The sequence below is a fragment of the Streptomyces sp. NPDC059248 genome, from assembly GCF_042753905.1.
Lineage (GTDB): Bacteria > Actinomycetota > Actinomycetes > Streptomycetales > Streptomycetaceae > Streptomyces.
Genome location: NZ_JBHYZV010000011.1, coordinates 72,901 through 126,389, shown reverse-complemented (window position 1 = coordinate 126,389; position 53,489 = coordinate 72,901). Strand labels below are relative to the sequence as shown.

Genomic DNA, 53,489 nt, shown 5'->3' with positions numbered 1-53,489 from the left:
GACCAGGTCCGCCCGGTCGCGCCCGGCGATCCGGCGGGCCAGGACGTACGCGGTCCGCTCGACGGCGGGTTCGGCGGTGCGGTACGGCGCGGCCGGCGTCTGTGCCGTCCACGGCTCTCCTGCGGCTCTCCACGACTCCGCGGGGCTCCGGGCTACCCGCCCATCGCCTCGGCCATCCGCAGATGCGGCGCGGCCTCGGCCGCCCGCCCCTGCCGCTCCAGCGTGCGGCCCAGCATCAGCCGTGCGTAGTACTCGGCCGGGTTCAGCTCCAGCACGGCCCGCAGCTCGGTCTCGGCCCGGCCGAGCCGGGCGGAGTGGTAGTACGACCGGGCGAGCAGCAGCCGCGGCGCCACCTGCTCCGGCGCCTCCTCGACCAGCCCGCTCAGGATCCGGGCGGCCGTCATGTACTCCTTGCTGTCGAAGAACAACTGCGCACGGTCCCACCTGTCGGCGGCGGTGCCGAACTCGTAGTACGTCTCGTTCACCCGGTTTCCCTCCTTCTTCCGTTACGGTCACCCCCTGCAACCACCGGGGTGAAACCAATATTCCGCGCGGCTTCGACCGCCCCCACCGGGCCCCGTACGGCGTCCCCTGCGGCGTCCCCGCCCGGTCACGAGGCGTGGGGGCTGCCGGTAGCGCCCCGGCGGGGAATAGGTTGGAACCATGAGCAATCTCGATCGCCAGGCCGCCCTCTCCGTCTGCGGCGGCCGCGGTTTCGTCGTCGCCGAGCCGGTACGCGAACTCCTCAGCCCGCGCAAGGTCAGGCTCGGCGAGTCCACCGAGGTCCGGCGGCTGCTGCCCAACCTGGGCCGCCGCATGGTGGGCGCCTGGGTCTTCGTCGACCACTACGGCCCCGACGACATCGCCGACGAGCCCGGTATGCAGGTACCGCCCCACCCCCATATGGGCCTCCAGACCGTGAGCTGGCTGCACGACGGTGAGGTACTGCACCGCGACAGCACCGGCAGCCTCGCCACCATCCGCCCTCGTGAGCTGGGCCTGATGACCTCCGGCCGGGCGATCAGCCACTCCGAGGAGAGCCCCCGCCCGCACGCCCGCTTCCTCCACGGCGCCCAGCTCTGGGTGGCGCTCCCCGACGCCCACCGCCAGGTGGAACCCCGATTCGAGCACCACCCCGACCTGCCCGAGGTCACCGCGCCCGGACTGACCGCCAAGGTGATCCTCGGCACCCTCGACGGCGCCGTGTCGCCCGGGACCACGTACACCCCGATCGTCGGCGCCGACCTCGCCCTCGAAAGCGGCGCCGATCTCCGTCTCCCCCTCGACCCCGACTTCGAGTACGCGGTCCTGTCGATGTCCGGCGAGGCACGCGTCGACGGCGTCCCCGTCCTCCCCGGCTCCATGCTCTACCTCGGCTGCGGCCGGACCGAGCTGCCGCTGCGCGCCGAGTCCGACGCGGGTCTGATGCTGCTGGGCGGCGAGCCCTTCGACGAAGAGCTGATCATGTTCTGGAACTGGATCGGACGAAGCAACGAGGAGATCGTCCAGGCGCGCCGGGACTGGATGGAAGGCACCCGCTTCGGCGAGGTGAAGGGTTACGACGGCGACCCGCTGCCCGCTCCCCAGCTGCCCCCGGGGCCGCTGAAGGCGCGCGGACGGGTGCGGTGACCTGGTAATTCGACGATCCGGTGCGACTGATCGGACAGTGCTTCCACCGCTCCGGAAGGGGTGGCCGGGCCGCGGTCGTGTCATAGACACCCGCGGCCGCCAGGCAGTGGTTCGCCATCACTTCGATCTGCGTCTCGAACCGGCCGAGCCGCCCGGCGAACACGGCGTCCCCGACGAGCGGAGCGCCCTTGAGCGACTTCGTCTTCGCGTACTCCATGCACGGATCGCGGATCCTGCGGGCGACACCGAGAGCCGTCGCGGCGATCAGGATCCCTGCTGGCGTTGAGGCGGTCTCGTGCTCGCTGCCCGGCGTGGCGCAGCAGCCCCGCCGGGCCACGAGAGGGCCGAGGAACCTCTCCACGGTATCCAGGCGTTCGGATGCGATCACTCCGGCTGCCCCTTCCGGAACAGGTTGATCCGGTCGAGTGTGCGGGCCCTGAGGACGGGGTCGCGTACTCCCATGCCGGGGCGCTCGGCGAGGCAGAGCACACCCACCTTGCCGTGGTGGCTGTTCCCGGCCACGGCGTGAGTGGCGTCGCCCACCCCGTCGAGGGGGTAGACCCGCGAGAGCACGGGGTGGATGCTGCCCCGTACGGCGAGCTCGTTGGCGGCCCAGGCCTCCCGGTAGTTCGCCATGTGCGAACCGATGATGCGCTTGACGTGCATCCACAGATGGCGGTTGTCGTAGCTGTGCTGATAGCCGGTGGTCGACGCGCAGGTGACCACCTTTCCGCCACGAGCGGCGATCATGACGCTGACGCCGAAGGTGTCCCTGCCGGGGTGCTCGATGACGATGTCCGGGTCGTCGCCCGCCAGGGCGCGGACGGCACCGCGGAAGCGGCTCCACTCGCTCAGCCGCGGGCGGTCCCGCCCCTCCCAGAAGGAGAAGCCCTCCGCGGCGCGGTCGATGACGAGCTCCGCGCCCATCTGCCGGCACAGTTCGGCCTTGGCCTGCGACGACACCACACAGATCGGAATGGCGCCGCCGTTGAGGGCCAGTTGGGTGGCGTAGGCGCCGACACCACCGGCGGCGCCCCAGACCAGGACGCGCTCGCCCTGCTTCATCGCCGCCCCGTGATGGGACACCAGCTGACGGTAGGCCGTGGAGAGCGCCACCCCCAGGGAGGCGGCCTCCTCCCAGGTGAGATGGGCGGGTTTCGGCATCAGCTGGTTCGCCTTGACCAGGGAGAGTTCGGCGAGGCCGCCGAAGTTCGTCTCGTAGCCCCAGACCCGCTGGCCGGGGTCGAGCAGGGTGTCGTCGTGTCCGCCCGGTGTCTGCAGGTCCGGTTGCAGGCAGTGCGCGACGACTTCGTCGCCGGGCTTCCACTCCCGTACGCCCGGTCCGGTGCGCAGCACCACTCCGGACAGGTCGGAGCCGAGTACGTGGTAGGGCTGGTCGTGACGGGCTGCCTCGGGCGAGGTACGCCCGAGCGTGCGCAGGAACCGGAAGGTGGGAACGGGTGCGAAGAGCGCCGACCACACGGTGTTGTAGTTGATGGAGCTGGCCATGGTGGCGATGAGCACCTCGCCGTGGTCCGGTTCGGGGGTGGGGACCTCCTGGACGTGGACCGTCTTGCGGGGGTCCCGGCCGTCGACGGGGGTCCCGGCGAGTGCCTGGTGGTCCGCCGCGAGGACGACGGCGGCCCGGTAGCCGGCCGGGACCTCGCAGGCGGCGATGGCCTGCGGGTCGTCTGTGGCCGCGGCGTCGCGAACGTGGGTCATCGGCTGGTCCTTGTCTGCTGGACGGGTGAGCCGTCGGCGGGGGAGAGGGTGATGACCGGGCCCGCTTCGCCGTCCGCGGGTCCCACGGTGGCATCGGGCGTGGTGGAGTGCAGGGCGCGGATGACGGCGAGGACGCCGTCGGCGCCGAGGAAGGTCTCCTCCGGCGTACCGTGCCCGCCGAGGACGGCATCCGCAGACGCCTGAGGGCTGCTGGTCCAGGCCGTGCGGAGGCGGACGAGCGGGGTCAGGCCGTGCTCGCGGGCGACGGACTCCCGGCTCAGCGCGAGGAGGAACGCCCCCTCCGCGATCCGCTCGGCCTCGATGCCCATGAAGCGGGCGTAGTCGGGCCGGCCGGTCGCGCTGACACCGAGGACGAGCGCCATGTCGAGAGCGCCGTGGACCAGCTGGCGGACCGCGGTGTGCACGGCGGTGAGCCCGCTGGTGGCGCCCGTGTCGACCAGCATGGTGGGGCCGCCCAGGTCGTAGTGATGGGCGATACGCGCCGGGATGATGTTGGGCAGAAGTCCCGGCAGTGTGTCCTTGGTGGTCGCCGGGGTCGTGGACCGCAGGTCGGCGAGCCAGTCGGTGAACGCCGTGCGGTCGGGTTCGTCGAGCATGCGGTGCACGTCGGTGGCATGACAGCGCACCAGGTGGTCCATGGAGGACGGCGGCGGACCGGTGGCGGCCGCGAAGACCCCGGTGGTCGTCCGCATCGGCGCCCACAGCTCCCCGTGCTCGGCGGCGAACAGTCCCGCCACGCGCAGGGCCATGAGCTGGCCCGCGTCCGTGGACCGAACGGTGGGCGGAGGGAGGCGGACATCCTGGAACGGGGGCGCCGGATAGCAGCGGCCGAAGGTACGAGGCCCCGGGAGGCGGCCTTCGCGCACCAGCCGCTCCGTCGCCGCGGGACCGGGGTCGCCGGGCAGATGAGCGGTCCAGGCGAGGAGGACCACCGGATCGGGCCCGGTGCGGGCGGGGCGCGGGGCCGTCCGCACGGGCTCGCGGTCGCTGATCAGCAGATGGGCGTTGGTGCCACCGAAGCCGAAGGCGGAGACGCCCGCGGTCCTGGAGCGCCGATCGCCCGCGGGCCACGGAACGTCGGCGGTGGGTATCCGTACCCGGTCGCCGGTCCGCGCGGTGAGCCCGGGGCCGCTGAAGCGCCGCTGCGCCGGTATCGTGCCGTGCCGCAGCGCTGTGAGCGCCTGGACGACCGAGATCACTCCGGAGCTCCACCCGGTGTGACCGAGCAGGGATTTGTTGGATCCGCACCAGACGCTTCCCGGATCGGTGGCGGCGGCCAGAGTCCGGAGCTCCACCGCGTCGCCGACGGCCGTGCCCGTCCCGTGCGCGATCACCCAGTCGACGTCGTCGGCCGTCAGACCCGATGCCTGCCGGGCGCGGTCCAGACAGCGGCGCTGACCGGCGGGGTTGGGGGCGTAGATCGCCGTGCCCCTGCCGTCCGAGGACCCGCCGAATCCCACGAGGACGCCGAACACCGGGTCCCCGTCCTCGACGGCCCGGTCCAGGCGCTTGAGGGCGACGACGCCCGCTCCGTCGGAGAACAGTGTTCCGTCCGCGTGGTCGTCGAAGGCGCGGACGTCCCCGCCGCGGCTCAGCCCGTGCAGTTTGGAGAAGGTGACGTTGTAACGCGGTGTCACCCCGGACACCCCGCCGCAGTAGGCGATATCACAGGCGCCGGCCAGCAGGCTCGTCACACCGAGACCGATCGCGTACAGCGACGACGAGCAGGCCGCGTCGACGACGGAGAACTCGCAGTCGCCGGGTAGCAGCCCTGCCGCCGCGGCCCGTGCGACCCGGTCGGGCAGCGTGTCCCGCGGCTCTTCGGCGCCGTACCCGTGGTGGCGGCTCAGGAGGGCGCGCAGTCGTTCCTCGGTCCCGGCCCTCAGGGCGGGCTCGTCGCGGTGCAACCGCTCCGCCACGGCCCGGGGGACGCACTCGGCCAGGACCGCCTCGTCGGTGCGCTGTCCGACCAGGGTGCTGGTGCCGACGTAATAGGCGTACTCATCGGTACCGCGGGCGGTTACAGTCGCCCGCGCCTGCAGCAGGCAGTGCCGCAGCCAGACCGGGTTCTGTGCGGCGGCCGAGATCGTTCCGGCCGCGATCTCCCCGGCCAGCGCGGGGTGCGGTCGGAAGCCGTGCAGAAAACCCGAAGTGCGGACGTAGCCGCGGTCCTCGGCGGCCGGATCCGCTGACCAGAAGGATTCCAGCCGGAAACGGTCCAACGGCTCCTCGAACACGGGCCTCCCACCGCACAGCAGCTTCCACAGCTCCTCCGGGTCGCAGGCGCCCGGCACGGCGACACCCATCCCGACGACGGCGACCCGTTCGTCGCGCGGCCCCTCCCCCTCCTGAGCACTGGAGATCATGACCGGATCACCGCTGCCCCGAAACGGTGCCGGTGCCCTCGCTCAGCAGACCTGTGATGTACGCGGCCAGACCGAAGACCGTGTCGTACGTGTCCGTGTCCTGCAAAGTGTCCTTCAGGCCGAACCGATGCAGTGCGTTGGCCTGCAACTCTGTCATCGCCAGGGAGTCGACGCCGAGATCGGCTTGGAAGTCGGCGTCGTCGGTGATGACTTCCAGCGGATACTCCAGGACCTCTGCGCACACCGCACGTACCCTCGCGAGCACGTTCGGGTCGACCGGGGCCGCCGGTGCCCGCTCCGCGGTCGCGGCGACGCCGGTCGCGGCCGAGGGGCGTACGGGCTCCGGCCGGGCGGACAGATCCGGTGTCGTCACGGCCTCGCGGAGCGGCGCCACGGTCACCGCGCCGGGCAGCGTTCCGGACACGATCCGGGTCAGGACGTCCAGCGCACCGCATTCCACGAAGGTGGTGACGCCCTCCGCGTCGAGCGCGCGCACGGCGTCGTGGAACCGCACCGGCCGGGTCATGTCGTTCACCATCAGATCGACGACATCGTCCCGCGCCGTCAGGAAGCGGCCCAGGCCGTGGGAGTAGAAGAAGCGCTCGCGGGGCGCGGACATCCGTATGGTCCGCAGGGCCGTGGCGTACAGGGCACTGGCGTCGGCCAGCTGCGGGACGTGGAAGGGACCGGGGACGTGCAGCCGGGAGGTACGGATACCTGCCTCCCGTGCCAGCTGCCGCAGCTTCACCAGATCCGCTTCGGCGCCGCTGATCACCGTCTGGCTCGGGGAGTTCTGCGCCGACACGGCCGACGTCTCGGCCCGGGCCGAGACGATCAGTTCCTCGGAGCGTGCCGTGTCCGCGTTCACAGCCAGCATCCCGCCCGCGGGCGGCGGTGCTTCGCGCAGGGTGGCGTGGCGTTCGCAGACCGCCCTGGCCGCGTCACCCGGGGTGAAGACACCGGCGACGGCCAGGGCGCCGAACTCCCCGAGACTGTGCCCGGCGACATGGTCGGGACTCACCCCGTGCCGGGTCGTCAAAAGCTCCGCCAGGGCGATGGAGGTTGCCAGAATGGCCACATCGAGCCGCTCGTGATCGGACTCGAGCAGCTCCACCACCCCTGGAGCATCCGGCGAGAAAAGAAGTGGCCGGACCGGCTGAAGCCGGAACTCCTCGGTGGCCGCGTCGATCTCGGCGACGAGGGTCGCCACTCGGTCGGCATCGTCGCCGATACCGGCGAAGACGCCGGGCAGGTAGGAACCTTGGCCGGGGAAGAGGAACGCTGTCCTGCTGGTCATTTCGTCGTCCTTTCGTCGGGATGGTTCGGGCCGGTCTCACCCGGCGGCGCGTGAGAGACGCTCAGGTGTTGAATCCGCCGTCGATCGTGATGCAGGTGCCGGTGATGTAGGCGCCGGTGTCACCGGCGAGATGGACGATGGTGTGGGCGATATCAGCGGGCTGTCCGTAGTGGCCCAGCGCGATGTGACCACGCATGAAGTCGGAGTACTCGGCGTCCCCGGGATTCATATCGGTGTTGATGTGGCCGACGGTCAGCAGGTTGATGGTGATGCCGGCGGGAGCGAGTTCGCGGGCCAGGGAGTGGGTCATGCCCTTGAGACCGGCTTTGGCGGCGCTGTAGAGCGACACGACGGTGTAGGGCGGCAGGTAGGTCCGATCGGCCAGAATGCTGCCGATGGTGATGATGCGTCCCCCGTCCCGCATATGGGGGACGGCGGCCTGGACGGTGAGATAGGGGCCGCGGAGATTGACGGCGAACACCCGGTCGATGACCTCCAGCGTCATGTCTCCGATGGCTCCGACCTCGGCGATACCGGCGTTGTTGACGAGGATGTCCAGCCTGCCGAGTGCGCCGACCGAACCGGTGACAGCGGCCCGGAGGGCATCGGGATCGGCGCTGTCGGCGCGGGTGGCCCAGGCGCGGCGGCCGGTCTTCTCGACCTCGTCGACCAGGTCCGAGGCTTGTTCGGTGCTGTGGAGGTAGGTGAAGGCGACGTCCGCGCCGGCCCGGGCCAGGTGCAGGACGGTGGCCCGGCCGATTCCCCGGCTCCCTCCCGTGACCAGTGCGGTCCTTCCTTCCAGCGGCAGTGTCATGGTGCCGTTCCTTCCGTCGTGCCGGCGGGTTCACCGGTTGTCGGAGCCGTCGCGGTCAGCCAGCGGTCGATGACGCAGGCCGTGTCACCGGCGTACCGGTGCAGCAGGGAGAAGTGGTCCGCTTCCGCGTGGTGTACGGCGCCGGGGATCAGCCAGGTGTCCAGCGGTGTGTGTGCGCCGGGGAGCGCGTGGACGGCCCGGACCAGCAGCGTGGGGACGGACAGCGGCTGCGGGGCCCAGTCGGCGAAGAGCCCGAGATAGGCCCCGGTCGCGATGAGTCCGAGGTCGTCGAGGGACGCGTCGTCGTCACGGTCCAGTACGCGCCGCAGTACTGACACCGTCTGGCTCGGGGCGCTCTGCTCCGGGGGCGGTGTGTCGAGCAGGACGATCCCCGCGGGCGGGGTGCCTTCGGCGCACAGTTCCGTGGCCACGGCGTACGCGGCCCAGCCGCCGGAGGAGTGCCCCAGCAACACGGTCTCGCCCGCGTACGGACGTAAGACATCCGCCTGGATACGGGCGAAGTCCGCGACGGTGCGCGGGACGCGTGCGCCGGGCCGATAGCCGGGCGGAGGCAGCAGCCGTACGTCGCGGGAGCCGCGGAAGGCGGCGGCGAGACGCGAGTACTGGAACGGACTCGCGCCGCCGAGCAGGGCGGGCAGACAGATCAGAGCAGGACGGTTCGAACTCTCCGCCAGGCTCACCAGCGGCAGGGCCTCCTCGGGGCAGGGCGCCGAGAAGCCGGGCAGCAGGCGGCCCGCCCGGGTGATCAGGTCCAGGGCGGCCTGGGGTTCGGCGTGTTCCAGGGCGGTGCGGACGAGAAGGGTGAGTACACCGGAGCGCGCGGCGGAGACAGGGCCCGAGGTCTCCTGAGGGACCGGAACGTTCGGTGCGGCGGCAGTTGCCGGTGCGTCACCGAAATCGGGTGGGAGGGGTGCCACGCCCGGATGTCTCCCGGACGCGGGTACCCGGGCCTCGGGCTGTCCCGGATCGGTGAGGAGCGCGCGCAGATGCCCGCTGAGGGCCGTCGCGGTGGGATGGTCCAGCAGTACGATGCCCGGGAGGTCCAGGCCTGTGGTGAGGCCGAGCCGACGTCGCAGCTGGACGGCGGTCACGGAGTCGAAACCCAGGGCGGCCAAGGGGGTGTCGGGGTCGATCGCCTCGGCACCGGGGTGCCCGAGGGCGTCGGCCATATGGCTGCGTACGGTCTCCAGCAGCGCCTCCGGATCGCGGGTGAGGTCCATCGGCCGCACCGCGGCGGGCTGTGGCGCGGCGGTCGCCCGGGCGGTCGCCCCGTGCCCGCCGGGTGAGAGCCAGAAGCGCTGGTGCTGAAAGGCATAGCGGGGCAGGTCCACCGGCTCGGTGGTGTCACCGGAGAAGACCCGTCGCCAGTCGACGAGGTGTCCCTGCAGATGCAACTGCGTCAGGGTGGCGACCGGACGGCCCCCGTCTCCCCGGCTGAGTGTGCCGAGGACGACCGTCCGGCCTCCGGCTTCCTGAAGGGTCGCTTCCAGGGCCGGTAGGAGGGTGGGGTGGGGACTGACTTCGAGGTAGGTGGTGTGTCCGCCGGCCAGCAGGGCCAGGGCCGAGTCCTGGAAGCGGACGGTGCGGCGGATGTTGTTCCACCAGTAACCGGCGGTGAGTTCCTCTCCGGCCAGTGGGGTGTCGTGGACGTAGCCTTCGACGCTGGAGTGGAAGGCGTAGCCGGTCGGACGGGGGGTCACCACCGCCAGCTCGGTGAGGATCTCCCCCCGTACCCGGTCCATCGCGGGGCCGTGGGAGGGGAAGCCGATCCTCAGCACGCGCGCGGGGGTGTCCCGTTCGAGGCACTGGCCGACGAGCTCCTCCAGGGCCCGCAGCTCGCCGGAGATCACGGTCGCGCCCGGGCCGTTCACCGCGGCGAGCGACACCTTTCCCCCGCAGGGCGTCAGGAGCCTCCGGGCGTCGGCCTCCCCGAGCGCCAGAGACGCCATGTCGCCTTCGCCCGCCAGCGTCGCGGCCGCCCGTGAGCGCAAGGCGACGATCAGGGCCGCGTCGTCCAGGGTCAGGGCCCCGGCGACGTGGGCGGCGGCGATCTCGCCCTGGGAGTGGCCGACGACCGCGTCCGGGGTGATGCCGTACGACTCCCACAGCCGGGCCAGGGAGACCATCACCGCCCACAGGGCCGGCTGCACCACCCCCAGCTCCGCCAGCCCGGGGGCGCCGGTGTCACCTCTCAGTACCGCGAGGAGGTCCCAGGTCACCCAAGGGGAGAGGGCCTTGGCGCAGGCGTCCAGGTGGTGGCGGAAGACCGGCTCGGTTTCATACAGCTCCCGCCCCATCCCGAGCCACTGCGACCCCTGCCCCGGAAACACCCACACCAGCTTCCCGGGCCCGCCGGCGGGAACGTCTCCGCGGCTCACGGCCGGGTGCGGGCGCCCCTGCGCCAGTGCGTTCAGGGTCGCGGCCAGTTCGCCGGCCGGGCCGGTGACGGCGGCGCGGTGGGGGAAGTGCGTCCGGGTCGTGGCCAGCGCGCGGGCGACCGCGTCAGGCGCGAGAAGGGGGTGGGCCGCGAGATGGCTCGCGAGGTGGGCGGCCTGGTCGCGGAGGGCCGCCGGGGTGCGACCCGAGAGCAGCCACAGCGGTGGACCGCAGGGAGCGGGACGCGGGGTCTCCGAGTCCGGAGGCGGTGGCGCCTGTTCGAGGATCAGATGGGCGTTGGTGCCGGAGATCCCGAAGGAGGAGACCCCGGCGCGCCGTGGGCGGCCCTGGGCATCGGGCCAGGGGCGTGTCTCCGTGAGCAGCCGGACGCCCCCCGCGGACCAGTCGACGTGCGGGGTAGGACGGTCCAGATGCAGGCTGCGGGGCAGTCGGCCGTGCCGGATCGCGAGCACCGTCGCGATCACCCCGGCGACCCCGGCGGCCGCCATGGTGTGGCCGATGTGCGACTTGAGGGAGCCGATCAGCAGAGGGGTGCCGGTGCGGTCCCTCCCGTACGTCGCCAGCAGTGCCTCGGCCTCGATGGGATCACCGAGCGGAGTTCCGGTGCCGTGTGTCTCCACCGCGTCGATTTCCCCGGGTTGGAGGTCGGCGTCGGCGAGCGCGGCCCGGATGACGCTCTGCTGGGAGGGGCCGTTGGGCGCGGTCAGGCCGTTGGAGGCGCCGTCCTGGTTGAGGGCCGAGCCGCGGATCACCGCGAGCACCCGGTGCCCGTGGTGGTGTGCGTCGGACAGCCGCTCCAGTACGACCAGGCCGGCGCCTTCGGCCATGCCCATCCCGTCGGCGGCGGCGGAGAACGCCTTGCATCGGCCGTCGGGAGCCAGTGCGCGCAGCCGGGAGAAGGTCCGGAAGGGAGTCGGGGCGGGAAGGACGGAGACTCCGCCCGCGAGTGCCAGGGTGCAGTCGCCGTTCAGCAGTGCCCTGCGGGCGACGTGGATCGCGGTGAGGGATGCGGAGCACGCGGTGTCGACGCTGACTGCCGGGCCCCGCAACCCCAGTGTGTAGGCGATCCGTCCGGACGCGACGCTGGGGAGCCCACCGGTGCCCGAGTACGGGTCCAGTTCGTACGGGAAGTACTGCGGGTCGCCGCCGTAGCCACAGGGCGTGATCCCGGCGAAGACACCGGTGGACGTGGAGCGGAGTGCCTCGGGGACGATGCCGGCGTCCTCCAGCGCCTCCCAGGCCACCTCCAGCAGGATCCGCTGCTGCGGATCCATCGCGGTCGCCTCGCGGGGACTGATGCCGAAGAAGGCGGCGTCGAACCCGGCCGCGTCCGTGAGGAAGCTGCCGTGCCGGCAGTAGCTGGTGCCGGGATGGTCCGGATCGGGGTGGAAGATCGCCTCCAGGTCCCAGCCCCGGTCGGCCGGTGGGTCGCCGACCGTCTCCGCCCCCGACTCCAGCAGTTTCCACAGCTCGTGCGGGGAACCGACGTCGCCGGGAAGCCGACAGGCCATGCCGACGATCGCCACCGGATCCCCGCCCGTGTTCAGGCGCGCGTTCTCGGCGCGGAGACGGGTGTTGTCCAGCAGGGTCCGGCGCAGCGCTCCGGCGAGCTGCTCGGTGGAGACGTCCATGCTCTGCCGACCTCCCGAATGAGTAGCGGTGGATTTACGTGTCGTCCTCGGGGGGTGCGAGGGCGATCAGCTCCGCGGGTCCCGCCCGGAGCACCTGCTCGGCGGCGTCCGGAGCCTCTGGTTCATGCGGTCCTTGTGCCAGCGGTTCCCGCGGCTTCAGCCGACCGAGGAGATGGTCGCCCAGTCGCTGCGGGGTGGGATGGTCGAAGAGCAGCCCGGCGGGCAGCCGCAATCCGGTCGCCCGGGCGAGCCGATTGCGCAGTTCCAGGGCGGTCAGCGAGTCGAAACCGGCCTCGCCGAAGGTGAGTTCGGCTCCGATCGCCTCCGCGGTCTCATGGCCGAGCACCGCTGCGGCGTGGCGCCGGACCGCAGCCAGCAGGAGGTCCGCCGCTTTCGCGGCCGTGAGCGCGGCGAGCTGTGCGACGAACTGCTCGGGCGCATCGGTGGGTTCGTTGCCGGGGTCCCGTACGGGTGACGTGCGCACTAGGTCCCGGAGGAGCGGCGGGACGGGTTCACCCCGCGCCGCGCGGGACCGCAACGGGCCGAGGCCCAGCCGCAGTGGAGCCAGTACCGGGTGGGGCAGCGCCCGCGCGGAATCGAACAGGGCGAGGCCCTCCTCGGTGTCGAAGGGGAGGACTCCAAGGCTGTGGATACGGGCCTCGTCGGTGCCGGTGAGATGGCCGGTCATGGTGCTGCGCTCGCCCCAGAAACCCCATGCCAGGGACTGTGCGGGCAGACCTCGGGCCCGCCGGTGCCGGGCCAGTGCGTCGAGGACGGCGTTGGCCGCCGCGTAGTGCGCCTGACCGGAGCCGCCCAGCGTTCCGGCTCCCGAGGAGAACAGCACGAACTCGGCGAGATCCAGCCCCTGGGTGAGCCGGTGCAGATGGAGCGCGGCGTCCGTCTTGGGCCGTAGCACGTCGGCGACCCGCTGAGGCGTCAGGGAACTCAGCACGCCGTCGTCGATGACGCCCGCGAGGTGCATCACGGCGGTGAGAGGGTGTGCCTCCGGGATGGCGGCCAGGGCGTCGGCGAGCGCGTCCGGGTCGGCGGTGTCACAGGAATGTACGGTCAGCTCGGCGCCTTCGGCGGTCAGCTCGGCGCGCAGCTCCTCTACGCCCGGGGCGCGGGTGCCGGAGCGGCTGAGCAGCAGCAGATGCCGGAAGCCGCGTTTCGCCAGGTGGCGCGTCACCGCCCGCCCTATCGTTCCGGTGCCGCCGGTGACCAGGACGGTGCCCTCCGGGTCGGCGGCCCGGGGCATGGTGAGGACGAGCTTGCCGACGTGTCGGGCGTCGCGCATGTACCGGAACGCCTCGGGGGCGTGCCGGATGTCCCGGCAGTGGAGGGGGAGCCGGGGCGCGTCCCCGGACCGCCAGAGCCCGGCCAGGTCGGCGAGCAGGTCGGAGACGCGCTCGACGGAGCAGTCACCGCTGAGTAGCTGGAACGGCAGGTAGGCGATGTCCGGGTGGAGGCGGGCGAGGTCGGCGGGGTCGCGCAGGTCGGCGACACCGATCTCGACGAACCGTCCACCGGGTGCCAGCAGCCGTAGGGAGGCGTCGATGAAGGCGCCCGTCAGGCTGTTGACGACCACGTCCACCCCGCGTCCCCGGGTGGCCGTGCGGATCCGCTCCTCGAAGTCGAGGCCGCGCGAGTCCGCGATATGCGTGTCGGCGAGGCCGAGAGCGCGCAGCGCGGGCCATTTGGTGCGGTGCGCGGTCGCGAACACGGTGGCGCCGAGCCGCTGGGCGATCTGGACGGCGACGGTGCCCACCCCACCCGTCCCGGCGTGGACGAGTACGGTCTCGCCGGGCTCCAGGCGGGCGAGTTCCACCAGGCCGTAATGGGCGGTGGCCCATACGGCGGGCAGTGATGCCGCCTGCGGGAAGGACAGTTCATCGGGGATACGGACCACGAGCCGGTGGTCGGCGATCACATGGGTGGCCAGGGCGGGCACGGCCAGTCCGGCCACTCGGTCGCCCGGTGCGAGCCCGGTGACGTCCGGCGCGGTCTCGACGACGGTGCCGGCGACGTCGCGCCCCAGAGCGGCGTCGGCGCCGGTGGCGTCCGACCCGAGAGCGATGAGAAGATCGCGGAAGTTCAGCCCAGCGGCGCGCACCTCGATCCGCACCTGTCCCGAGGTCAAGGGGGCGAGAGCCTCAGGGGCGGGGGCGAGGGCCAGACCCTCCAGTGTGCCGCCCGTGCCGCGCACGAGCCGCCAGGCGTCGGCCGCCGGCGCGTTCAACGCCTCCTCCGGCTCGACCTGCCGCAGACGGGGGCTCAGCAGATTGCCGCCCCGAGCGGCGAGCTGTTCCGCACCGTCGGCGAACGCCGCCCACGCCGAGTCGAGCGTCTCCGCGGTCACTGCCTCGTCGCAGGCGAGGTCGAGCAGCGCGAACCGGCCGGGTTCCTCCAGCTGGGCCGAGCGGACCAACCCCCACACGGCGGCCTGGACCGGATCGGGTACGTCGTCACCAGGGGAGACCGCCGCCGCGCCCCGGGTCACCAGCACCAGCCGTGAGGCGCTGAGACGATCGTCCGCGATCCAGCTCCGGGCCGTCTCCAGAAGGGTGAGGACGGTGCTCCGTACGGAGTCGGCGTCGGGGTCCTCCCGGTCGGGGCGGCGCAGGCATACCACGTCGGGCGCCGGGGTGTGCCGGTCGAGCGCCGCGACGAGTTCGGGGAGCCCCGGATAGCGGTCGAACCGGCGTTCCGACGCCCGCAACACATCGTCCAGGTCGGTGTTTTCCTCCCCGAGCAGAGCGACGGCGGGACGCTCACGGGTCTGCCCGGACGTCGTCTCGGCCACCGTCCAGCCGACGTGGTAGAGCCGTCCCTCTCCGGACAGCCGGGCGAGCTGGTCGAGCGGGAGGGGCCGAGTGGTGAACGTGCCGGTCACGACGACCGCACCGGACTCGTCGTACAGTGTCGCCTCGAACTCGTCCGCGGCCACCTGCCGGCACCGGGACCGCACCGTACGGCGCGCCGAGCCCGTCACCCGTACGTCGCTCCAGCCGAACGGCAGCCTGACGATGCCGTCCCGGTCGCCGCTCTTCGAGGCGAGCAGACCGTGCAGCGCGGCGTCGAAGAGGGCCGGATGCAACCGGTACCCCGCCGTGCCGTCGCTGACGGATTCGGGCAGTACGGCCTCGCAGTACACCATGTCGCCGAGACGCCATACGGCACGCAGACCGAGGAAGGCGGGCCCGAAGGTGTAACGGAGCTCCGCCATCCGCTGCCGGATGGCGTCCACCGCGACCGGATCGCCGCCTTTCGGGGGCCAGACGAGGGGGGCGCGCTCGTGCGCCCGGGAATCCTCGGGCGCGAACACGGCACTGGCGTGTCGGACCCAACCGCCGTCTCCCTCGCCCTGCTCGTCGGGCCGGGCGTAGAACTGGACGGTTCGCCGCCCCCGCTGTAGGGCGAGCACCCGGACGCGCAGCTGCACCCGGTACTGGTCGGGCAGGACCAGCGGCTGCTCGAAGACGACTTCCTCAACAACCGGGAGGCTCGTGAACCGGGCTGCCTCCGCAAGGAGTTCGACGACGGCCACCGCGGGCAGTACGGCGGTACCGTCGATGGAGTGATGAGCCGCCCAGGAGTGGCGTTCGTGGTCGAGTCGGCCCGTGAACAGCAGCTCACCGTCCTGGGGCAGCTCGACGACTGCGCTCAGCAGAGGGTGGTCGATCCGCCCGAGTCCCAGCGCCGTAGGGTCACCCGTCCGGGCGGGGGCGTTCCAGTAACGGCGCCGTTCGAAGGGGTACGTGGGCAGTTCGATGCGGCGCCCTCCGGTGGTGCCGTACAGGGCGGCCCAGTCCGGGTCGTACCCCGCCGTGTAGAGGCGGCCCACGGCCGAGAGCATCGCCGTTACGCCCTCGCCCCGGCGCAGGGTGCCGGTCACCGTGACGGCGGCGGCGCGTGACTTGTCGTCTCCGGCCCACTGTTCGGCGATGCCCTCAAGTGAGGGTTGGAGGGTGGGGTGGGGGCTGATTTCGAGGTAGGTGGTGTGTCCGGTGGTGAGGAGGTTTTGGATGGTGTTGTGGAAGCGGACGGTGTGGCGGATGTTGTGCCACCAGTAGGTGGCGGTGAGTTCTTGGCCGTTGAGGGGGGTGTGGTGGGGGTGGTTGTCGACGGTGGAGTGGAAGGGGTAGGTGGCTGTTTGTGGGGTGATGGTGGCGAGTTCGGTGAGGATTTGTTGTTGGACGCGGTCGAGGTCGGGGCTGTGGGAGGGGAATCCGATGTTGAGGAGGCGTGCGGGGATGTTGCGTTGGGTGCAGGTGGTGATGAGTTGTTGGAGGGTGGTGCGGGGGCCGGAGATGACGGTTGCTGTGGGGCTGTTGACGGCGGCGAGTGAGCAGGTGTCCTGGTGGGGTGCGAGGAGTTTGAGGGTGTCGGTTTCGCCGAGGGCGAGGGAGGCCATGTCTCCTCGGCCTTGGAGGGTGGCGGCTGCTTGGGAGCGGAGTGCGACGATGCGGGCGGAGTCTTGGAGGGTGAGGGCTCCGGCGATGTGGGCGGCGGCGATTTCGCCTTGGGAGTGGCCGATGACGGCGTCGGGGGTGATGCCGTAGGACTCCCAGAGGCGGGCGAGGGAGATCATGACCGCCCACAGGGCGGGTTGGACGACCCCTAGTTCGGTGAGGTCCGGGGCGCCGGTGTCCCCGCGGAGTACTGCGAGGAGGTCCCAGGTCACCCAGGGGGAGAGGGCTTTTGCGCAGGCGTCGAGGTGGTGGCGGAAGACCGGCTCGGTGTCGTACAGCTCCATCCCCATCCCGAGCCACTGCGACCCCTGCCCCGGAAACACCCACACCAGGCGGCGCTGGTCGGCGCCGGCCCCGGGGGTCTGCCGCACGGTGCCGGGCCCGTCCTTCCCAGCCGCCAGGGCGGCGAGCCGGTCGCCGAGCTCCTGACGGGTACCGGCGGTGATGACCGCGCGATGCCGCAGATGGGCACGGGTGTCCGCCAGGGAGAAGGCGATATCGGCGAGGCGCGGTGCGGACTCCCCGTTCACCAGATCGCCGAGCTGCTTCGCCCGGGCCCGCAGAGCCGTCGGAGTCGCGGCCGAGAGCGGGAAGAGGAGCGGACCGCTGTTCTCCAGAGAATCCTGAGGCGAGTCGTCGTCGGGTTCGGGAGGCTCTTCGATGACGAGATGGGCGTTGGTGCCGGAGACCCCGAAGGAGGATATGCCCGCCCTGCGAGAGCGCTCCGGAGTACGGGGCCAGGCCGAGCTGTCACGCAGTAGCCGTACCCCGTCGCCCCAGACGACGTCAGAGGTGGGAGCGTCGATGTGCAGCGAGCGGGGCAGACGCTCGTGCCGGAGCGCGAGGACCATCTTCATCACTCCGGCGACCCCGGCGGCGGCACCGGTGTGCCCGAGATTGGACTTGACCGACCCCAGGAGCAGTGGTCGCTCCGGGGCGCGCCGGTGTCCGTAGGTACGGACGAGGGCCTGGGCTTCGATGGGGTCGCCCAGGGTCGTGCCGGTGCCATGGGCCTCCACCGCGTCGATGTCGTCCGGCTCCAGGCCTGCGTCGCGCAGCGCGGCACGGATGACGGCTTCCTGGGCGAGTCCGTTCGGGGCGGAGAGACCGTTGGAGGCGCCGTCCTGGTTGAGGGCGGAGCCGCGGATCACGGCCAGTACCGGGTGGCCGTTCTCGCGTGCGTCGGTGAGCCGTTCCAGCAGCAGCAGCCCCGCCCCCTCCGCCCAGGCGGTTCCGTCGGCGGCGGCGGCGAAGGACTTGCACCGGCCGTCCGGAGCGAGCCCCCGCTGCCGGGAGAACTCGACGAACATGTCCGGCGTGGGGAGCACGGTGACACCACCGGCGAGTGCCAGCGTGCAATCGCCCCGACGCAGGGCCTGGCAGGCGAGGTGGGTCGCCACGAGCGAAGAGGAGCAGGCGGTGTCCACACTGACGGCGGGCCCCCGCAGGCCGAGGGTGTAGGCGATGCGGCCGGAGGCGACACTGGCCAGGGTCCCGGTGACGCGGAAGCCCTCGGCGCTGTCGCCCGCCTCACCGCCCCCGAGGGCCTGTCCCACGATCCCGGCGAAGACCCCGGTGGGGGTTCCCCGGAGTCGGTGGGGGTCGATACCGGCCCGCTCCAGGGTCTCCCAGGCGACCTCCAGCAGCAGTCGCTGCTGAGGATCCATCGCCATCGCCTCACGCGGGGAGATCCCGAAGAAGGCAGCGTCGAACTCGGCGGCGTCGTAAAGGAAGCCGCCGTGCCGCACGTACGAGGTGCCGGGATGGCCCGGGTCGGGATGGAAGAGGCGTGCGGTGTCCCAGCCGCGGTCCTGGGGGAAGGGCCCGACGGCGTCGTGTCCCTCGGCCAGCAGACGCCAGAGTTCGCGGGGACCGTGCGCACCCCCGGGCAGACGGCAGCCCATCGCGACGACGGCGATCGGTCCGCGTGTGACCTCGTCCAGAAGCCGCTCGGTTTCGGCGAGATCGAGTGCGACCTCCTTGAGCCGGCTGAGCAGCCTCTGTTCCTCACCGGCCATGGTCGGCTCCCTGCGTATTCGGACGGCGTTCGTCGAGGAGGGCGAGCAGTTCGTCGGTGCCCGCGGCCCGGATCGCGGTGGCATCCAGACGACGTTGGGGACGGCCGACCGGCAGGGCGACGGCGGGACTCGGGTCCTGCTCCCCGGCGTCGGGCGCGAGCTGTCCGCTCAGGTACCGGCTGAGCGCCCGTGGCGTGGGATGGCTGAAGACCGTTGAACCCGGGACAGGGAGCCCGGTGGCCTCACCGACTGCGGCGCACAGTCGGGTGACGAGTACGGAGTCGAATCCCAGCTCCTTGAAGGTCGCGCCGTCGTCCAGGGCGTCCGCGGAATGGTGACCGAGGACGGCGGCGGCATGCCGGCGTACGAGGGCGGCGACGGCCTGGTCGCGGGCCGCGGGCAGCATCGTGGCGAACCCGTCGGAGGGTTCGTCCGGCTGGGAAGGAGGAGCGGTCTGCGCACCGGGGGTGGCCGGGGAGACGGAGTTCTGCCAGTAACGCCGGTGCTGGAACGGGTACGTCGGCAACTCGATCCGGCGGCCGCCGGCCGAGGGCGGGTCGGCCACCAGCCGAGTCCAGTCGAGCGGCAGCCCGTACGCGTAGGCGTCACCGAGCCGCGCGTGGAATTCGGCCTGGGTTCCGAGCCCTCGCCGCAGGCTGGCGAGACAGTGGACGGGGCTCGCTGCGGCGTTCTCGTGAAGTGAGGGTTGGAGGGTGGGGTGGGGGCTGATTTCGAGGTAGGTGGTGTGTCCGGTGGTGAGGAGGTTTTGGATGGTGTTGTGGAAGCGGACGGTGTGGCGGATGTTGTGCCACCAGTAGGTGGCGGTGAGTTCTTGGCCGTTGAGGGGGGTGTGGTGGGGGTGGTTGTCGACGGTGGAGTGGAAGGGGTAGGTGGTTGTGTGTGGGGTGATGGTGGCGAGTTCGGTGAGGATTTGTTGTTGGACGCGGTCGAGGTCGGGGCTGTGGGAGGGGAATCCGATGTTGAGGAGGCGTGCGGGGATGTTGCGTTGGGTGCAGGTGGTGATGAGTTGTTGGAGGGTGGTGCGGGGGCCGGAGATGACGGTTGCTGTGGGGCTGTTGACGGCGGCGAGTGAGCATTCGCGATGCGTTGCGAGGAGTTTGAGGGTGTCGGTTTCGCCGAGGGCGAGGGAGGCCATGTCTCCTCGGCCTTGGAGGGTGGCGGCTGCTTGGGAGCGGAGTGCGACGATGCGGGCGGAGTCTTGGAGGGTGAGGGCTCCGGCGATGTGGGCGGCGGCGATTTCGCCTTGGGAGTGGCCGATGACGGCGTCGGGGGTGATGCCGTAGGACTCCCAGAGGCGGGCGAGGGAGATCATGACCGCCCACAGGGCCGGTTGGACGACCCCTAGTTCGGTGAGGTCCGGGGCGCTTGTGTCCCCGCGGAGTACTGCGAGGAGGTCCCAGGTCACCCAGGGGGAGAGGGCTTTTGCACAGGCGTCGAGGTGGTGGTGGAAGACCGGTTCGGTGTCGTACAGCTCCAGCCCCATCCCCGGCCACTGCGACCCCTGCCCCGGAAACACCCACACGAGACGCCCCCCGTCGCCCGCTCCCGTGGCGAGCCCGGGGGCCGGGTCGCCGGCGGACACGGCGTCGAGCCCGCTGAGGAGTTCCCCGCGGGTGGTGGCCCTGACCACGGCCCGGTGCCGCAAATGGGCACGCGTGGTTGCCAGGGCGTGAGCGAGCGTCGCGGGGGCAAGTTCAGGCGTCGTGTCGACGAGTTCGCGCAGTCGGCTCGCCTGGCCGCGCAGGGCGGCCGGTGACTTCGCGGAGAACGGGAACAACAGCGGTCCGACGTCCTCCGCGGGCGGTACGGAATCCGGGGAGCGCCGGGGAGCCTCTTCGAGGACCAGATGGGCATTGGTGCCCGAGATACCGAAGGAGGAGACGGCGGCACGCCGGGTACGGCTCGCTCGGACGGGCCAGTCGGTGGCCTCGTTGAGCAGGCGGAGGCGGCTGTGGGCCCAGTCGACGTGCGGACTCGGCTCGTCGGCGTACAGCGTGCGCGGCAGCCGCTCGTGCCGGAGCGCGAGGACCATCTTCATCACTCCGGCCACCCCGGCGGCGGCACCGGTGTGACCGAGATTGGACTTGATGGACCCCAGATGGAGCGGCAGATGCCGGGAATCTCCGTAGACCGCCGTCAGCGCCTGAGCCTCGATGGGGTCGCCGAGCGCGGTACCGGTGCCGTGGGCCTCCACGACGTCGATATCGCCCGGCTCCAGGCGGGCGTTGCGCAGCGCGGCACGGATGACGCCCTGCTGGGCGGGGCCGTTGGGAGCGGTCAGACCATTGGAGGCGCCGTCCTGGTTGACGGCGGAGCCGCGGATCACAGCCAGTACCGGGTGGCCGTTCTCGTATGCGTCGGCGAGCCGTTCCAGCAGGACCAGGCCGGCGCCTTCGGAGAGGCCCATGCCGTCGGCACCCGCGCCGAACGCCTTGCAGCGTCCGTCGGGAGCGATCGCGCCCAATGAGACGAGTCCGAACAGCGCTCCGGGCGTGGACTGGACCGTGGCGCCGCCCGCGAGAGCCAGATCGCAGTCGCCGGTACGCAGCGCCTGGCAGGCGAGGTGGATCGCGACGAGGGAGGACGAACAGGCCGTGTCCACACTGATCGCGGGCCCCCGCAGACCGAGGGTGTAGGCGATGCGGCCCGAAGCGACACTGCCCGTGGTCCCGGTGAGGCCGTACCCCTCGTCGGGCTGTCTGTCCTCACCGAACTCGGCTCCCAGGCCGTACGGATAGGTGAAGATGCCGGTGAAGACTCCGGTGGCGGTTCCGGCGAGTGCGTCGGGAGCGATGCCGGCGCGTTCCAGGGTCTCCCAGGCGACTTCCAGCAGGATCCGCTGCTGGGGGTCCATGCCGGTCGCCTCACGCGGGGAGATCTCGAAGAACGCGGCGTCGAATCCCGCGACGTCCGTCAGGCTGTGCAGGCGCGCGCCATGGGGAGCCCCGGTCCGGGAAGCGATGAGTCCGCGCGCCGTGGCGAGGTCCCAACCGCGGTCCTCGGGCAGGGGCCCCACCGTGTCCCCGCCTTCGTCCAGGAGCTGCCACAGCTCTCCGGGCGTGCCCACCGAGCCGGGGAACCGGCAGCCCATGGCCACGACCGCGATGGGTTCCCGGACCGTCTTGACGAGGCTCTTCAACCGGGCGTTTTCGCGCAGCGTGGTACGCAGCGCGTGGATCGTACGGTCATCCGCCGACTGCATCGGGGCCCTCCTCGGACGTGGAAACGGGGTCCAGTTCGACTCCCCAGCTGTTGGCGGTCGCCGACCACATGCGGTAGTAGCCGGCCAACACGACGACTTCGATCAGTTGTCGGGTGTCGTAGCTCTCGGAGAGCCGATGCCAGGTCTCGTCGGTGACTGCGGCCCGGTGGTGGAGTTCGTCGGCTGCTGCGAGCAGGGCCGCGTCGTGCCGGGACCAGCCCTCGGCCGCCGGCCCGGAGGCAGTACGAACGATCTCGGCCTCGGTCAGACCTGCACGGTGGGCCAGGGGTATGTGGTGGCTGCGTACGTACGCGGAGTCGGCGAGATGAGCGGTGCGCAGGATCACCAGTTCCCTGTCCCGGGCCGGCAGCAGCCCGTTGAACAGCAGCGCCGTTGAGAACGGGGCCGTGGCGACGAACAGTGCCGGGTGGTGGGCGACCGTGGCGTTGAGGTTCGAGGTGCGCAGGGGCGAGTGGGGTACTCGGGCCAGCAGCCCGCGCACCTCGGGGGCGTGGTGTTCGGGGGCCAGGGGGCGGATACGAGGAGTGGTCATGGCTCAGCCGCCGGACGGTGCGGAAGAGGGGATCGACAGGGGTCGGGTGAGCAGGGGCAGACCGCCGAGGCTGCGGATGGGAGGCCCGGGGTGCCAGTCGAGCGTCGCCGGATCGGCGGCGAGGGCCAGGTCCGGAAAGCGGTTGAGAAGCGCGGGAAGGCCGACGGCTGCCTCCAGGCGGGCCAGGGCCCAACCGGGGCAGAAATGGATGCCGTGCCCGAAGGGCAGTCGTTCACCGGCAGGGCGCTGGATGTCGAAGGTATGGGGGTCGGGGAAGGCACGGGGATCGCGGAGAGCGCTGACGAGCACGATCGAGACCTGGCTGCCGTCACGGGGAATGACGAAGCCGTCCCCGAGGGTGAGATCACACCGGGCGAACCGGTACATGGGAATGGTGAGGGGGGGTTCGAAGCGCAGCGTTTCGTCGATGGCCTGGTCGATCAGCGTGGGATCGGCGCGCAGCATGGCGAGTTGGTCAGGGTGCGTGAGCAAGCACAGGAGGGCACTGGCCAGAAGGCTGATACTGGTTTCGTGACCACCGTTGAAAAGGGCGATGAGAGTGGCTCGCAGTTCGGTGGGGGAGAGCAGCTCGGCGTCCACGGTGCGCAGGAGAGCGCTCATGAGGTCGGGGCCCGGACAGGCAAGTTTCTCCGAGATCAACTGATCGGCGTAGGGAATCAGCTCGCGGCGGGCGGCCATGGCGTCCTCCGTACGGGTGGCGAAGGAGATGCGGTGTGTCCAGCTCCGCATGCGCACCTGATCGGAGTCGCTGATGCCGAGGACGTCGCAGATCACGGTCAGGGCGAGGGGGGCGGCGAAGTCTTCGACCGCGTCGAACGAGGACGCCTGCGGCAGCCTGCTTACCAGACGTTCGGTGGTCTTCTCGATCAGGGGCAGGAGGTCCCGTGCCCGGGAGGAGGAGAACGCTTTGGCGACCGGTTTGCGCAGCCGGGTGTGTTCAGGTGGATCCGTGAGCACGAGGACACGGCCTTGGGGCATTTGGGTGGCGTCCGCCGAACCCCGGTATCGAAGGCGCCATGAGGGGGAGGCGTTGACGGCATCGCTGGACAGAGCGGGGTGCGAGAGGGCCTCCTTGACCTCCGGGTAGCCGAGCACCAGCCAGGTCGGCGTGCCGTCGGGCTGGACGGCCCACTGAACGGGGCCCTCGGCGAGCAGTCGGCCGTAGACGGTGTGCGGGTCGCGGGCGAGCAGGTCGCCGACGTCGCGCAGGTCCACGGCCGGGCGCCCCAGGGCCGTCGTCGTGGTGAGCGGAGGAAGCTGCGTCATCGTGGCCCCCGAGGGAAGTGAACGGGCGAAGCGGGATGTCGGGAGGGCTGGGTCCGCCCCGGTGCCGGTGGTGGGCCCGGGGCTCACTCCTCCTCCATCGCGAGGTCGACGAGTTCGTCGGGACTCGCGCTGTCGAAGCGGTCCGGCACGGCCGACCCGCCGTTGCTGTAAGGCGTTCGCGCATCGTGCGGTGGCTGCGGGACGAGCACGGACACCAGGTGCGCGCTGAGTTCCTTCGGGGTGGGATGGTCGAAGACGAGCGTCGGTGACAGCCGGACGCCCGCGCTGCGGGTGAGGGCGTTGCGCAGCTCCAACGCGGTGAGCGAGTCGAATCCCAGGGCCTTGAAGGTGGCCTCGGGTGCGATGTCGTGGGGCGAAGGGCGACCCAGGACGGTGGCGGCGTGGCCACGCAGCAGGGTGAGGACCTCGCCCGACCGCCGTTCCGGCGGAAGGGCCGCCAACCGGGCCGCCAGGGTGTCATCGCCCTTCCGGGGTTCCGGGGCGCCGGCGGTGCGCCTGGCCGGACGGCCCAGATACCGGAGCAGGGGATGGATCGGGTCGGAGCGCCCCGTGCGAACGGCTCGGGTCAGTGGTGCGGGGACGAGGGCGGCGACGCCCCGGGCGAGCGCGTGATCGAGCAGTGCCGCACCGCGTTCGGCGGTGATCGGGGCCAGACCGGTGCGTTCCAGCCGGGCCCGGTCGACATCGGTCAGGCGGGTACCCGCGGAGTCCGGCTCCCAGAGCCCCCAGGCGAGCGATGTCGCGGGCAGCCCGCCCAGATGACGGTGGTGGGCCAGGGCGTCCAGGAAGGCGTTGGCGGCGGCGTAGTTGCCTTGCCCCGTGGTGCCGAATACACCCGCGACGCTGGAGTACAGAACGAACGCGGACAGGTCGTGGTCGGCGGTGGCCCGGTGCAGTTCCCAGGCCACGCCGGCTTTCACGTCCAGCACGTGATCCATCCGCTCCGGGGTGAGGGCGGTGACGGGGGCGTCCGCGAGCTGTACGGCGGTGTGCAGAACCGCGGTGAGGGGACGCTCCGTACCGATCCCCTCGACGAGCTCGCGGACCGCGCCGGGTTCGGTGAGGTCACGGGCCACGACCACCACATCGGCACCGTCTTCGGCCAACTCGGCGGTGAGGGCCGCGGCGCCGGGGGATGCGGCGCCCTGCCGGGAGACCAGCAGCAGACGGATCCCGGGATATCGAGCGGCGAGCTGCCGAGCGGCCAGGCCGGCCAGCGTACCGGTGCCTCCGGTGATCAGTACGGTTCCGCCGGGGTCGATCGGAACGGGCAGGGTGAGGGCGAGTTTGCCGGTGTGCCGCGCGGAGGTCATCAGCCGGAATGCCTCGTGGGCCTCGCGGATGTCGTAGCCGGTGGTGGGCAGTGGCGGCAGCGCACCCGAGGCGAACAGTTCCCCCAGCGCGCCGAGGGTGGCTTCCAGCACGGGGATGTCGAGTGCCGTGAGGGAGAAGGCCCGATAGTCGACACCGGGGTGGGCGGCGGCCACCTCGGCGGGATCGCGCAGATCGGTCTTCCCCATCTCGACGAAGTGCCCTCCGGCGGGCAGGAGCCGCAGGGAAGCGTCGGTGAACTCGCCCGCCAGTGCGTTGAGCACGACATCCATGCCCGCCCCGGCGGTGGCCTCCCGGAAGGCGTCCTCGAAGTCGAGGCTCCGGGAGCCGGCGATCCGCCCCACCCGGACCCCGAGCCCCTCCAGGACGGGCCACTTCGCCGGTGAGGCCGTCGCGTACACCTCGGCCCCCAGATGCTGTGCGAGGCGGATCGCCGCGTGCCCGACGCCCCCGGCACCCGCGTGGATCAGCACCCGCTGCCCGGGGCGGACGTCCGCGAGGGTCACCAGGGCGTGGTAGGCGGTGCCGTACGCTGCCGTCGCTGCCGCGGCCTCCCCATCGCTCCAGCCTTCCGGAACGGGGATCAGCAGCCGCTCGTCGGCGACACCGGTGGGTGCGAAGGCGTGCGGCACCAGCCCCATGACGCGGTCGCCCGGGCGTAGCCGTACGACGTCCGGGCCGATATCGGTCACCGTCCCGACAGCCTCCACACCGAGGCCCTCGTGGTCGTCCAGCAGGCCGAGACAGACCGCGACATCGTAGAAATTCACTCCCGCCGCTCTTGTCCGCAGGCGTACCTGTCGCCCTACGGGCTCCCGTTCCGGGGCTGTCCGGTAGACCAGATCATCGACGGTGCCGGTGCCGGAGGTACTGGTGGTGTCCAGGTGCCAGTCGTTACCGGGAGGCGGCCCGCCCGGCCCGCCTTCCGGCGTGCCGGGGCGGAGGGCGGGCAGATACGGCACCCCGGTACGCCATGCCACTTGGGGCACCGTCGCGGCGAGCGCGGCGCGGAGCGCTTCCGGAGGCGGCCCGTCCGCGGCGGGCCCGTCGTGGTCGAGCAGGACGATCCGCCCGGGATGCTCTGACTGGGCGCTGCGCGCCAGCCCCCACAGGGCCGCTCCGGCGGGATCGACGGGCTCCCCGGGATGGGTGGCGACGGCCCGCCGGGTGACCACGACGAGCCGCGCCGCCTCGTGCGCCGGGTCGGTGAGCCACTCCCGAAGGAACGACAGGCCGCGGTGGAGCAGTTCGCGGGTCCTGGTGAACGCGTCGCCCGCGCCGTCGGGCGCGGACCAGCACAGGGCGTCATCCGCGGTTTCCGCCGGGACCGGGTCCGTTCCCGGGGCCCAGACCAGCCGCAGCAGATCGCGGTGCACAGCCGGGTGCCGCTGCTCGACGGCGGGACGGTAGGGGCGGGTGGTCACGGAGCCGACCGTGACGACGGGAGCCCCCGCCGGGTCGTACGCCGCCACGCTCCAGGCGTCCGTGCCGATGGCACGGACCCGGACCCGCAGGGCGGTGGCGCCGGTGGCGTGCAGGGTGATCCCGGAGAGGCTGAACGGCAGCCGTACCCCGTCGCCGGCCCTGAGCAGCAGTGGCTGAAGGGCGGCGTCCAGCAGGGCGGGGTGAATGCCGTAGCCCTCGGCATCGAGACCGTCGGGCAGCCGCACCTGTGCGGAGAACCCTTCGTCACCCCGCTCGAGTGCGGTGATGCCCCGGAAGGCCGGGCCGTAGACGTATCCCGCGTCGGCGAGAGCGGCGTAGCATTCCCGCGCGTCGAGCGGCTCGCCGGTCTCCGGCACGCCCGGGTGGTTCGTGCCGTCCGGTACGTCGGTGCTCAGCTCACCCGTGGCGCAGAGCTGCCACGGCTCGTCGTCCTCGGTCCCGTACGGCCGGGTGTGCAGGGTGAAGGCGCCGGTGCCGTGGTTCACCGCGAGTTGGACCTCTCGCGGCCGGTCGAGGAACACCGGCTGCCGCAGGACGAGTTCCGTCAGCCGGGGCGCGCCGATGAGGTCGCCGGCGTACAGGGCCGCCTCGGTCACGGCCGCCGCGGGCAGCAAGGGGACGCCCTCGACGGTGTGATCGGCGAGCCAGGGCAGCCGGGCGGCCGAGACCCGGCCGACCAGGACGGTGGTGTCCTGCCCGGCCAGCTCCAGGGCGGTGCTCAACAGTGGATGGCCGGTGGCGGTGGCACCGGCCGGAACACCCGGGCCGGCGGGATCCCCGGACAGCCAGTAGTGCTCGTGCTGGAAGGCGTACGTGGGCAGATCCACCACGCGCGCCCCCGGGTGCACGGCGGTCCAGCCGGGAGCGTGGCCGTGACAGTAGAGGAGCGGCAGCGTCGCCCGTTCGGGGCGCTTCCGCCGCAGAGTGCCGCAGACGAGCGGTGACCACGGGCCGGCCGGATCGGCCGCGTTCAGGATGTGCTGGATCGCCGGCGCGAGAGTGGGGCGGGGGCTGATTTCGAGATAGGTGGTGTGCCCCGATTCCCGTAGCGTTTCCACGGTGCCGTGGAAGCGGACGGTCCGGCGGAGGTTGTCCCACCAGTAATCCGCGCCCAGTTCCCCTCCGGTGAGGGGCGTGTCGCGCGGGTACCCGTCGACGGTGGAGTAGAAGGGGTAGTCGGCCGGGCGGGGGGCTGTTCCCGCCAACTCGGTGAGCATCGACTCCCGGAGGCTCTCCACCATGGGGCTGTGCCCGGCCGCTATCTTCTCCAGCATCCCTACGGGAATGTCGTGCGCGACGCAGTGGGCGCGGAGTTCGGCCAGGGCGGGTCCCTCACCGGAGACCGCCGTCGAGGCGGGGCCGTTCACGACGGCGAGTGACAGCCGCCCTTCCCAGGGCGCCAGCAGGTCCAGCGTCTCCGCCTCACCGAGTGTCAGGAAGACGATCCCGCCGGTGCCCTTCAGGGTGTCGATCAGCCGCGACCGGAGGGTGATGACGCGGGCGGCTTCCTCCAGGGTGAGGGATCCGGCGATATGGGCGGCGGCGACCTCGCCCTGGGAGTGGCCGACGACCGCGTCGGGGGTGATGCCGTACGACTCCCACAGCCGGGCCAGGGAGACCGTCACCGCCCACAGCGCGGGCTGGGCCACCCCCTGATCCTTCAGGCGCAACGTCCCCGTTTCCCCTCGCAGGACCGCGAGGAGATCCCATTCCACGAACTGTGACAAGGCCTCCGCGCAGCGGTCGAGGTGGTGGCGGAAGACCGGTTCGGTCTCGTACAACTCCGCTCCGGCACCCGCCCACCGGGGTCCGTGTCCCGGGAACACCCACACCAGACGCGGGGCGGAGGAATGCACGGGAACGTCGGCCGTGAAGACGGCGGGGTGGTCGTCACCGGAGGCGAGGGCGCGCAGAGCGATGAGGGCCGAGTCGTGGCTGTCCCGGGGATCCAGGGCGAGCGCGGCTCGCCAGGAATGGTGGGTACGGGTGGTGGCGAGGGAATGCCCGATGTCGGCGAGGGAGATCCCGGGCCGTTCCTCGATATGCCGGGCGAGCCGTGCGGCGTTCTCGCGCAGGGCTTCGGGGGAATGCGCGGAGAGCGGCCAGACGAAGGGCACGAGTCGTCCTGTCGGCGGATCGCCCTCCTCGCGCGCATCCGTCCGCTCGTGCGGCGGGGCCTCTTCCAGGACGATGTGGGCGTTGGTCCCGCTGAGGCCGAAGGACGAGACACCGATCCGGCGCGGGCGGCCTCCGGCGGGCCAGGGCTGTGCCCGGGTGAGCAGGCGGATGCGTTCGTCGTCCCAGGTGATGTGCTGTGAGGGCCGCTCGGCGTGCAGGGTGGGAGGCAGTGTCTCGTGCCGGAGGGAGAGTACGCCCTTGATGAGTCCGGCCACGCCGGCGGCGGCCTGGGTATGGCCGAGGTTCGACTTCACCGAGCCGAGCCGCAGCGGGCCGGCGGTGCGACTTCTCCCGTAGGTCGCCAGCAGGGCTTCGGCCTCGACGGGGTCGCCCAGGGCGGTGCCGGTGCCGTGGGCCTCGACGGCGTCGACATCGCCGGGTGTGAGTCCGGCATCGGTGAGGGCGTCCATGATCACGCGCTCCTGGGCCAGGCCGCTGGGCGCGGTCATGGTGCTGGACGCGCCGTCCTGGTTGAGGGCGGAGCCGCGGATCACGGCGAGCACGGGATGCCCGGCGGCCTCCGCGTCGCGGAGCCGCTGAAGGGTGAGCATTCCGGCGCCCTCCGCGGCGCCCATGCCGTCGGCGTCCGCTCCGAACGCCTTGCTGCGGCCGTCGGCGGCGAGGGCCCGCTGAGCGCTGAACCCGATCAGATCGGCCGGAGTCGCCATGACGGTGGCGCCGCCCGCCAGGGCGAGGTCGCACTCTCCCGTCCGTAGCGACCGGCAGGCGAGGTGTACCGCGGTGAGCGACGAGGAGCAGGCGGTGTCGACGCTGATGGCCGGCCCTTCCAGACCGAGGACGTACGCGATCCGCCCCGAGGCGACGCTCGGCAGCACGCCTGTGAGCAGATGGCCGCCGGGCTCGGAGCGGTGCTGGTGGGCGTAGTCGCTGGGCATCAGTCCGGTGAAGACTCCGGTCCGGCTGCCGGCCAGCGACGCCGGGACGATACGGGCCCGTTCGAGGGCCTCCCAGGCGGTTTCGAGAAGCAGCCGCTGCTGCGGCTCCATCGCCTCCGCCTCCCTCGGAGAGAGGGAGAAGAAGCCGGCGTCGAAGCCCGACGCGTCGGCGAGGAAGCCGCCACGGCGCGTCGTGAGGTCGGCGCGAACGGCATCCAGGTCCCAGCCGCGGTCGACCGGTGCCTCTCCGGTGGCGTCCGTCGCGTCGGCGAGAAGACGCCAGAACTCGTCCGGGCCGGTCACCCCGCCGGGGAACCGGCAGCCGATGCCGATGACCGCGATGGGGTCGCCGTCGCGTGCCGATACGTTCGCGGGTACGGGCACGTCCGGGGCGGCGGCTCCGGTGAGGTGCAGGGCCAGGGCATGGGCGGTGGGATGCCGCCACATCGCGGTCGGGGCCAGCGGCACGCCGTACTCGGTGCTCAGCTCGGCCGCCAGCCGTACCGCCCCGGCGGAGGTGAGTCCCTGCCGGCCCAGCGGCAGGCCGGCGTCGACGGGGGTGCCGGTGATCTCCGCCGCCTTCGCCGCGATGCGCTCGGCGAGGGTGTCGGGGGGCGTGGACGCCACGGTGGGCGCCGGTGCTTCGGCGCCACCCACGAGCCGGCCGATCGCCGTCCGGAGATCGTGGAGGTAGCGGGCCGCCTGTTCACCTCCGAGGACCAGATGGTCGAAAGCCAGTACCAGTTGCCTTTCGCCGCGTGCGTCGGCAGCTCCGAGGAAGAGGGTCGCCACGGCGGGCGCCACCACCACCGGCACCGCGAAGTGGATCCCCGGTACGTCCAGATGGGAGACGTTCAGGGTGACCCGGCCGTCCGCCTCCGCACGGCCGTGCCGGGCGTCCTCGATACCGGTCTGGTAGCCGGCCACGAAGGACGCGAAATCCAGCTGGTCGGCCTGCGATACCACGGCGGTGAGCAGTTCGTCCCCGTCGGCGACGGCGATGCCCAGGGTTAGCTGCCCGAAGGTACGGAGGGAGTCCCGGCCCGTCCGGCGGGTTCGCAGGGCCGGATGGCCGGCGGTGGTACGAGCCGCGAGGTGGGCCAGAGCGGTGAACTCGGTCGCGAACACCGGCCCCCCGGCCCTCCGGTGCAGGGCGTCGGTGGCGCGGCGCAGGACTTCCTGGTCGATGGTGGTGGCGACGAGCGCCGGCACACTGTGACGTACGGAGTCCGCCATCGCCTGGTTGAGCCGCTTCCGCGTCGGTGGAACGGGACGATCGGTCCACTGCGCCGACACGGTCCAGGATTCGATGTCCTGGACAGTTCGCGGAGTGCCGTGCTCGGCCGCCAGGGCGTCGATCCCGGCGTCGGTGAGGCCCCGGTCCCGGGCCAGCGCGCGCAGCCGGGGTGCGATCCTCGCCTTGGCAGGACCGGTGGTGGAGTGCGGCGGCGGGGCGTCCCCGGGAGCAGCTGGTTCGACCGCCGGGGCAGGCGCCCGGCCGGCGGTCCGGGGGGACGTGGCCTCCGCGAGGTCCAGATGGGCGATCTCGGTGCCGGTCGGTATCGTGTCGCCCTCCGCGACGAGCCACGCGTCGACCCGTCCTGTCACCGGTGATTCGATCTCCATCGTGGTCTTGGCGGTCTCGACCTCGTACAAGGGCTCGTCCCGCTCCACCACGTCGCCGGGCTGTTTCAGCAGGCGCAGCACGGTCACCTCGACGATGCTCTCGCCGAAGTCCGGTACTACCAGCACATGACGCATGGAGTGCTCCCGGTCAGTTCAAGATGGCGTGTACGGCGGTGACGATGTCGTCGGCCGAGGGCAGTACGTGTGCCTCAAGACCGGTGTCGTACGGGACGTGTACGGGCTGCCGGGACACCAGGCGCGGCGCGGCCAGGAGTTGGTAGAAGCAGTCGGGATCGGTGACCAGCGACGATACGAGCCAGGCACCGAAGCTGCTGGTGGGTACCGCCTCCTGCACCACGACCAGGCGCCCCGTGCGGGCGAGGGACTGCCGCAGCGGCCCCAGGTCCAGCGGGTCGAGCCGCCAGAGCCCGACCACCTCGGCGTGCACTCCGTCGCCGGCCAGCCGGTCGGCGGCGTCCCGGGCGAGTTCGCGGCAGCTTCCCCAGGCGACGACCGTGACGTCGGCGTTCCCGGGGGGAGAAACAGGGGCGGCGTCTGCCCAGCGCCGCCGCAGGAGGCGCTTCGGCAGCAGGATCATCGTGGGATCGGCCCCGGTGTGCGCGAGGCGGAACGCCGCGGTGGTCTCCGCCGGGCTGTAGGGCACGGTGACACGCAGCCCGGGGGTGTGGGTGAACAGGCTCTCCAGACTCTGGCTGTGCCAGATGCCGCCGCCGGGCGTGTACGCGCCCGAGGGCGCGTACACCGTCAGCGGGCACGACCAGTCACCGGCGGTGCGCCATCGCAGAGTGGCGAGCTGGGTGGTGATCTGATTCCAGGCGGGCCCGGCGAAGTCGATGAACTGCAGCTCCACGACCGGTCGCATTCCCGCAGCGGCCAATCCGACCCCGACACCGACGACGGTGGCCTCGGCGAGGGGGGAGTTGACGACGCGCTCGGCGTGGCCGAGGCCCTTGGTGAGGGCGAAGACACCGCCCTTGGGAGCGGCGATGTCCTCACCGAAGATCACGGTGTCAGGGTCTTCCAGGGCCTCCGAAAGCGCGTCGGTGACGGCCGCCGCCATGGTGGCCGGGCTCCCGCTCGGTGCCGCCGCGGGCGACTCTTCAGGTGCCGCGTACAAGTGAGTGTGCACCGAGGTCGGTGCGGGCCTCGGTGCACGGGCGGCCCTCTCGAACGCGTTCAGCACCTCGTCGACGACCTCCTCGCAGAGCTGCTGGAGCTCGCCCCGGTCGAGCGCACCCTCCTCGACCAGCCGGTCGCAGAGGATGGTGATCGGGTCCCGCAGCCGGGCCAGTTCCTCGGCGCTGCGGTAGACACGCTGGTCGTCGAAGGAGGTGTGGGAGTCCAGCCGGTCCATCTCGCACCACAACACCACCGGCCCCCCGCCGCCCCGCACCTGCCGGAAAGCCCGCGCGGCGGCGCGGTCCAGTGCCACCGGGTCCGAGGCGTCCGGGACCAGCACCCCGGTCAGCAGCGACAGCCCTCGTGCGGTGCCGGAGACGGTACGGGTACTGATGCCGTACATGTTGTCCTCCACCACGAAGACCAGCGGGAGCTGCTTCTCCACGGCGAAGGCGACCGCCTCGTAGAACTCGCCCTGCCGTGTCGACGCCTCGCCCACCAGGCACAGCACCACGTCGTCGTCACCGCGCAGCCGCGCCGCCCAGGCGAATCCGGCGGCGGGCAGACAGTTGCTGGCGACCGGGGCGGCGACGGAGAAGACGTTCAGGTCGCGGTGCGAGAAGTGGCTCGTCATATTGCGCCCTGCCGAGCCGGAAGCAGGGGTGGCGAACAGATCCGCCGCCATGTCGGCCAGGGTCATCCCTCGGGCCAGCAAGAGAGCCCGGTCGCGGTAGTGCGGAGCGATGACGTCGCTCGGCCGCAAGTGCCGTGCCAGCACCGCCAGGGATTCGTGGCCCGAGCCTGGGATGTGGAACCAGATTCCGCCCTGCCGGTAGGTCAGTGCCGCCCGCCGGTCGAACTCCCGTGACACCAGCATCGTCCGGAGCCACCCCAGGGCCCGGTCGCTGTCCGCCGGTACGAACACCGCACGCGGTTCGGCAGACGTATCCGGTACCGCGACAGTGACTGGGCGCTCGTTCACGCGCCGTCACCCGGCACACCGGTTCCCAAGGCCTGAAGGTGCAAGAGGTGGTAGTCCTCGTGTCGGACAATGGTCCGACTCGGTCCGAAGTGGAGCACGGAAGCGCCCCTGACGTCGAACACGCCGCCGACCACGAACCCTTCGGGCATTCCCGGGAGCAGTGTGCCGATCGTGCCGGACAAGACCCAGGTGATCGCCGCGCCGTCGGAGCACGCGATGGTGCTCCGGACATCCATCCGCAGGTCGGGAATGGCGGCGAACCAGGCATTGAGCAGCGTGTAGTACTCCCCGGCATCGTTGACTCGCAAATCCAGGGCGACGTCCTCGAAGGAGAATTCATCCGCGTAGAGGTCGATCAGTGCCCGCACGTCGTGCGCGTTGCACGCTTCGACGAACCCGGCGAGTATCTCCGCAGTCTGCTCCGACATCAGCGACCCCCTGCGCCGTGGTTGCGGTACGCGTGGGAGGGAGTTCGTCCCTCGCGGTAGTTGGCGATCTCACCGTTCCGTGGAGTTCGGCCCACGGACCGGGAGCGTGCTCGGAAACGGATGGTGGACGGACAGTACGAGGTCATCGCATGCCTCCGTCGCGGAATCTGGACTCTGGGCATCGGGATGTGCCGCCCGCACGGAATGCCGGTATGTCACCGAACGATTGACCGGAAGGTCGAGCAGGCATATGTCTACAGCACGCCTGTTTGCTGCCCGGGGGAAGAGGCACGGGGACGTGAATGCGTGCACGCGTTGAACGCTTGCGTGCTTGTGAAGGCGTCCGTTGGATCGTCGGGAGGAGTCATGGCACGTCAATAGCCCAACGGCCGACTGGCGGCCTTGCTGGTCGAGGCCGACTGGAAGGGTGCGGAACTCTCCAGGGCAGTCGTCGCCCTGGGCGTGGCGCAAGGACTGCGCCTGGGCTACGACCGCACCTCGGTGGCCCACTGGCTGTCCGGTTCCCGACCACGACCGCCCGTCCCCGAACTGGTGGCCGCCGCACTGACGCGCCGCCTCGGGCGCGCCGTCAGTGCCGAGGAAACCGGCTTGACGCGTGTGCGGGAGGTTCCGTCGTCGGCCACCGGCTTGCGGCCGGGACCGGACCGGCGGGCGCCGGGGGGTGTGGTGCATCACCTCATCACCCTGTGCCGGGAGGATGCCGACCCCGTGCGCCGCGCCTATCTGGCCCGTACCGTCTACACCCCGACCGGCCTCGTTCTGCCCCACTGGCCCCCGCGGCCGACGGCCCCTTCCCCACCGCCGGTGCCGGAACCGAGGCGATCGCCGCGGACGCGGAACGTCTGAGGGAGATGGCGCGCGTCTTCGCCGTGCTGACCGACCGGCACGGTGGTGCTCACGCCCGGACCGCCCTGGTGACCTGTCTCGTCGACGACGCGGCCTGCGTTCTGACCGCTCCCGCGCGCCCCGCTCTCCGTCGCGAACTCCTCACCCTCACGGCCCAGCTCACCCACATGCTCGCCAATATGACGGCCGATACGGGCCATGCGGGCCTGGCCCAGCGCTACTACAGCGTCGCTCTGACGCTTGCCGGCCAAGCGCACGACCGTCGCCAGTACGCCGTCACTCTGCGTGCGATGAGCTTGCAGGCGCTGACTTTGGGGCATCCCGGCACGGCCCACGGGCTCACGAGCATCGCTTTGGAGATCGCGGGTCCTGATACCAACCCGGCCGTCCGTGCGTTCGTCCTCTCACAGCATGCCCTCACCCATGCCTACCAGCGTCAGCGTCGCCCGGCTCATGCCACGCTGATCGCCGCCGAAGCCTCGCTCGACCGGGTCGAGGGCGGATCGCGGGGGCCGTTCGCCACCTATCCTCGCCCCGGCCTCGACTATCAGCGTGCCCGAACGCTGGCCACTCTGGGTGACTGGCCCGGTGCTCCGGCCGAGCCCCATCTCCGGCTCGGCCACTTGGAGATGGCCTGCCACCACTGGCATATCTTCCTCGACGACTATCCCCGTATCCAGTCCCACAGAGCCGACCGGGCGCTCTCGCTTCTGCTGCACGGTGTCGGAGCATTCCCGAGCCAGCCGGACGCCCCCATGAGCCTTCTGGGCTCGTGGGCCTGGCCTGCTCCGGTCGACGGCGGAGAGATCCCCAGAGGCGGCGACCCCGCTCGGTACTCGACGGTGTGCCCGGCCGATCCCTCGTTCGGCCTCTTGTTTCCAGCCTGCTCGGATCGAGGGAGAACGAAATGATCAAGCCGGTTTCACCAGGGCCGTGAGAGCGAGAGGCCGTTCGTGGCAAGGGATGGGGGCGCGGCCGGGTGCACAATGCGGCCATGGGCCGTGTCCCCCGTTCGGTGACATTCCGTCATTCTCGGTGTGGCGTGTGGTGCGCGATCGCTTACGTTCGACGGGTGAAGCGTTCGAGGATCGGCGTGTACGCCCTGAGGCCCCCGGGGCGGATCGTCCTGCTGGTGGGCCTGGTGGCGCTGATCGTCGTGCACCTGGCCGGAGCCGTGCACCGTGAGGGTTCCTCGGACGCGCACCTGCCGCTCGCCTGGGGCTCGTGCCTCCACTCCGTCGACGTCGGTGACCCGAGCGGCCCCCATGACCACGGGCACGGCGGGGACGACCACCTCGATCACGACGCGGACCGGACCCGTGTGGCGGTGGACTCGGGGGATCTGTCGGCGGCTGCCACGGTCGCCGCCCTGGACGCCGACACGGCGTCCGTCTCCCCGGCGCCCTGCCCCGGTGCCTGTTCATCGGCGCCGTCCGGCGGCACGGAGGGCAGATCCACTCTCGTACGTCACTGCGTTCTGCGGCAGTAGGCCGCGCACCACACCCGACCGCCCCCGGCCCCCGGGCCGGCGGCCGGGTGTGCCCGCGCGCCCTTGACCCTTCTGCCGTAGCGCACCCGTCGTCCGTACGGGGTGCGCAGGAGAACCGCAGATGCACCTTTCCCTGGTGGAACCGCATGCCCTCGGGGCCCACGCCCCCGCTCCCGCCGTCGCCCGCAGGCCCGCCCATCTGGTGGGCGACACCCCCGTCCTGTGGATCGACGAACCCTTCGCCCCGCCCGGCCGCGGCTTCTACGCCAAGCTGGAGGGCGCCAACCCCGGGGGGATCAAGGACCGCCCGGCGCTGCACATGGTCGCCGAGGCCCGGCGGCGGGGTGATCTCACGCCCGGCGCCCCGGTCGTGGAGTCGTCCAGCGGAACGCTCGGCCTCGGGCTGGCGCTGGCCGGGCTGACCTACGGCCACCCCGTCACGGTGGTGTCCGACCCGGGCATGGAGCCCACGATGACCAGGCTGCTGACGTCGCTCGGGGCGCGGGTGGACCAAGTGGACGCCCCTCATCCGGAGGGCGGCTGGCAGGAGGCCCGCCGTCTGCGGGTGGCGGAGCTGCTGGCCCGCTCCCCGGGGGCGTACTGCCCCGACCAGTACAGCAACCCCGACAATGTCGCCGCCTACGGCACCCTCGCGGCCGAACTCGTCGCGCAGCTCGGCCGGATCGATGTCCTGGTGGTCGCGGTCGGTACGGGTGGGCACTCGGCGGGTATCGCCTCCGTTCTGCGGCAGGCCGGCCCGGGGCCGAGGGTGATCGGCGTCGACTCGGTCTCCTCCACGATCTTCGGGCAGCCGGCCGGGCCCCGGCTGATGCGCGGCCTGGGGTCCAGCATCCATCCCGCGAACGTCGACTACGCGGCCTTCGCCGAGGTGCACTGGGTCGCCCCGGCCGAGGCGGTGTGGGCGGCACGGTCGCTGGCCCTTCGGCACTACGCTTCCGGGGGCTGGAGCGTTGGGGCGGTCGCCCTCGTCGCGGGCTGGGCCGCCCGGACCCTGCCGCCCGGCACCCGGATCGCGGCCGTCTTCCCCGACGGACCCCACCGCTATCTGGAGACCGTCTACAACGACGCGTGGTGCCGCGAGCGCGGTCTGCTGGACGGGCCGCCCGCGCCGGAGCCGGACGAGATCTCCGACCCGCAGGAGCGGGTGGTCGCCCGGTGGACGCGCTGCCGGAACGTCCGCGACCCCCTGGGCCGTATCCCCGCCGTGCCGGTCCTGGCCGGGGAGGGGGCCCGATGAAGGGATTGGTGGCCGGCACGGCCTCCTTCGACCCCGCCGCACGGCTGCTGATGGTGAACCAGTTCGCCATCAACCTGGGTTTCTACATGCTGATGCCCTATCTCGCCGACCATCTCTCCGAGGGGCTGGGGTTGGCGGCCTGGGCCGTGGGGCTCGTCCTGGGCGTACGGAACTTCTCCCAGCAGGGCATGTTCCTCCTCGGCGGCACACTCGCCGACCGCTACGGCTGCAAACCGCTGATCGTCGCCGGATGCCTGCTGCGGACGGTCGCCTTCGCCCTGCTGGGTCTGGTGACCACCCTGCCCGCGCTGATCGTGGCCTCACTGCTCACCGGGTTCGCCGGAGCCCTGTTCAACCCGGCCGTCCGCGCCTATCTCGCGGCCGAGGCCGGCGAGGAGCGCCGGGTGGAGGCGTTCGCGCTCTTCAACGTCTACTACCAGGCGGGCATCCTGGCCGGGCCACTGGTCGGACTCGCCCTGCTGGCCTGGGACTTCCGAGCTGTATGCGTGGTCGCCGCCATCGTCTTCGGCGTGCTCGCGGTCGCTCAGATCCGCGCCCTGCCCGCCAGGCCGCCCGCTCCGGACGCCTCCCGGGCCACGTGGCGCGCGATGGCGGCCGACTGGCGCACCATCGCCCGCAACCGGCCGTTCCTGCTCTTCGCGGTCGCGATGAGCGGCTCGTACGTCCTGGCCTTCCAGGTCTATCTGGCCCTGCCGCTGCGGGCGCGGGAGCTGTTCGGTGAGCGGACCGGACTGGTCACCGGGGCGATCTTCGCCGTCTCGGCGCTTGCCGCTCTCTCCGGGCAACTACGGCTCACGGCCTGGGCGAAACGCGCGCTGCCGGGCCCGTACGCGATCACCGGTGGGCTGCTGATGATGGGCGCCGCGTTTCTGCCCCTCCTCGTCCCCGTCCCCGACGGTACGGGCGGGCGGATCGCGGGCGCGGCGGCCCTGGCGTTGTGCGCCGCGCTCCTGGCCTGGGGCGGGGCACTGCTCTACCCCTTCGAGATGGACACCGTCGTCCGGCTCTCGGGTGACCGGCTCGTCGCCACCCACTACGGCGCCTACAGCACCGTGTCCGGGGTGGCGATCTCACTGGGCAACCTGGGCGTGGGCGCGCTCTTCGACACCGGGGTCGACTGGCTGCCCTGGGCCGTGATGGCCGCCACCGGACTGCTCTGCGCCGCCGCCGTGACGGCACTGCACCGCACCGGCGGCATGGCCCGCGAGCCGGTGTCCGCACCCGCCGCGCGCTGAAGGCCCGGCGGATACGCGATCGGGGCCGGCCGTCGGATACGGCCGGCCCCGGCCGGGGGCTATCCGGTGGGTTCGCGTCCGGCGATGAGCGCGCTCACCTCGGCGGGGGTCGGGTGGATATGGAGCTCGCGCAGCGATACCGGGGGCAGTCCGGCCCGGCGCAGCGCGCCGGAGAGCCGGACGGCGAGCAGGGAGTTGCCGCCGGTGGTGAAGAAGTCGTCATGGGGGCCGATATGGTCGCCGAGGATGTCCCGCCAGACCTTCAACACGGCGTCGTCCGCCGGTTCCCCGGTTCCGGCCGACGGCGGCGGGCCGGGGATCGCGGGGGCCGGTGCCAGCCCGCCGGCATCGATCTTGCCGTTGACGGTGAGGGGCAGTTCCGGGAGCAGGGTGAAGGTGGCGGGCACCATGTACTCCGGGAGGTAGCGGGCCGCCCGCCGCCGGAGGTCCTCGGTGGAGACCCCGGCGTCCCCGGGGACGACATAAGCGTCCAGACGTACGCCCGCCGCGTCCCCCGGATCTCCGCCGAGGACGACCGCCGCCGCGGTGACGCGGTCGTCCTCCAGCAGGACCGAGCGGATCTCGCCGAGTTCGATCCGGAATCCGCGCACCTTGACCTGGTCGTCGATCCGGCCGAGGTGGTCGAGCCGCCCGTCGGGGCGCAGCCTGCCCAGATCGCCGCTGCGGTAGACCCGCTCCCCGGAGACGGGGTCGACGACGAAGCGGGCCGCGGTCAGCTCCTCCCGGCCGAGATAGCGGTCGGCCACGCCCGCGCCGCCGACCCAGATCTCACCGGGGACGCCGAAGGGCTGGAGCCGGCCCGCCGTATCGCGTACCGACACCGACCAGCCGGGCAGCGCGCGGCCGACGGTACGGGAGCCGGCGGTGAGGTCGAGGGGGGTGACGGTGTGCGCGGTGACATGGACGGTGGTCTCGGTGATGCCGTACATATTGACCACCCGGCAGCGGGTGTGCGGATGCCTCCGGAACCAGTCCCGGAGGATCCGTACGTCCAGCGGTTCGCCGCCGAAGACGACCAGCCGTACCGCGAGGGCGGCGGAGGCCCGCAGATCGACCTCCTTGAGCGCGGCGAAGGCGGACGGGGTCTGGTTGAGAACGGTGACGCGATGGCGGACCAGGAGGTCGTGGAAGTCCTCGGGGTTCCGGGAGACGTAGTACGGCACCACGACCAGCTGCCCGCCGGTGAGCAGCGCGCCCCAGATCTCCCAGACGGAGAAGTCGAAGGCGCTGGAGTGGAAGAGCGTCCAGGTGTCCGCGGGGGTGAACCCGAAGTCGGCGGCGGTGGCCGTGAGCAGTGCGTGGACATTGCGGTGGGGTACCGCGACGCCCTTGGGCCGCCCGGTGGAGCCGGAGGTGTAGATGACGTAGGCGATGGCGTCCGGGTCGGTGGCGGTAGCGCCCGGGTCGGGGTTCGCGTCCGGGGCCGGGTCGCCGTCGCCGGACGACAGCTCGGCCGGACGCAGTACGGTCACCCCGTCCACGGCGGGGAAGTCGGGACCGGTGGAGACCAGGATCCGGATCCCGGCGTCGGTGACTGTGTGGACCAGCCGTTCCGCCGGATACGCGGTGTCCATGGGGACATAGGCGGCGCCGGTCTTGAGGATCCCCAGCAGGGTGACCACCAGGTCGGTATCGCGGTCGAGACGGACACCGACCAGATCCCCCGGGAGTACCCCGACGGCCCTCAGCGCGCGGGCCGCCGTGTCGGAGCGGGCGTCGAGTTCGGCGTAACTGAGCGTGCCGCCCGGGCCGGTGAGGGCGGGGGCGTCCGGCTGGGCGGCCGCCACCGCGCGGAAGGTCGCGTGGAGGGGCGCGGGGGGCGTGCCGCCCCGGGCCGGGGTGCGACCCGCGGCGAGGACGGCGGCGGCCTCGTCGGCGGTCAGCGGCGCCATGCCGCCGACGGCGGTTCCGACCGGGGCCCGGGCCAACTCCCGTACGGCGCGGTCGAGATGTCCGGCGAACCGCCGGGCGACGGCCGGGGCGATCGTGCCCTCGTCGTGGCGCAGCGCACCGCCGACGGTGCCGTCCTGGTCGTACCGCCACTCCAGGGTCGCCGGAAAGGCGGGGGTGAGGGCCGGCCGGTAGACCTCGCCCGGACGCTCCCCGGTGAGCAGGACCCCGACCGCGGGCGGCTCCGGCAGGCATACGTCTCCCGGGGCGATGCTCTCCGCCGCCGCGCCGAGCAGTTCGGCGACCTCCGTTTCCTCGTATACGGGGAGGGTGACCAGGCGTTCCGACTCCCCGGCAACAGGGTCCTCGGTGACCAGTCCGAATACGGCCCGTTCCGAGGCGCCGTAGCGGGCGATGACCAGTGCGGTGGCCGCCACCAGCAGGGCGGGCGCGGTGTCCGCCGCGACTTTCGCGGTGGCCAGCTCGACGGTACCGGTCCGGCCCGCCCGGGCCGGATCGCCGAGCCCCCACGGCAGCGCGACCGCCGCGTCCCCGGACCCGGAAGGCACCCCGGACCGGGAAGGCACCCCGGCCCCGGCCGGGGACCCGGGGCGGGCCGCGGTACCGGCCGCCGGGTCCGGTGCCACCGCGTCCGGCAGCTCCATGGGCGTACCCGGTACGGACAGCGCCGTGGCCAGCAGGCCCAGGGTCCGCCGGTCCACCACCCGGCGGTGCGCCACCACCACCAGATCGGCCTCGCCGTCCGCGTAGCCCAGGACGACGGCCCGGGCGACGACCGGATCGCCGTCCACCGTACGGCTCGCTTCGCGGCGGACACGGGCCCGTGCCTCCGGGTCGCCCGCGTCCACCTCCAGCCGCTCGTCGAAGAGCCGTACGCCCCCGAGCCCGGGGTGACGCTCCATCAGCACGTCCAGGGCCGCGCGCACCGCGGCCGCGCCGGTTCCGGTGGGCAGTCGCCGGACGAGGCTGTGGCAGACATGGGCGAGCAGCCGCCCGCTCGGGTGATCGGCCGCGGGGACCCCGTCGACCGCTGCGCTGGGGACGGACACACTCACTCCTTTGGCTGGAACCGGGGAGAGGATCAGCGGGCGGTGAATCCGGCGTCCACGGTGACCACCGTTCCTGTGACCATCCGGGAGTCGTCACCGGCCAGCCAGACCGCGGCGCCCGCGACATCGGCCGGGTCGACCAGGGAACCGGTCGCCACCGACTCCAGATAGACCGCCTCCTGCTCCTCGTAGCTGATACCGAGCGCGTCCGCGACGACCGCGGTCATCTGGCCGTCCACGGCCGGATCGTCCCGGACCGGCCCCGGACAGAGGGCGTTGACCCGGATGTTCGCGGGCGCGTAGTCCAGCGCGGCCGCCTTGCTCAGGCCGACGAGACCGTGTTTGGAGGCGACATAGCCGGCGAAATGGCGATAGCCCACGAGACCGGCCGTCGAGGCGACGTTGACGATGCTGCCCGCCCGCTGGGCCAGCATCACCGGGGCGACGGCGGTGATCAGCCGCCACGGGCCGGAGAGGTTCACCTCCAGCATCACCCGCCACTCCTCCTCGGTGACCTCGTGCGCGGGCCGCCCGGAGGGCGCCCCCACCCCCGCGTTGTTGATCAGCGCGTCGATCCGGCCGAACCGGTCCACCGCCGCGGTGACGGCCGCGGAGACCGCGGCGGACGAGCGGACGTCGGCCGGTGCGACGAGCACCGAGGCCCCCCGCTCCCGGCAGAGCCGCGCGGTCCGCTCCAGCTGATCCGCCGACCCCAGGGGATAGGGGACCTCCGGCAGATCGCCGCCGATGTCGACGAGGACGAGATCCGCGCCCTCGTCGGCCGCCCGGACGGCGCACGCCCGGCCGATGCCCCGGGCCGCCCCGGTGATGACCACGGTCTTCTCACGCAGTGCCATGGACGAGCCCCTCCGGCCTGCCACGGCCCCCGGTGACGGTCGTGGAGATCAGTTCGAGCAGCGGCCCGGGATCGTCCGCCGGATACATATGGCCCCCGCCGACCTCGACCAGGGAGAACTCGGCGGTGGTCACCTCCCGCCAGCGGGCCACGTCGTCCCGGGACACGAACGCGTCGTCCGCCGCGTAGACCGCGGTCACCGGGGTGTCGAGCGGAGGACCGCCGTCCGCCCGGTAGCCCTCGTCCATCGCGAAGTCGGCCCGGAGCGTCGGGAGCAGCAGCTCCCGGATCTCCGGCACCTCGAAGGCCGGGTAACGGCGTCCGGTGGTCTTCTCGACATGGGTGAGAAAGGCGTCGTCGGAGAGCGCCGAGACATCGCTGACCGGTCCGGCGGACGGCGGGCGGGCCGCGCTGATGAAGAGATGCGCCACCTCGACACCCGGGGACGCGGCGATGCGCCGGGTGAGTTCATAGGCGAGGACCGCACCGAGGAAGCAGTGCCCGAAGAGGGCGACGGGACCCTCACCGGCCGCCTCCAGCGCGGCCGGAAGCAGTCCGTCCGCCGCGCGGCGCACATCCCGGTACGGCTCCACGTCCAGCAGGCGCTCCCGGCCGGGCAACGAGAGCGGCGCCGCCACGACCCCGTGGAGACCCGCCTTGTTCCACGGATGGAAGAAGTTCGCGCCGCCCCCGGCGAACGGAAGACAGAGCAAGGGGACCCCGTCCCGCTCCGAAGTCGTCGGCTTGGTCACTGCATCGCCTCCAGGCGCGGCTCCGGTACGGGATGTGACAGCCGTCCGGGGCGGATGGATGGTGGATATCGAACCGTGCGCATACCGCGTCGCCATAACGCCGCCTCGCCATAACGCGGCGTCGCCGCAACGCCTCGATGCCGTAGCGCCGCCTTGCCCGCGCCGCCATGTCATAACGCCGTTATGGCGTAGGACCGGTAACGCCGTACAGGCCGACCGCCGTGGCGGAAGGGGAACGTCCGGGGAATTCCATCGCCGGGAGTTCCTTTCCCGTCGCGTGCCCCGCGAATTCCCTCGTCCCATGGGCCGCATCGGGTTCGAAACACAATCGAGCGGGCCGGTCCACGGGCCCCGCTCGGCCATCGTGGCACAGAACCCCGGAGCGATACAGACCGGCCCCCATGGCCGGGAGAACCGCTTTCAGACCGTCCTTGCGGCACCGGCGGCCGGGTCCTAGCGTGGCGTCAGCATTCAGGGCCGACATGGCCGCCGGGTGTCCCGTCGACAGGACGAATCCGACCCCGGGAAGCCACACCTGGACCGGAGATTATCGATTTCTCCGGCAGACCTCCGTGACGATTGAGGACGGTGGCAGTTGAGTACGAACCCTTTCGACGACGAGGACGGTCGCTTCTACGTCGTGGTGAACGACGAGGACCAGCACTCCCTGTGGCCGCTGTTCGCCGAGGTGCCCGCGGGCTGGCGGGTGGCCTTCGGCGAGGCGTCCAGGGCCGAGTGCCTGGAGTACGTCGAGCGGAACTGGACCGATCTGCGCCCCCGGAGCCTGCGGGAGGCCATGGCGGCGGACTGACCGCCGGCCGGGTGCCCGTCCGGGCGACCCGGCCAGGTCCGGAGGAACACTCCGATACTCCGATGGGGAGAGAAAGGCTCGGGAGGGCGCCCTGTGAGAACCGCGAGCGGACCCGGAACGGCGCCGGTGGCCACCGGTGGCGAACCCGCGCAACGCGATGTCGTGCTGTCCTTCGTCGGGAAGCAGACCCAGGTACGCAAGACGGGGATGATCTTCCCGGAGACCCTGTCGGAGCGTTCCTGGGAGCGGATCGGATCCAGCCTGCGCGAGCTGTCGAACTCCTCCGCGTGGTGGCTCGGCGACTGGCTGGTCTTCGGTGAGGCCGCCTACGGCTGGCGGCGCTACCGCGAGGCCATCGAGCGCACGGGACTCGACTACCAGACCCTGCGCAACTACGCCTGGGTGGCCCGGCGGTTCGAGCACCAACGCCGCCGGGACACCCTCAGCTTCGCCCACCATGCCGAGGTGACCCGGCTCGCGCCGCCGGAACAGGACTACTGGCTGCGCAGGGCCGAACAGCGCAAGTGGTCGCGGAACGAACTGCGCAGGGCGGTCCGGGCCGGCCTCGCCGAGCAGTCCGGATCCCCCGAAGCCCTGCCGAACGGCACCGCCCGGTCGCCCCGCGACGACCGGATGACCGGCGACGACCCGATGACCGGCGGCGACCGCGGCCGAATGCCCGGCACCGCCCCCGAGTCCGGGGCCGGTGAGCACCGGCCGGCGGTCACCACCCTCACCATCGAACTGTCCGCCGGACAGCTGGACCACTACGCCGAAGCCGCCGCCGCACACGGTCTGCCCGTCGGCCAGTGGGCGGCCCGGGTCCTGGACGCCGCCCGGCGGCGCCCCGCCTGAGCGCCCGGTCGGGTCCGCGGCCGGTGCGCCCCCACGGCACCGGCCGCGGGCCGCCGCGACCCCGCGCCCCCACCGGGAACGCGCTACCGCATGGGAGCCCATTGATGATCCTTCAGGGAAAGCGGGTCGCCCTGCCCCCGGCGCCCCTCGTACACCGGCGGTTCGAGGCCCACGCGGCCGCCGCGCCCGATGCCGTCGCCGTCGTCCGCGGCGACGAGCGGGTGACCTACGGCGAGCTGAACGCCCGGGCCAACCGGTTCGCGCACTACCTCACCGCGCGCGGCCACGGCCGGGGCGCCAGGATCGGGATCTGCCTCGACTACTCGGTCGACCTACTGGTCGTCCTCCTCGGCACCCTGAAGGCGGGCGCGGCCTATGTGCCGTTCGACCCGGCCTACCCGGCGGCCAGGCTGCGACTGCTGCTCGGCCAGGTCCCCGGTCTCGCCGTGATCGTGGCCTCCCCGGCCACCGCCGAACTGGTCGAGTCGGCCGACGCCGAGATCATCACCCTCGACCGGCTCGCCGGCCGGCTGAGGGACCTCCCGGCGACCGATCCCCGGACCGGGGTCACCGGCGACGACATCTGCTACGCCGTCTTCACCTCCGGGTCCACCGGGGTCCCGAAGGTGACCGCCGTACGGCACGAGGGCTGGTTCAATCTGCTGAACTGGCTCCGGCTCGACTACCGGCTGCACCGCGGTTCGAGCCATCTGGTGGTCAGCGCCTTCGGCTTCGACCTCTCCCAGCGCGCCCTGATGGCACCGCTGTTCTGCGGTGCCACCCAGCATCTGACGGCCGGCCGGAACTTCGACCCGGCACTGGCCCACCGGCTGCTGGACCGGTACGGCGTCCGGGTGGTCCACTGCGCGTCCAGCACCCTGTATCTGCTGGTCGAGTGGGAGACCGCACGCGGCGGCGACGCCCTCGCCCGGCTCGACCACATCCTCTTCGGCGGGGAGCCGCTGCGCCCCGAGCGGATCGTGGACTGGGCCCGGCGCGACGACACCACCTGCACCCTGCTGCACCAGTACGGCGTCGCCGAGTGCACCGATGTCGCGACCTCCTACGACCTCTCCGGCTACCGGCCCGGGGAACACGACATCCCCCCGGTCGGCACCCCCGCCCACAACACCGGTGTCCATGTCGTCGACGAGCGGCTGCGGGGCGTCGGGCCGGGGGAGTACGGCGAGATCTGCATCTCCGGGACCGGTGTCGGCGCGGGCTATCTGGGCGCCACGGGCCCCGAATCCGGGCGCTTCACCACCGTCGACGTCGACGGCGTACCGCGTCGGCTGTACCGCACGGGGGACCGCGGCCGGGTGACCGGCGACGGGGAACTCGTGGTCGCCGGACGGCTGGACGCACAGGTGAAGGTGCGCGGTATGCGGATCGACCCGGCCGATGTCGAGCGCGCCCTGGGCCGGCTGGCCGGAGTCCGGGAAGCCGCCGTGGTGGCCGCCCCCGCCGGCTCCGGCGAGACCGAGCTGATCGCCTTCGTCGTCCCGGCGGGCGACGGGGCCACCGGGGACGAGCTGCGCGCCCGCCTGCGGGAGACCCTGCCCCGGAACATGGTCCCGGCCAGATTTCTGAACATCCCCCGGCTGCCGCTGAGTCCCCACGGGAAAGCGGACCGCGCGGCACTCGCCGAGGAATGGCGCAACCGGTACGCCGAAGGCGACCCGATTCGATAACCGCCGGATCTTGCCGACCACCGAGAGGGAGACGATGATTGCCGACAGGGTGCGCGGAATCTGGTGCCGGGAACTCGAACGCGACGATATCTCGTTCGACGACGACTTCTTCGCCCTGGGCGGCCAGTCCGTGATCATGGCCAGGATTCAGCTGGCCTATATCCAAGAGCTGGGTTTCGAAGTGCCGGTGGACCAGATGTTCCGCAATCCCACCGTGGCCGCGATTTCCGCGTATATCGAGAACACCTTCCAGGGCACGGTCGACCCCCGGTGACGCCCACCGTCCCGGCCGTCCGGGAAACCCCCGATCCCACCGGCGGAGAGGCGCCATGTACGACGTCATTGTCATAGGTGCCCGGTGCGCGGGTTCACCGGCGGCCATGCTCTTCGCCCGGCAGGGATATCGAACCCTGCTGCTGGAGAAGGCCCGATTCCCCCGGGACACCCTCTCCTCCCACTACATCCACCAGCCGGGCGTGGCGCTCCTCGGCCGCTGGGGGCTGCTCGACGAGCTGCGCGCCGCGGGCTGCCCGCCGATCGACCACGAGAGCTACCGGGGCCCCGGAGTCCGGCTGGACGGCTTCTCCCTGCCGGTCGACGGCCATCGGACCACCTACGCGCCGAGGCGGTTCGTCCTCGACCCGATCCTGGCGGGCGGAGCCGTCGCGGCCGGCGCGGAGTTCCGGGAGTCCTGTACGGTCACCGGTCTGCTCCACGAGGGCGGCCGGGTCGCCGGGGTGCGGTACACGACGCCCGGCGGCGCCGAGACGACGGAGCGGGCCCACCTGGTGGTCGGCGCGGACGGGAAGCGGTCCCTGGTGGCCCGTACCACCGGGGCACCGAACGTCGTCGAACACCCGCGGATGTCCTGCGTCTACTACAGCTACTGGGCCGGAGTCCCCTCGGGCTTCGAACTCTACGAACGGCCCGGCCGGTGGATCGTCGCCGTACCCACCAACGACGACCTCACCCTGGTCATGACGTACTTTCCGCAGGACGAGTTCGCCGAGGTGCGCAAGGCGGTGGAGCCGGCCTATCTGGAGGCCGTCCGCTCCACCGCCCCCGAGCTGGCCGAACGCATGGCGGCCGGGGAGCGCGTGGAGCAGCTCTACGGCACCGGGCACCAGGAGAACTACTTCCGGCGGGCGTACGGGCCCGGCTGGGTACTGCTCGGCGACGCGGTCCACCACAAGGACTCGATCACCGCCCGGGGCATCACCGACGCGTTCCTCCAGGCGCAGTCGCTCACCGGCCGCATCGGGGAGCGGCTCCACGACGGCCCGGCGCTGGAGGAGGCACTGCGGCGCTACCAGGACGATCTTGAGGACACCTTCTCCGACATCTACCAGGGCGCGCTCAACGTGGCGGAGCTGAAGCCCGAGGGGCGGACGGCGATGCTGCGGCATCTCGCCGGTCACCAGGAGTTGATCGACCGGTACTTCTCGACGGTGTCGGGCGCCTGCTCCATCGACGACTTCTACAACGCCGAACTCCTGGCCGTACTCGACCGGAACTGAACGGCGGAACGCTCCCCGGCAGCCCTATCCCCTTGGAGAGACGATGATCCCGTTGTCGTTCGCGCAGCGCCGGCTGTGGTTCATGGACCGGCTCGAAGGCCCGTCGCCGACGTACAACGGCGCTTTCGCCCTCCGGCTCGGCGGTGAACTGGACGCGGGCGCGCTGGAGGCCGCGCTCCGCGACGTCGTCGACCGGCACGAGGTGCTCCGCACCGTGATCGTCGAGGACGCCGGCGGCGTACCGCACCAGCGGGTACTGCCCATCGGCGAGCGGCCGTTCCGGCTGCCGGTCGTCCCCGTCGCGGAGGACGACGAAGCCGCGGCCGTCGACGAGGCGGCCACCGCGACCTTCGATCTCGCCGCCGACATCCCCGTCCGCGCGGTCCTGCTGAGCCGCGGGCCCGCCGAGCACACCCTGGTCCTGGTGATGCACCACATCGCCGTCGACGGGGAGTCCTTCGCACCGCTGTTCCGCGATCTCATCACCGCCTACACGGCCCGCAGGGACGGCGCCGCCCCGGTCTGGGAGCCGCTGCCGGTGCAGTACGCGGACTACACGCTCTGGCAGCGCGACGTCCTCGGCGACGAGACCGACCCGGAGAGCCTCGCCGCCGGGCAGCTGGAGTACTGGCGGCACACCCTCGCCGGCCTGGCGCAGCCGCTGGCCGTCCCCACCGACCGCCCGCGCCCCAGGGCGATGAGCCACCGGGGCGACGTGGTCCGCTTCACCGTCGATCCCGGGGCGCTCCGGGCCGTGGAGGAGCTGGCCGCCCGGGCCGACACCACGGTCTCGATGGTGATGCACTCCGCCCTGGCGGTGCTCCTGCACCATCTGGGCTGCGGCGACGACATCCCGATCGGCGCGCCGATCGCGGGCCGGACCGACGAGGAGCTGAGGGATCTCGTCGGCTTCTTCGTCAATACCTGGGTCCTCCGGGTCGACCTCGCCGGACATCCGACCTTCCGCCAGGTGCTGGGGCGGGTACGGGACCGGGCCCTCGCCGCCTACGACAACCAGGATCTGCCGTTCGAGCGGCTGGTGGAGCTGCTGAACCCGGACCGGTCCACCGCGTACAACCCGTTCTTCCAGGTGATGCTCGCCTGGCAGCCGCCCGTACCCGCGGCGGAGTTCCCCGGCCTCGACGCCCGCTCGGAGCGGCTGGAGACCGGGACCGCCAAGTTCGACCTCTTCTTCGATCTGCTCCCCGACGGCACGGGCGGGGCGGGCGGGCGGCTGGAGTACGCCACCGACCTCTTCGACCGGGCGACCGCCGAGGACATCGCCCACCGCTTCGTGCGGGTGCTGGGGCGGCTGGTGGCCGACCCCGAGCGGGTGATCGGCGCTCTCGACGTGCTCGACCCGGCCGAACGGGACCGGCTGCTCACCCGGTTCAACGACACCGCCGCCGAGACCTCCGGACAGACGGTGCCCGAAATCCTCGCGGCCCGGGCCGCCCGGTCACCGGAGGCCGCGGCGGTCGTCTGCGACGGCCGGACCCTGACCTACCGCCGGCTGGACGAACGGGCGGACGAGGTCGCCCGGGAGCTGGTCCGGCGCGGCGCCGGACCCGAGGACCTGGTGCTGCTGGCCCTGCCGCGGACCGAGGACCTGGTGGTGGGGCTGCTCGGGATCCTCAAGTCCGGGGCCGCCTATCTGCCGATGGACCCCCGCTACCTCGGCGGCCGGGCGGGCACCGTGCTGTCCGAGGCGAAGCCGCGGTTCGCCGTCACCGACACCGCGACCCGGCGCGAACTCCCCTACGACGACGGTGCGGACGACGGTGTCTCCACCGTCCTGCTCGACCGGCTCGCCGCCGAACCGCCGCCGGACCTCGCGGGGCCGGTCCCGCCGCCGCACCCCGACGGACTCGCGTATGTGATGTACACCTCCGGCTCCACCGGGCAGCCGAAGGGCGCGGCGATCACCCATCGCAATGTCGTCAACGGAGTACGGGAGCTGGTCCGGATCCTGGACACCCCGCCCGGCTGGCGGATCCAGGCCGGGACCTCCGTCAACTTCGACGTCTCGGTCTTCGAGCTGCTGACCACCCTCTCCACCGGCGGCACCGCCGAGATCGTGCCGGATCTGCCGGAGCTCGCCGAACGCGGCTCCTGGGACGGCCGGGTGATCAGCGCCGTCCCCTCGGTCCTCGGCGAGCTGGTGGACCAGCTGGCGAAGGCGTCCGACGTCCGTACCGTCGTCCTCGCCGGTGATGTGTTCCCCACCCGGCTGGTACGACAGCTGCGCCGGGCGCTGCCCGGGGCGCGGATCGTCAACTCGTACGGGCAGAGCGAGAGCTTCTACGCCACCGCCTACTCCCTCGGCCCGGCGGACGACTGCCCGGACGGCGACACCGTCCCCATCGGCACCCCCCTGGGCAATATGCGCGCCTATGTGCTGGGCCCCGGACTCGCCCCGGTGCCCCAGGGCGTGGTCGGCGAGTTGTACGTGGCCGGGATCTGCCTCGGCCGGGGCTATCACGGCCGCCCCGGCCTCACCGCCGAGCGCTATGCGGCGAACCCGTTCGGCCCCCCGGGCGACCGGATGTACCGTACCGGCGATCTGGCCCGCTGGAACGCCGCCGGGCAGCTGGAGTGCGTCGGCCGGGCCGACGACCAGGTCAAGGTCCGCGGCTTCCGGATCGGGACCGCGGAGGTCGAGGCGGCCGTCGCGGCCCACCCCGGGATCAGCCAGGCGGTGGTGATCAGCCGGGAGGCCCCCTCCGGCGGGCGGCGGCTCGTGGCCTATGTGGTGCACACCGGTGACGGCGCCGTCGGCGACGACGGCGCGGGCGGTATCGGCGATGTGTCGCATGTGCTGGCCGGTGCGTCCGCCGCCGAGCTGCGTACCTTCGTCGCGGCCCGGCTGCCCGACTACATGGTGCCGTCGGCCTTCGTCACCCTCGGCCGGCTGCCGCTCGGGCCGACCGGCAAGCTGGACCGCTCGGCGCTGCCCGAGCCGGAGTTCACGGGCGAGGTCTACCGGGCGCCCCGTACCGAGGCCGAACGGATCGTCACCGCCGTCTACGCCGATGTCCTCGGGGTGGACCGGGTCGGCGCCGACGACGACTTCTTCGCGGTCGGCGGGGACAGCCTGCGGTCGATCCAGGTGGTGGCCAGGGTCCGGGCCCGGGGCCTGGAGCTGACCACCCGGGAGGTCTTCGAATGCCGTACGGCGGCCCGGCTGGCCGAACTGGCCGCCGCCCGCGCGGACCGGACGCCCGGGCCCGTCGAGGACGAGGGCGGCGGTATCGGCCCGATGCCGCTGCCGCCGGTGGCCCGCCAGGTCTTCGAACACGGCGGCGGGGTGGACCGGTTCGCCATGTCGATGGTGCTGGAGCTGCCCGAGGGCATCGGGGCGGCCGGTCTCGCCGCCACCCTGGACGCCGTACTCGACCGGCACGATCTGCTGCGGGCCCGGCTGGTCCGCGACGGTGGTCTCTCCCTCGACATCCCCGCGGCGGGCTCCGTACGGGCGGCGGAGCTGATCCACCGGGTCCCCTGCGACGGCCGGTGGGACGAGCCGTCCCTGCTGGCGGCGGCCGGACGGGAGCTGGCCGACGCGACCGGACGGCTCGACCCGGAAGCCGGGACCATGGCGGCCTTCGTCTGGTTCGACGCCGCCCCCGGTCCTGGCCGACTGCTCGTGGTCCTGCACCATCTGGTGGTCGACGGCGTCTCCTGGCGGATCCTCCTGGCCGACCTCGCCGAGGCGTGGCGACGGGTCGCGGCCGGCCTGCCCCCCGAACCGGCCGCCATCGGAACTTCGGCCAGGCGATGGGCGGCGGCGCTGGAGACCGAGGCCCGCACCCCGGAGCGGACGGCGGAGCTGGCGTACTGGCGGGAGCTGCTGGAGACCCCGGAACCCCCGCTGGGCAGCCGGGCGTTCGACCCCGCGGTCGATCTGATGTCCACCGTCGACACCGTCCGGGTCAAGCTCTCCGCCGAGGTCACGGAGGCCGTACTGACCCGGCTCCCGGCGGCGTACCGCGCCACCGGGACCGATGTGCTGCTGGCCGCGCTCGCCCTCGCCGTCAACCGGTGGCGGGGCACGGACCGGCCCACCCTGGTACGGCTGGAGGGCCACGGCCGCGAGGAACACCTCCTGCCCGGCGCGGACCTCTCCCGGACCGTCGGCTGGTTCACCGCCATGTACCCGGCCCTGATCGACGTCGGCGGCGTGGACCCGGCCCGCGCGTCGGCGGGCGGACCCGAGGCGGGCCGAACGGTCAAACGGGTCAAGGAACAGCTCCGAGCCGTCCCCGACAAGGGCGTGGGCTACGGACTCCTGCGGTACCTCAACCCGGAGACCGCCCCGCGGCTCGCGGAGTGCCCGGTACCGCAGATCGGCTTCAACTACCTCGGCCGGATCTCCGGCACCGATGTGCCCGAGCAGCTCCGCGGGGACGGCTGGGGACCCGCGCCCTGGTCCACCGAGCTGGCTCCGGCGCCCGACCCGGACCTGCCCGCCCTCTCCGCGCTGGAGGTCGGCGCGGTCGCCGTGGACGCCCCCGGCGGCACCCGTCTCGAAGCGGCCTTCATGTTCCCCACCGGGCTGCTCTCCCGGGAGCGGACCATGGAGCTTGCCGCCCTCTGGGTCGAGGCGCTGCGCGGCATGACCGAGCACGCGGCCCGCCCCGGCACCGGCGGGCTGACCCCGTCGGACGCCCCGCTGGTCCGGGTCGGCCAGCCCGAGATCGAGGCATGGGAGGAGCGGTACGGCCCGCTCACCGCCGTCTGGCCGCAGGCCCCAGGACAGTCCGGGATCCAGTTCCAGGCCGCGGTCGCCGACGGCTCCTTCGACGTCTACCACATGCAGTTCGTGCTCCGGCTCTCCGGACAAGTCGACCCGGCGCGGATGCGCACGGCAGGGCAGGCCCTGCTCGACCGCCATCCCAATCTGCGCTCGGCGTTCCTCGCGGGCGCCGACGGCGACCCGGTCCAGGTCGTACCGGAACGCGTCGTCCTGCCCTGGCGGCACCTCGATCTCACCGGCCGGGACGAAGCCGCGCGGGACACGGCCCTCGAAACCGTCCTCGCCGAGGACCGGGCCGACCAGCTCGACCCCGCCCGGCCGCCGCTGTTCCGGCTGGCGCTGCTCAGCTACGGCCGGGACCGGGCAGCGCTCGTCCTCACGGCCCATCACACCGTCTTCGACGGCTGGTCGTCGCCCCTCGTGTTCAAGGATCTGATCCAGCTCTACTCCGGTGCCCAGGAGCCCGCCCCGGTCCGGAGCTACGGCGACTATCTGGCCTGGCTCTCGACCCGGGACCGGGCGGCGTCGGCCGCCCGCTGGAAGGCCGAGCTGGCCGGATTCGACCAGCCGGCCCTGGTGGCCCCGGACGCCCCCCTGCGGGAGAAGGCGTCCGCCCTCGGCCGGGTCGAGGTCCCCCTCTCGATCGACAAGGGCCGGGAGCTCGCCGGGCGGGCCGCGGAGCTGGGGATCACCCTCAACACCCTGGTCCAGGGCGCCTGGGGCATCCTGCTCGCCAAACTCACCGGACAGCCGGACGTGGTGTTCGGGGCCGCCGTCAACGGCCGGCCGGCCGATCTGCCCGGCTCGGACGAGATGGTCGGCCTCTTCGTCAACTCCCTCCCGATCCGGGTGTTCTGCCCGCCGGACCGGAGCGTGGCCGATGTCGTCACCGAACTCCAG

General features: G+C 72.1%; 28 protein-coding genes and 1 pseudogene (1 of these 29 running past the window's edge). 12 read left to right on the top strand and 17 right to left on the bottom strand.

Annotated elements, in window-relative coordinates:
• Positions 1–152: 152 nt before the first annotated feature.
• Entirely contained in the window at positions 153–485 is a 333-nt protein-coding gene (locus ACFXG1_RS07245; RefSeq protein WP_384741513.1) for a tetratricopeptide repeat protein, read from the bottom strand.
• 178 nt (positions 486–663) lie between these two features.
• Here ACFXG1_RS07245 and ACFXG1_RS07240 point away from each other — a divergent pair, with 178 nt between their 5' ends.
• On the top strand, positions 664–1,629 hold the full coding sequence (locus tag ACFXG1_RS07240) for a pirin family protein (protein ID WP_384709538.1): 966 nt from the start codon (positions 664–666) through the stop codon (positions 1,627–1,629).
• Between the two features lie 82 nt (positions 1,630–1,711).
• On the opposite strand, the pseudogene ACFXG1_RS07235 reads toward ACFXG1_RS07240, so the two are convergent.
• From ACFXG1_RS07235 to ACFXG1_RS07175, 13 genes and pseudogenes are all read right to left on the bottom strand, one after another.
• Positions 1,712–1,966 (bottom strand): annotated as a pseudogene (locus ACFXG1_RS07235) (acyl-CoA dehydrogenase family protein); the annotation flags it as partial.
• A 47-nt stretch (positions 1,967–2,013) separates the two neighbouring features.
• Positions 2,014–3,351, bottom strand: coding sequence for a crotonyl-CoA carboxylase/reductase (gene ccrA, locus ACFXG1_RS07230; protein WP_384741511.1), 1,338 nt, complete (start codon positions 3,349–3,351; stop codon positions 2,014–2,016).
• Positions 3,348–5,738 (bottom strand): beta-ketoacyl synthase N-terminal-like domain-containing protein, encoded by a 2,391-nt coding sequence (locus tag ACFXG1_RS07225; RefSeq protein ID WP_384709544.1) that lies wholly within the window; start codon positions 5,736–5,738, stop codon positions 3,348–3,350. Before ACFXG1_RS07225 ends, ccrA begins: the two co-directional genes overlap by 4 nt.
• 7 nt (positions 5,739–5,745) lie before the next feature.
• Entirely contained in the window at positions 5,746–7,035 is a 1,290-nt protein-coding gene (locus tag ACFXG1_RS07220; RefSeq protein ID WP_384709546.1) for an acyltransferase domain-containing protein, read from the bottom strand.
• A gap of 61 nt (positions 7,036–7,096) precedes the next feature.
• Positions 7,097–7,849, bottom strand: a complete 753-nt coding sequence (locus ACFXG1_RS07215; RefSeq protein ID WP_384709549.1) for an SDR family NAD(P)-dependent oxidoreductase — start codon at positions 7,847–7,849, stop codon at positions 7,097–7,099.
• Positions 7,846–11,898: a type I polyketide synthase gene (locus ACFXG1_RS07210; protein WP_384709552.1), complete on the bottom strand. Its 4,053-nt coding sequence runs from the start codon at positions 11,896–11,898 to the stop codon at positions 7,846–7,848. The genes ACFXG1_RS07215 and ACFXG1_RS07210 overlap by 4 nt, the downstream gene beginning before the upstream one ends.
• A gap of 34 nt (positions 11,899–11,932) precedes the next feature.
• A complete protein-coding gene (locus tag ACFXG1_RS07205) occupies positions 11,933–18,388 on the bottom strand; it encodes a type I polyketide synthase (protein ID WP_384741509.1) in 6,456 nt (2,151 codons plus the stop codon).
• Positions 18,378–21,611: a type I polyketide synthase gene (locus ACFXG1_RS07200; RefSeq protein ID WP_384741507.1), complete on the bottom strand. Its 3,234-nt coding sequence runs from the start codon at positions 21,609–21,611 to the stop codon at positions 18,378–18,380. Before ACFXG1_RS07200 ends, ACFXG1_RS07205 begins: the two co-directional genes overlap by 11 nt.
• The gene (locus ACFXG1_RS07195; protein ID WP_384716794.1) at positions 21,595–22,164 is read right to left on the bottom strand and encodes a carboxymuconolactone decarboxylase family protein; all 570 of its coding nucleotides are present in this window, start codon (positions 22,162–22,164) and stop codon (positions 21,595–21,597) included. The genes ACFXG1_RS07200 and ACFXG1_RS07195 overlap by 17 nt, the downstream gene beginning before the upstream one ends.
• A 3-nt stretch (positions 22,165–22,167) precedes the next feature.
• Positions 22,168–23,451: a cytochrome P450 gene (locus ACFXG1_RS07190; RefSeq protein WP_384716792.1), complete on the bottom strand. Its 1,284-nt coding sequence runs from the start codon at positions 23,449–23,451 to the stop codon at positions 22,168–22,170.
• Between the two features lie 83 nt (positions 23,452–23,534).
• A complete protein-coding gene (locus ACFXG1_RS07185) occupies positions 23,535–31,085 on the bottom strand; it encodes an SDR family NAD(P)-dependent oxidoreductase (protein WP_384741505.1) in 7,551 nt (2,516 codons plus the stop codon).
• A gap of 13 nt (positions 31,086–31,098) precedes the next feature.
• The gene (locus tag ACFXG1_RS07180) at positions 31,099–33,072 is read right to left on the bottom strand and encodes a dehydrogenase E1 component subunit alpha/beta (protein WP_384741503.1); all 1,974 of its coding nucleotides are present in this window, start codon (positions 33,070–33,072) and stop codon (positions 31,099–31,101) included.
• Positions 33,069–33,500 carry a nuclear transport factor 2 family protein gene (locus tag ACFXG1_RS07175; RefSeq protein WP_384713919.1) on the bottom strand — a complete coding sequence of 144 codons (432 nt, stop codon included), beginning with the start codon at positions 33,498–33,500 and terminating at the stop codon, positions 33,069–33,071. The genes ACFXG1_RS07180 and ACFXG1_RS07175 overlap by 4 nt, the downstream gene beginning before the upstream one ends.
• A gap of 402 nt (positions 33,501–33,902) precedes the next feature.
• On the opposite strand from ACFXG1_RS07175, the gene ACFXG1_RS07170 reads away from it, so the two are divergent.
• The 5 genes from ACFXG1_RS07170 to ACFXG1_RS07150 all read left to right on the top strand — a co-directional run bounded on the left by ACFXG1_RS07170 (position 33,903) and on the right by ACFXG1_RS07150 (position 38,370).
• Positions 33,903–34,367, top strand: coding sequence for a hypothetical protein (locus tag ACFXG1_RS07170; RefSeq protein ID WP_384713921.1), 465 nt, complete (start codon positions 33,903–33,905; stop codon positions 34,365–34,367).
• A 5-nt stretch (positions 34,368–34,372) separates the two neighbouring features.
• Positions 34,373–35,278, top strand: a complete 906-nt coding sequence (locus ACFXG1_RS07165) for a hypothetical protein (protein WP_384713924.1) — start codon at positions 34,373–34,375, stop codon at positions 35,276–35,278.
• Between the two features lie 161 nt (positions 35,279–35,439).
• Positions 35,440–35,856, top strand: coding sequence for a hypothetical protein (locus ACFXG1_RS07160; RefSeq protein WP_384713927.1), 417 nt, complete (start codon positions 35,440–35,442; stop codon positions 35,854–35,856).
• Between the two features lie 121 nt (positions 35,857–35,977).
• A complete protein-coding gene (locus ACFXG1_RS07155; protein WP_384713930.1) occupies positions 35,978–37,114 on the top strand; it encodes a PLP-dependent cysteine synthase family protein in 1,137 nt (378 codons plus the stop codon).
• Positions 37,111–38,370, top strand: a complete 1,260-nt coding sequence (locus ACFXG1_RS07150) for an MFS transporter (protein ID WP_384713932.1) — start codon at positions 37,111–37,113, stop codon at positions 38,368–38,370. Before ACFXG1_RS07155 ends, ACFXG1_RS07150 begins: the two co-directional genes overlap by 4 nt.
• A gap of 59 nt (positions 38,371–38,429) precedes the next feature.
• Here the strand turns inward: ACFXG1_RS07150 and ACFXG1_RS07145 are convergent, their stop codons facing one another.
• From ACFXG1_RS07145 to ACFXG1_RS07135, 3 genes are read right to left on the bottom strand one after another with little or no spacing between them, the layout of a single operon-like run.
• Positions 38,430–41,351 (bottom strand): amino acid adenylation domain-containing protein, encoded by a 2,922-nt coding sequence (locus ACFXG1_RS07145; RefSeq protein WP_384741500.1) that lies wholly within the window; start codon positions 41,349–41,351, stop codon positions 38,430–38,432.
• Positions 41,352–41,383: 32 nt separating this feature from the next.
• The gene (locus ACFXG1_RS07140; protein ID WP_384741498.1) at positions 41,384–42,208 is read right to left on the bottom strand and encodes an SDR family oxidoreductase; all 825 of its coding nucleotides are present in this window, start codon (positions 42,206–42,208) and stop codon (positions 41,384–41,386) included.
• On the bottom strand, positions 42,195–42,959 hold the full coding sequence (locus ACFXG1_RS07135; RefSeq protein WP_384714014.1) for a thioesterase II family protein: 765 nt from the start codon (positions 42,957–42,959) through the stop codon (positions 42,195–42,197). The genes ACFXG1_RS07140 and ACFXG1_RS07135 overlap by 14 nt, the downstream gene beginning before the upstream one ends.
• Positions 42,960–43,554: 595 nt before the next feature.
• On the opposite strand from ACFXG1_RS07135, the gene ACFXG1_RS07130 reads away from it, so the two are divergent.
• The 6 genes from ACFXG1_RS07130 to ACFXG1_RS07105 form a co-directional block, all read left to right on the top strand.
• On the top strand, positions 43,555–43,770 hold the full coding sequence (locus ACFXG1_RS07130) for an MbtH family protein (RefSeq protein WP_384714017.1): 216 nt from the start codon (positions 43,555–43,557) through the stop codon (positions 43,768–43,770).
• A 93-nt stretch (positions 43,771–43,863) separates the two neighbouring features.
• Positions 43,864–44,625: an LmbU family transcriptional regulator gene (locus ACFXG1_RS07125; RefSeq protein WP_384741495.1), complete on the top strand. Its 762-nt coding sequence runs from the start codon at positions 43,864–43,866 to the stop codon at positions 44,623–44,625.
• 104 nt (positions 44,626–44,729) lie between these two features.
• Positions 44,730–46,316: an amino acid adenylation domain-containing protein gene (locus tag ACFXG1_RS07120; protein ID WP_384741493.1), complete on the top strand. Its 1,587-nt coding sequence runs from the start codon at positions 44,730–44,732 to the stop codon at positions 46,314–46,316.
• A gap of 34 nt (positions 46,317–46,350) precedes the next feature.
• Complete coding sequence (locus ACFXG1_RS07115) at positions 46,351–46,590, top strand: acyl carrier protein (protein WP_384741491.1); 240 nt, start codon at positions 46,351–46,353, stop codon at positions 46,588–46,590.
• A gap of 55 nt (positions 46,591–46,645) precedes the next feature.
• Positions 46,646–47,833: an NAD(P)/FAD-dependent oxidoreductase gene (locus ACFXG1_RS07110; protein ID WP_384741490.1), complete on the top strand. Its 1,188-nt coding sequence runs from the start codon at positions 46,646–46,648 to the stop codon at positions 47,831–47,833.
• A 43-nt stretch (positions 47,834–47,876) separates the two neighbouring features.
• A protein-coding gene (locus ACFXG1_RS07105) for an amino acid adenylation domain-containing protein (RefSeq protein WP_384741488.1) crosses the window boundary here: on the top strand, positions 47,877–53,489 show its 5' portion. The gene runs 3,057 nt beyond the window's last position; the window shows 5,613 of its 8,670 coding nt (coding positions 1–5,613); its start codon is at positions 47,877–47,879; its stop codon lies beyond the right edge, outside the window.

Excerpts from the sequence above, each read along its gene's own strand:
- ACFXG1_RS07225 (WP_384709544.1), bottom strand. The coding sequence starts at position 5,738 with ATGATCTCCAGTGCTCAGGAGGGGGAGGGGCCGCGCGACGAACGGGTC.
- ACFXG1_RS07165 (WP_384713924.1), top strand. The coding sequence starts at position 34,373 with ATGGCGCGCGTCTTCGCCGTGCTGACCGACCGGCACGGTGGTGCTCAC.
- ACFXG1_RS07150 (WP_384713932.1), top strand. The coding sequence starts at position 37,111 with ATGAAGGGATTGGTGGCCGGCACGGCCTCCTTCGACCCCGCCGCACGG.
- ACFXG1_RS07175 (WP_384713919.1), bottom strand. The coding sequence starts at position 33,500 with ATGTCGGAGCAGACTGCGGAGATACTCGCCGGGTTCGTCGAAGCGTGC.
- ACFXG1_RS07140 (WP_384741498.1), bottom strand. The coding sequence starts at position 42,208 with ATGGCACTGCGTGAGAAGACCGTGGTCATCACCGGGGCGGCCCGGGGC.
- ACFXG1_RS07195 (WP_384716794.1), bottom strand. The coding sequence starts at position 22,164 with ATGACCACTCCTCGTATCCGCCCCCTGGCCCCCGAACACCACGCCCCC.
- ACFXG1_RS07210 (WP_384709552.1), bottom strand. The coding sequence starts at position 11,898 with ATGGACGTCTCCACCGAGCAGCTCGCCGGAGCGCTGCGCCGGACCCTG.
- ACFXG1_RS07185 (WP_384741505.1), bottom strand. The coding sequence starts at position 31,085 with ATGCGTCATGTGCTGGTAGTACCGGACTTCGGCGAGAGCATCGTCGAG.
- ACFXG1_RS07215 (WP_384709549.1), bottom strand. The coding sequence starts at position 7,849 with ATGACACTGCCGCTGGAAGGAAGGACCGCACTGGTCACGGGAGGGAGC.
- ACFXG1_RS07205 (WP_384741509.1), bottom strand. The coding sequence starts at position 18,388 with ATGGCCGGTGAGGAACAGAGGCTGCTCAGCCGGCTCAAGGAGGTCGCA.
- ACFXG1_RS07115 (WP_384741491.1), top strand. The coding sequence starts at position 46,351 with ATGATTGCCGACAGGGTGCGCGGAATCTGGTGCCGGGAACTCGAACGC.
- ACFXG1_RS07110 (WP_384741490.1), top strand. The coding sequence starts at position 46,646 with ATGTACGACGTCATTGTCATAGGTGCCCGGTGCGCGGGTTCACCGGCG.
- ACFXG1_RS07155 (WP_384713930.1), top strand. The coding sequence starts at position 35,978 with ATGCACCTTTCCCTGGTGGAACCGCATGCCCTCGGGGCCCACGCCCCC.
- ACFXG1_RS07220 (WP_384709546.1), bottom strand. The coding sequence starts at position 7,035 with ATGACCAGCAGGACAGCGTTCCTCTTCCCCGGCCAAGGTTCCTACCTG.
- ACFXG1_RS07120 (WP_384741493.1), top strand. The coding sequence starts at position 44,730 with ATGATCCTTCAGGGAAAGCGGGTCGCCCTGCCCCCGGCGCCCCTCGTA.
- ACFXG1_RS07240 (WP_384709538.1), top strand. The coding sequence starts at position 664 with ATGAGCAATCTCGATCGCCAGGCCGCCCTCTCCGTCTGCGGCGGCCGC.
- ccrA (WP_384741511.1), bottom strand. The coding sequence starts at position 3,351 with ATGACCCACGTTCGCGACGCCGCGGCCACAGACGACCCGCAGGCCATC.
- ACFXG1_RS07190 (WP_384716792.1), bottom strand. The coding sequence starts at position 23,451 with ATGACGCAGCTTCCTCCGCTCACCACGACGACGGCCCTGGGGCGCCCG.
- ACFXG1_RS07200 (WP_384741507.1), bottom strand. The coding sequence starts at position 21,611 with ATGCAGTCGGCGGATGACCGTACGATCCACGCGCTGCGTACCACGCTG.